The following is a 57,671-nucleotide window of genomic DNA, read 5'->3' on the forward strand; positions in this document are numbered from 1 at the left end:
CGGCCGCCAGCGCCGCCAGGTCGAGATGGCGCAGCGCCGCGGCCAGGCCGGGATAAAGGGCCTCCAGTTCGGCCAGGGCGGCCAGGGCCTGCTCCCGATCGGCATAGAGGCGGTCGGTGCGCGCCATGACGGCGCCGTCCTGCGTCGCCACCAGCCAGGCCCGGCCTGTCTCCATCACCAGCATCCCGGCCGCCGTTCCTTGCGGAAAGGACTGCGCGAAGGCCTGCGCCGCGCTATGGCAGGGACGCGGGCGGCCCCGCAGGCGCGTGCAGCCGACGGCGGCCGCCCGCGTCCCGCCATGCACGTAGTGCGTGGCGCGGACTTCACGGGCGCGCCGCCGCGCCAGCGCATCCGGCCGGCTGCCCACCAGCGGAAACCAGCGCATGCCGAACACCAGCGCCGCGCCATCCTCCAGATCCATCCTCAACGCTTCATCCACCGCTTGCACTTCGGCCTCCATGTATCCCTGGTGTCGTGTTTCGGAAGTTCGACACGTTCAACCTTCCTCGACCTGCGCGGTGACGATGACCACGGTGGTGCTGCGCCCGCTGGCCACCTGGTCGGCGCCGCCCAGCAGCAGCGGCGCGCGCGGGGCCAGCCGGCGCCGGTCGTACTCGTCCTGGCGGCGGTCGAAGCCCGAGATCACCATGGGCTCGCCGGGCCTCAGCGACACCTGCTGCACCATCCCGCTGCCGTCGATGGTGATCTGCTGCAATTCGATCTGGTGCTCGCGGCGGCCGAAGGTCAGGGTCTTGAGCGGCTGCGCCACCGTGTTGTCATAGGCGATGGACAACTGGATGCTGCCGTCGTCCTGCGCGTCGGGCACCAGCGTCAGGAAAGACCCGACGGTTTCCTGCTTCTGGCTGACCGACACGGCGGGCATCATGGCGCCCTGCCCCCTGCGGCCGCTGTCGCCGCTGCTGCCTTGCACCTGGTCGACGTAGGAGAAGGTCGTCCGCACGGCATGGGTGACCGGCCGCCGGTTGAGCGTGAGCACCGGCACGCTGCTGTGGCGCACGACCGTGCCGGTGGCGCTCAAGGCGCCGATCAGCGCTTTCGACGTGGCATAGGGTCCGTCCGCGACGCCCGCGTGCAATCGGCTGCCGGCCAGGGCGTCGGCCGCGCCGGCCGCCAGGGCCGCCGATGGCGAGGTGGCCGATATGGCGGCCCTCGCGCTGGTGAAGACAGCGCTCCAGTCGATGCCCGTGCGCGCCTGGTCCCGCATGACGATGGTGATTTCCTCGAAGACCAGGCGGATGCGGCGCGTCAGCGCCCGGTTTTCGCCGTCGAGGAAGCGCGCGACGCGATCGAGCGCTTCCGGCGTGTCGGTGACGATGATGGACGCGGCCGCCCCCGGCACCGCCGCCAGCACGCCGGCGCGGGTGAGAAAGGGTTCGAGACGCTGGCGCAAGGCCGATAGCGTGTCCTGCTCGCCCACCGACAAGGTGGTGTGCGAGGCGTTGTCGAAGCCCGCGCCGCGCGCCTGCCCCGTGCGCCCCAGCCGCGCCTCGGATTGCGCCGTGGGCGTCAGCGCATGGATGTTGAAGACCCGGGTTTCGGTGCGGAAGAACTCGATGGCGTTGTCCTGGTAACGCCAGAACACGCCCAGGCGCCAGGCCAGCATGTCCAGCGTGCGGGCCAGCGGCTGCGGGCCGCGCGGCGGCTCCGCGCGCGCCGGAAGTTCGGCGGTCATCGCGTTGGCGGCCTGGCTCAGGCGCGGCAGGAACAGGGACTGCGGCAGCAGGGCCTCCGGCCTGACGCGCACCGGCAAGCCGGTCGCATGCGCGATGCGTTGCGCCAGCACGGACAGGTCGGCGGCGCCGCCGGCGAACATGAGGGTCGTATCGACGTCGCGGCGCAGCGCGGGCGGCAGCTTGGCTTCGCGCGCCAGGGGGCGCGGCTTGCCCGCCAGCCAGGGTTTGGGAACCTCCTGCATCGCCTGGCGCCGCAGGACCTCCCGCTGTGCCGCGTCGGCCGCCGAGGCGCTCGCTGCCGGCGCGTCCATTCCCGCCCCCATGCCGGCCCTTGCATGGGCCTGGCGCGCCCGGTCGTGGACGGCGTCCAAGCGGGCCTGCGGCACGCAGGCCGTCAACGCAAGCACGACTGCGACGCCGCGTCCGCAAGCCAGTGTCCGAGTCCATTTCCCGGCGGATTCCAGAGCCTGCTCGCCCTTTCGTTTCCATGGCGTCATGTCATGGACTCCCTGGGCGCCGCGCGGTCGCAGGCTTGCGCCAGCGGCACCACGCGCAGGACGCGATTGGCGTAGAAGCAGGGTTGCAGCGGCCGTTCGGCCATCTCGGTGGCGCCGACCAGCGCCCGCACCGCGTGCTTGAAGTCATCGCCGAAACCCGCGCTGCCGGCCAGGGGGATGTCGACGTCGACGTCCCAATGCTCCGGCCCGAAGGTCCAGCCGGCCAGGCCTGCCCATCGGGCCAGGACACGCCGCAGATTGCCGTCGGCCAGGTCCGCGCTGAACGTCGTGGACATCCCCGCACGGACCGCCGCGTCCCGCGCCGCGCCTTGGCCCGCGGCCCTCGCCGATCGACTCGTCGCGTTCGTTTCGTGCCGCGGCCGCCCCGCGCTCGCCATCGCTGTCCGCGGAGATGCGGTGGCAGCTCCCGGCGAAACAGCCGCCTGCATCGTCGGACCTGAAAGCGCGCCGGTGGAGACCGACGAACCGGAAAATGCCGTATCCGAAGCCGCTGTCCCTGAAGCGATCGCCCCCGAGGCCGCCGCACCTGGAATCGCCGTATCCGAGGCCCTCTTATCCAAGGCCGTCGCATCCGACGCCATCGCGTCGAAGGCCCTCGCGCCCGAGGCCACGGCCTCATCGAATCGCGTCGCGACGTGCCGCCGCGCCACGGCTCGCAGCCGCCCGCCCCGCATGATCAGGGCCGGCCAGACGCCCTCGATCACCACATAGGGATCGCGGCGCAGATATGGAACGGGCCGCTCCCCGTCCCGCCCCACGGCGAAAATCGCGGGCAGCGCCTGCCCGGACGCGAAGTGCAGCCACGTGCGGCGCCCGTCGTCGAACACTTGCAATGGCGCGACCGTGCGTTCACCCGACAGCCGCCAATTGAAATCGTACGTGGCGTCCGGCGTCACTACATCCCGCGGCCCCCAGGATGGCGGCGCGCACGCGGCCACGCAGGGCAGGACCGCAAGACAAGCCGAAATTCGATGCACTGCGCGATGCATGGCGCCTCCACGCGATGCGCGCCGGAGTGGCGCGCGACACATGCATGGTGGCCCTGCCCCTCAAACCCCACAAGATCGACTTATACGAATGGATCTTCCAGTCACGGCCCTTCCGATCATGGACTTCCTGAGGAAGCGCAGGACAGGCGCAAAAAGAAAAAGACCTATGCTGACGCATAGGTCTTTGTTCAGAAGCAAACCCCATCACGGACACCGAGGAGCCGGCTTTGCCGGTCCGCCGGTGTCGCCCCCTTTGAGGGGGCCGCGCGCAGCGCGGTAGGGGGTGGGCCCATCCTTCCGGTCCGCCGGTGTCGCCCCCTTGAGGGGGCCGCGCTCCGCGCGGTACGGGGGGTCTACTTCTGTTCAGCGATCACCTTCGCCTGCGCCGCCGCGGAATTCAGCGCGGACATCGGCGGCACCTTGCCGTCGATGGCGTCATCCAGTTGGCGGCTCAGCACCGGCTCGATGCGGCTGTAGTTGTTCATGCGGAAGCCGCGGCCGGTCGGCGCGGGCTGCGTGCGCATGGCGGTGACGAACTGCTGCGCGCCCGGGATCTTGCTGTAGTAGGACACGTCCGACGCGCGGAAAGCGGCTTCGGTCAGCGGCAGGTAGCCCGTGGCCTGGTGCCATTCGGCCGCCACGACAGGCTTGGACAGCCATGCCAGGAAAGCCGCGGTGGCCTTGTCGGACGCCGCCGGGTGCCCTTCCATGGCCCACAGCGCGCCGCCGGTCACGAAGGGACGGCCGGCCGTCGGGGTGGCCTGCGGATAGTACGGCAGCGGCGCCACGCCGAAGTTCAGGCCCTTGGTGACGAGGAAGTCGCCGATCGCGCCCGAACCGGAGGTCAGCACGCCGCAGGTGCCCTTGGCGAACAACTGGTCGGCCTGGTCGCCCTCGCTATGCTGCGTGAACAGCAGGGACCGCTTCCAACTGGCCATCAGCGAAATATGGCGCATGTACAGCATGTCGAATTGCAGTTGCGGCGGCACCTTGGACTTGGTCGCTTCCAGCCCGTTGTTGTTGCTGGCGTAAAGCTGGTTGTTCACCGGCGCCAGGCTTTCCAGGTGCACCGTGACCTGGTCGCTGGTGGCGTAGGGGCAGTCCAGGTCGGCCTTGTCGCGCAGCTTGAGCAACTGGTCCTGCAGTTCGGCCCAGGTGCGGGCCGGCGCGTTGGGGTCCAGGCCCGCCTTCTTGTAGTAGGTAATGTTGTAGAACATCACCGGCACTTCGGCCATGAGCGGGAAGGCCAGCAGGCGGCCCTTGGCGTCGCGCGTGAAGCTGGTGGTGGCCGGCAGGAACCACGCGATGTCCTTGATCGGATACTTGGCCAGCAGCTCGTACAGCGGCTTGATGGACTTGTATTCCGCCACGGCTTCCGGCGAGCGGTCGTCGTCGAGCTGGATCAGGTTGGGCGTGCGCTTGGCCTTCACCGCAGCGCTGGCTTCCTGCTTCAAGGCCTGCGGAGAAGCGAAGCCGCGCAGCTTGACCTCGACGTCGCCCTGCTCCTTGTTGTATTGCTTGACCAGTTTTTCCAGCTCGGCCTGGTTGGCACTCGTCAAGGTATGCCAGACCTCGATCTGTACCGGCGCGGCGTGGGCCACGCCGCCAATCAGCAGCGCAGCCCCGAATACCCAGGCACGCCCCGTGGCGCGCACGACATGGGCAGGACTCATCTGTTGCAGTTTTTTCATAGGTCTAGATACCAAGAAAAGGAAATGCCGGCTCTGGCCGGGAACCATGGATCAAATCGGCCAAAGCCCGGCCCGAACCCACCCCCATGGTCCAGCCCAGCGTTCCATGGCCCGTGTTCAGGTACAGGTTGGAAATGCGGGTCCGGCCGATCAGGGGCACGTTCGACGGGGTGGCCGGGCGCAAGCCCGACCAGTAGCTGACGCGATCGAAATCGAGCGCATCGGGAAAGAGGTCGCGCGCCAGGCGCGTCAGGGCTTCGCAACGCGCCGGATTGAGAGCGCGGTCGTAGCCGGAAAGTTCCGCCGTTCCCGCCATGCGCAGGCGGTCGCCCAGGCGCGAGAAAACCACCTTGTGGCCGCTGTCGGTCAGGCTGACCGAGGGCGCGCCGGCGGCGTCCAGCACCGGGAACGTGGCGGAGTAGCCCTTGGCGGGATAGACGTTGCAGGCAACGCCCAGCGGGCGCACCAGCAAGGGCGTGAAGCTGCCCATGGCGACGACGAACGCATCGGCGTCGAGCCGGCCATAGGCGCCGTCGGGCGAAATGGTCTCCGCGCCCGACACGGCGCCGCCGGCGGTCAGCAGGCGCGTCACCGTGGTCGAATAGCGGAACTCGACGCCTTCGGCCTCGCACCGGCGCGCCAGCGCCACGGTGAACAGGTGGACGTCGCCGCTTTCGTCTTCCGGCGTGTAGTCGCCGCCGACGATGCTGCCGCGCTGCCGCGCCAGCGCGGGCTCGATGGCGATGACTTCGTCGCTGGTGAGGATGCGGCGCTCGACGCCGAGATCGCGCATGACGCCGGCCGCCTTCTGCGACAGTTCGAACTCCTCGCTGTCGCGATAGAAGTTCAGGATGCCGCGTTCGAGGTGGTCGTACTGGATGCCCAGTTCGGCGCGCATTCCGCGCAGGGTCGCGCGGCTGTATTCGGCCAGCCGCACCATGGCGCGGATATTGGGCGCGAAGCGTCCCGGCAGGCATTGGCGCAGGAAAGCGAGGCCCCAGGCCCATTGATGCACGTCCAGCCGCGGCCGGAACAGCAGCGGGGAGTCATCGCGGAACATCCACTTGAGCAGCTTCAGGGGCGCTTGCGGGTTGGCCCAGGGTTCGGCGAAGGAAACGGAGATCTGGCCGCCGTTGGCGAAACTGGTTTCCTGGGCGGGCCCGGGCTGGCGGTCGACCACGACGACGTCGTGACCGAGGCGGCGCAGCCACCAGGCGGTGGAGGTGCCGATGATGCCACTACCCAACACCGCAATTTTCATTCGCTAAGGGCCTTTGATACTGAAAACGCACGGGACGCGGCCGGCGGCCGCCGCGAGGCGAATCGAGTGATTCCGGAATCGCGAGTGTACCCTGGCTGGATACGCCTGCCAGCCGGGGCCCAGCGCCGGAAGATCACCTTGTTACATAAGACACACGGCGGCCGGATCGAGCAAGATCTGACGTGTTGCGTAACGCCTTAAGGACCGCACAAGCCACCTGACAGGCCGCCTTACGGGCGAGCCTGCGCCAGGTCCGCTTCCGACGTGAAGGCGTCGGCGTAGAACTCCTCGGCCGGCAGGCCGCACTGGGCGCTGAACTGGCGCCGCGCGGCGTCGACCATGGGCGGCGCGCCGCAGGCATAGACCTGGTGGCCGGAAAGGTCGGGCAGGTCCTGCATGACGGCCTCGTGCACGAAACCCGTGCGGCCGCTCCAGCCGTCTTCCGGCAAGCCGTCGGAGATGACGGGAATGAACTGGAAATCGGGGATGTTGGCGGCCCACTCCGCGGCCATCTCGCTCATGTAGAGATCGCGCGGGCGGCGGCCGCCCCAGTACAGGCGCACCGGACGCGCGATCTGCTTGTGCCGCATGTGCTCGACCATGGCCTTGATGGGCGCGAAACCCGTGCCGCTGGCCAGGAAGACGATAGGCTTGTCGCTGTCCTCGCGCAGGAAGAAGGATCCGAACGGACCCTCGATGCGCAGGATCTCGCGTTCCTTCATCTGCGTGGCGCCCGCGCCGAACACGTGATCGGTGAAGTAGCCGCCCGGCATGTGGCGGATGTGCAGTTCCAGCGGGCTGCCCGCGTGCGGCGCCGTCGCCATCGAATAGCTGCGGCGCCGGCCTTCCTTGAGGATCAGTTCGATGTACTGACCGGCGTAGAAGCGGAATTCCTCGGCCGCGGGCAGTTGCAGCTTGAGCACGGCCACGTCTTCGCCCAGGCGCTGGATGGAGATCACGCGCGAGGGCAGCTTGCGGATCTGGATGTCGCTGGCCAGGCGCACCTCGGCCGACTCGACCAGCAGGTCGGACGACGGCCGCGCCTGGCACAGCAGCGTATAGCCGGCCGCCATTTCCTCCGGCGCCAGGACCTGGGCCGGATAGGGGCCCGCGTCATATTCGCCGGAAATCACCTTGCCCTTGCAGGTCGAGCACGCGCCGCTGCGACAGCTATAGGGAAGCACGATGCCCGCCGCCAGCGCCGCGTCGAGCACGGTCTGGCCGCTTTCGATGGGGAATTGATGCTGGCTGGGGGTAAGGGTGACCTGAAAACTCATGGTGGACGATCTGCCTATGGACGAGGCCGGCGCGAACCCGGGGACGAACCCGGGCCTGCCGGAGGAGTACGGAGCAATTGCCGTTCGATTGATCGACGTCGATCAGTGGGGCATTTTAGTGGTTTTGCGGATACGGGTCGGCGCGCGCGGGGCGGCGCCTGCCACCATGGGACGGGGTCCGGAGAATCCAGGACGCCGCGCGGGCCCGGACGGCGGGCTGAAAATCTAAAAATCGAATTCGACCTCGACCGCGTCGCCGACGCGCAGCACGGCCCCGGCCGGCGCGGCCACGATGGCGTTCTGTCCGAACACCACGCCCGGCGCCAGCATGCGCGTGGCCGCCAGGGTCAGCCCAGGCTCGTCGCGGCGCTGCCCCGTGGCCTGGTCGACGTCGGGAATGGCGCAGCGCGTGCAGGGCTTGACCAGCGCCATGCGCACCGCGCCGGCCGCGAGCGAGGCGATATGGTCTTCCTCGTAGGCCTGCAGTCCGCCCTCGATGACGATGTTGGGCCGGAAGCGGTCCATCGGCACCGGCGCCGCGCCCTTGGCGGCGAGCCGGGCGTTGAGTTCGTCCAGCGAAGCCTGGTTGGCGATCAGCAAGGGAAAACCGTCGGCGAAACCGAACAGATTGCGCTCCCGGTAATGCGGGGCGTCCTGCGGATGGCGTTGCAGCCAGCCGCCGACCCATTCCGCGCTAGCCGAACGGCGGGCGCTGGCCACGTCGATGCGGAAGAGTTCACAGGGCTGCTGCAAGTATCGGCTGAACCATGCGGCCGCCGCCTCCCCTTCGCGCCGAGCGGGCATGGTGTCGCGCCACACCGTCACGGCTTGCGCCTCGCCGCGCAGGCCGGAACCATCCAGCGCGATCGCCAGGTCCGGCATGCCGGGGGCGGACAGGCGCAGATGCGCGTCGTCCAGGACGGTGCGCACCAGGGCCATGGCGGGCAGTTGCCGCTGCGTCAGGAACTGGCCGCCGGAAACCACCAGCCAGCGCCGGTCGTAGGCCAGGCCCGCCTCGTCGATGGGCGAGGCGGACAGGTCGATGCCGGCACAGGATTTCACCGGATAGATGTGCAGGCTGCGGATGCGGGAGGACATGGGAGAAGCGCCAGGGTCGATGCCGGAACAAGGGAAGCAACGGGGGAAGCAAGGGCGGGGAAGCAACGGCGCCAGGATACAAGAAAACGGCAAGGAAAACGGCAGAGAAAACGGCAAAAGAAAACGGCGCGTGCCAGGCACGCGCCGTCCGTCCTTGCGCCCGCGCCGAAGGCGGCGCGGACCGGCCTTATCGGACCGGCCTCATTCCACCAGCTTCAACTTGTCCAGCGGCTTCAGGGCCTTGATCCCGGCACGGGTGGCGATGTGCTCGGGACGCGGCGCCAGGCCGTACTTGGGCGGCATCAGCGCGTTCTCGATGCTGTTGTAGACCGTGAACACGTTGGCCCGCGGCCAGGGCGAGATATTGCTGTTGGACCCGTGCATGGTGTTGCAGTCGAAGAAAATCACCGACCCGGCCTTGCCGGTCATGGGACGGATGCCGCCCTGCTCCACCAGCAGTTGCAGGCTGACGGGATCCGGCACGCCGTACTCCTGTTTTTTCAGCGACTGCTTGTAGTGGTCCTGCGGCGTCTCGCCCACGCAGGAAACGAAGTGCCGGTGCGAGCCCGGAACCAGCATCAGCGGACCGTTGCAGGCATTGTTGTCGCTCAGCAGCACCGTGCAGCTAAGCGCGCGCATGGCGGGCATGCCGTCTTCCACGTGCCAGGTTTCGAAGTCCGAATGCCAATAGAACTCCTTGCCCTTGAAGCCCGGCTTCATGTTGGCGCGCGACTGGTGCACATAGACCTCGGAGCCGAGGATCTGCCGCGCCACGTTGATCAGGCGCGGATCGCGCACCAGGCGCGAGATCATGGCGCTGAGCGTGTGCACCATGAAAATGGAGCGCACCGCGTCGCTGCCCGGCTCGGTGATCGACTCCTCGCGGCGCACGATCGCCGGGTCGCGCGACATGCGGCCGATCTCGGCCAGGATGGCGGCGACCTCGTCTTCCGGCAGCAGGTTTTCCAGCATCAGGAAACCGTCGCGGTCATAGTCCCGCAACTGGTCGGCGGACAGCGCATCGGCATAGCGGCCGTCCCCGTGGATGACGGGATCGTGGCGCGCCACGATGGCCGACATGCGGTCGGTGCGCGAGGCGTATCTGTCTTTCGCGGGTAAATTCATCCAGCGTCCTCCTGTTCGTTCGAGCCGCGCTCAAGCCGCTTCGGCGACCGGCAGGGGATACACGCCCTTGGCGTCGTGCACTTCCTGGCCGGTCAGCGGCGGGTTGAACACGCAGATGACGCGCAGCGGCGTTTCGCCGCCGCACAGCCAGTGCTCGTCGTTTTCATTCAAGGCGTAGACCACGCCCGGCGACAGCCTGTGCTTCTTGCCGTCGGCCACGGTCTCGACGTGACCATCGCCCTCGACGACCCACACCGCCTCCAGGTGGTTCTGGTAGTGGATGTGCGTGCGGGTGTGCGGGAAGATGGTGGTCTCGTGGAAGGAGAAGCCCATGCCGTCCTTCTTCAGCAGCACGCGGCGGCTCATCCAGGTGTCGGTGCGGACCTCGTCCTTGGTGCCGATGACATCTTTGACGTTGCGAACGATCATTAGCGTTTTCCTCCAAATTTCAGGATGCGGGCGGAATGCCCGGATTCGGTCAGCGCGTCGGCCACGCTGGCCTCGATGGCATCGAGGCCGCGCTGCAGCAGTTCGTCCTCGATGGTGAGCGCCGGCAGGAACTTGAGCACTTCGTCCTGCGCCCCCGACGTCTCGATGACGACGCCGCGCTCGAAGGCCTTGCGGGCGATGGCGTTGGCCAGTTCCGGCGCGGCGGTGGACACCAGGCCCTGGATCAGGCCGCGGCCGCGCACGGCCAGGCCGGAACCGGGGTAGCTGTGCGCCAGGTTCTCCAGCCAGTCGCGCACCAGGCGCTCCTTGCGCTGGACGTCCTGGGTGAAGGCGTCGTCGCTCCAATAGGTGCGCAGCGCCGCCGCGGCGGTGACGAAGGCCAGGTTGTTGCCGCGGAAGGTGCCGCTGTGCGCGCCCGGCTTCCACACGTCCAGTTCCGGCTTCATCAGCACCAGCGACATCGGCAGGCCGAAGCCCGACAGCGACTTCGACAGCGTGATGATGTCGGGCTGGATGCCGGCGCTTTCGAAGCTGAAGAAGCTGCCGGTGCGGCCGCAGCCGACCTGGATGTCGTCGACGATCAACAGCATGTCGTGGCGGCGGCAGACCTTTTCCAGCTCCTTGAGCCAGCGCAAGGTCGCGACGTTGACGCCGCCCTCGCCCTGCACGGTCTCGACGATCACGGCGGCCGGCTTGTCGGTGCCGCTGCTCGGGTCGTCCAGCATCTTCTCCATGTAGGCCATGGTGTCGACGTCGGGGCCGAAGTAGCCGTCATACGGCATGAAGGTGGTGTTGCCCAGCGCGTAGCCCGCGGCGTCGCGGAACTTGGCGTTGGCCGTGGCGCCCAGCGAGCCGCCGCTGACGCCGTGGAAACCGTGGGTGAACGAGATGATGTTCGAGCGGCCCTTGACCTGGCGTGCGATCTTCAGCGCCGCTTCCACCGCGTTGGTGCCGGTGGGACCGGTGAACTGCAGCGTGTAGCGCCACTTGCGCGGCTGCAGCAGCACCTGGTCGACGGACTGCAGGAAGCGCTTCTTGGCGCTGGTGGCCATGTCCAGGCCATGCACCACGCCGTCGGCGGCCAGGTACTCCAGCAGCTCGGATTTGAACAAGGGATTGTTGTGGCCATAGTTCAGCGTGCCCGCGCCGCTGAAGAAGTCGATGTATTCGGCCCCGTCCTCGTCGATCAGCAATGAGCCTCGCGCCTGGCTGAAAATCACCGGAAAGGACCGGATGTAGCCACGCACCTCGGACTCCATGCGATCAAAGATTTTCAAGTCCATATACTTTTCTCCTCATTGTGGTTGACTGGCGGCCGGCCGCGAACACGGCCGGCCATGGCGTCTTCGAAGGACCGCTGGGCGGTCCGTTCAAATGGGTCGGAAAACCCGGTCAAGAAACCCGGCGGCATGCGCGCGGGCCTCACGATGGCGCCGGTGCGGACCCGCATGGCCCGCGCCGTGCCGTTCGTTGCTAGGCCGCGACGGGAATGGACGCGAAAGGTCCTATCCGCAACAGCATTTCGTCGTCGTGGTCGCCGTCATGGCCGAACAGTTGCTTGCCGAACAAGGGCTGTTCGGCCACGTGGGCGCCCAGGCCCGAAGCCAGGCCCGTGAAGGTGCGCCGCGACGGCTGGTTGTCGGGACCCACGGTGGTCTCCAGTTGGCGGATGTGCGCCAGTCCGGGACGGCCCAGCAGATGGCGCAGCATGGCGCCGGCCAGGCCATGGCCGCGCGCGCGCTCATGCACGGCGACCTGCCAGATGAACAAGGTATCCGGCGACGTGGGAGGGATGTAGGCGGAGACGAATCCGTCGATATTGCCGCCGCCGCTCTCGGCGACGACGCAGGTATCGGGAAAGTGCTCGCAAAGGAGCAGATAAGCGTAGACCGAGTTCAGGTCCAGCGGGGGACATTCGGCAATCAAGCGGTGGATGACCGCGCCATCCACGGGGCGGGGGCGCCGCAAGGCGTGCGCCGGCCGTTGCTGGGTGGTGAGGGTGTCGTCGATGGAAGCGATAACGGGTTCCTTTCAATCAATCGGAAATCGGTTGCGGGCGCGGTTCAGACCACCAGCCCGGATTCGGGCGCGGGCCCCGCGGCGGGGATCTCGAGGATGGCCGTCCCACCGTCGCCATGCGGTTCCGGCGGCGCGGCCTGGCCGCCCTGCTCCATCAGCGCGACGATGCGCTCCAGCGACAGGGTGATGGTGGCCTGTTCCAGTTCCGGCAAGGCGTTCAGCGCCTCGGCCAGGTGTTTCTGCAGCGGCGACGGCGCCGCTTCGGCCAGCGCCACGCCGGCCGGCGTGGCGGTGACGAATACCGTGCGGCGGTCCTCGCGGCTGCGCTCGCGGCGCACCAGCGCCTTGTCTTCCAGGCGGTCCAGGATGCCGACCACGGTGCTGGGGCTGACGTGGATCTCGCGGCTGATCGCGGTGGCCGTGATGGGGCCGGAGGCGATGACCGTGCGCAAGCACATCAACTGCGGCGCGGTGATATGGCTGACGGCCGCCAACTGCCGCGAATGCAGGGCGATCGAACGCGTGATCCGGCGCAGGGCGCGGAGGATGCGCAAATCGTATTGCTGGGCGGTGGCCGTTGCGGAAGTACTCATAGGGGCTTTGCCTCGAAGGCTGGGACGCCGATAAAAAATCAGGGGTGAAATCAGTCTTGTTGAATTGATTTCAGTACGAATTATATCGGCGCAAGGGATCAGGAGAAATAAAAAATGTAAAACCCGGTTGCGAGCGGAGCCTGGCGACCCTGCGACGACCTCTTTAATACGCGACGTTAGGGCCTTTTCAAAGAAATAGGCAACAAAAAAGCCCGACCGATGCGCCAAGCGTCACATCGATCGGGCTTTTTGTTCCGTCGTAGGCCGTTACAAGACCGGGGACAGCACCGGCTGTTTGGGCCGCACGTCCAGTTGGAGCCCCTTGCGGGCCCGCTTGCCGACATAAGGCTGCAGGCTGGCCCCGGCCAGGATGTCCTCGGTCTGCCTGTTGCGGTACATGCCGACCGCGCGCAGGCCGGCCGGTCCCACCGGCACGGTCTGCGCCACCTTGTCGCTGCCGTCCAGGCCCATGAGGATGGTGCCGCGGCCGCCGGCGGCCAGGACCTTGACCTCGTCCAGGCTGAACACCAGCAGCTTGCCCTTGGTCGACAGCAGCGCCAGTTGCGTGGCGCCGGCGAACAGGGGCACCGGTCGCAGCAGCACGTCGCCCGCTTCCAGCGTGATGAACTGCTTGCCGGCGCGCTGGCGGCTGCTCATGTCGCCCAGCTTGGCGACGAAGCCGAAGCCGCCCTCGGTGGCGAACAGCCAGCGGGAATCCGGCGCCGCGGCGATCATGTGGGTGATGCGGGTGCCGCTGGCCAGGTCGATCATGGTCGTCACCGGCTGGCCGTCGCCGCGCGCCGACGGCAGCGACGCCACCGCCACGCTGTAGGCGCGGCCGTTGTCGCCCAGCGCGATCAGCGTATCCGTGGTGCGGCATTCGAAGGCGCCGTAGAGATCGTCGCCCTGCTTGAAGGAGAACTGCGCCACGTCGTGCCCATGGCCCTGGCGCGCGCGCAGCCATCCCTTCTGCGACACGATGACCGTGACCGGCTCGTCGACCACGCGGGTCTCCACCACGGCCCGCTCGGCCACTTCGATCAGCGTCCGGCGCTCGTCGCCGTACTGCTTGGCGTCGGCCTCGATCTCGCGCACGATGGTGCGCTTCAGCGAGGACGGGTTGTCCAGCAACTCCTGCAGCTTGGCCTGTTCCTCGCGCTTGTCGGCCAGTTCCTGTTCGACCTTGATGCCATCCAGGCGGGCCAGTTGGCGCAGGCGCATTTCCAGGATGTCCTCGGCCTGGCGCTCGCTCAGCTTGAAGCGGGCCATCAGCGCCGCGCGCGGCTCGTCGGCCTCGCGGATGGTCTGGATGACTTCGTCGACGTTGAGGTAGACGACCATGCGCCCTTCCAGCACATGGATGCGGTCGATGACCTTGTTCAGGCGATGGCGCGTGCGGCGCGTGACCGTGTCGGTGCGGAAGGCCAGCCACTCGGCCAGGATGGCGCGCAGCGGTTTCTGGCGCGGCCGGCCGTCGGTGCCGATGCACACCAGGTTGATCGGCACGCTGCTTTCCATGCTGGTCTGCGCCAGCAGGATGTTGACGAACTCGTCGCGGTCCACGCGCGAGGTCTTGGGCTCGAAGACCAGCCGCACCGGCGCGTCCTTGCCCGACTCGTCGCGCACGGCGTCCAGCAGGCCCAGCATCAGGGCCTTGGATTGCTGTTGCTCGGGGGTCAGGCTCTTCTTGCCGGCCTTGACCTTGGGATTGGTGATTTCCTCGATTTCCTCCAGCACGCGCTGGCCGGAAGCGCCCGGGGGCAGTTCGTTGACCACCAGTTGCCACTGGCCGCGCGCCATTTCCTCGAAGGTCCAGCGCGCGCGCGCCTTCAGCGAGCCGCGGCCGACGCTGTAGATCTGCGCGATGTCCTGCGGCGACGTGATGATCTGGCCGCCGCCGGCGAAGTCCGGGCCCGGCAGCAGCTTGTACAGGTCTTCGTCCGGCAGGGCGGGATTCTTCAGCAGCGCCACGCAGGCCTGGGCGACCTCGCGCAGGTTGTGCGACGGAATTTCCGTGGCCATGCCCACGGCGATGCCGGAAGCGCCGTTCAGCAGCATCATCGGCAGCCGCGCCGGCAGCATCTGCGGCTCCTGCTGGCTGCCGTCGTAATTGGGGATGAAATCGACGGTGCCTTCGTCCAGCTCGTCCAGCAACAGCCGCGAGATGGGCGTCAGGCGGGCCTCGGTGTAGCGCATGGCGGCGGCGTTGTCGCCGTCGCGCGAACCGAAGTTGCCCTGGCCGTCCACCAGCGGGTAGCGCAGGGAGAAATCCTGCGCCATGCGCACCATGGCGTCATAGGCCGCCTGGTCGCCGTGCGGATGGTATTTACCCAGCACGTCGCCCACCACGCGGGCCGACTTGACGTGCTTGGCGGTGGGCCCCAGCCCCATGGCCTGCATGGCGTAGAGGATGCGGCGCTGCACCGGCTTCTGGCCGTCGCCGACGTCGGGCAGCGCGCGGCCGCGCACCACGGAGACGGCGTAGTCCAGGTAGGCCTGCTCGGCGTACAGGCCCAGGGTGATGGCCGTGTCGCCCGAGGGCGGCTCGAACAGGCCGGGTTGATTGCTATCGGTCATAAGTTTCGCGAGCCGTGGCCGGCTCCAGCATCGATTCGTTCAAATTCAATTTCGCTTCGCGCTTTGTCTGCGCTCCCCTGCCCCTGCTGCCCCGGAGAGGGTAGGAAAGACAAGGGGGAAGGCAAAGGCGCGGCGCCGGGCGTCAGATATCGAGTTCGGCGAGATTGCCCTTTTCCTCGATCCAGCTCCGGCGCTGCGACGATTCGCCCTTGCCCATGAGCATGTCGAACATGCGCGTGGTGTCCTCGGCGGTCAATTCGCCATAGCCCACCGGCAGCAGGCGCCGGGTGTCCGGGTTCATGGTGGTTTCCCACAACTGCTCCGCGCTCATTTCGCCCAGGCCCTTGAAGCGGCTGATGCTCCAGGCGCCTTCGCGCACGCCTTCCTTGCGCAGCTTGTCCTGCACCGCCTCCAGCTCCCCGGCGTCCAGGCAGTAGACCTTGCGCGGCGGGCGCTTGCCCTGGGCCGGCACGTCCACGCGGAACAGCGGCGGCTTGGCGACATAGACGTTGCCGGCCTCGACCAGCTTGGGGAAATGCCGGTAGAACAGCGTCAGCAGCAGCACCTGGATGTGGGAGCCGTCGACGTCCGCGTCGGAGAGGATGCAGATGCGGCCGTAGCGCAGACCGGACAGGTCCGGCGTGTCGTTCGGACCGTGCGGGTCGACGCCGATGGCCACCGAGATGTCGTGGATTTCGTTGTTGGCGAACAGGCGGTCGCGCTCGACCTCCCAGGAATTCAGCACCTTGCCGCGCAGCGGCAGCACGGCCTGGAATTCCTTGTCGCGCCCCATCTTGGCCGAGCCGCCGGCCGAGTCGCCCTCCACCAGGAAGACCTCGGTGCGGGAGGCGTCGCTCGACTCGCAGTCGGTCAGCTTGCCGGGCAGCACCGCCACGCCGGAACTCTTGCGCTTTTCGACCTTCTGCGCGGACCGGGCGCGCGCCTGGGCCTGGCGGATCGCCAGCTCGGCCAGCTTCTTGCCGTATTCGACGTTGCTGTGCAGCCAGAGATCCAGCGCGCCCTTGGCGAAGCCGCCCACCAGGCGCACGGCGTCGCGGCTGTTCAGGCGTTCCTTGATCTGGCCCTGGAACTGCGGGTCCAGCACCTTGGCCGAGAGCACGAAGCTGGCGCGAGCGAAGACGTCTTCCGGCAGCAGCTTCACGCCCTTGGGCAGCAGGCTGTGCAATTCCGCGAAGCCCTTGACCGCGCCGAACAGGCCCTCGCGCAGGCCCGATTCATGGGTGCCGCCGGCGGGCGTGGGGATCAGGTTGACGTAGGACTCGCGCACGACGTTGCCGTCCTCGGCCCAGGCCACCGCCCATTGGGCGCCCTCGCCCTCGGCGAAGCTTTCGTGGTCGGCGCCGGCGTACTGGGCGCCCTCGAACATGGGCACCATCAGCTCGGCGCCGCCCAGGGCCTCGGTCAGGTAGCCGCGCAGGCCGTCCTCGTACAGCCAGGTCTTGACCTCGCCGGTCTTCTCGGTGGTCAGGGTGACCTTGACGCCGGGCAGCAGCACGGCCTTGCTGCGCAGCAGGTGGGTCAGCTCGCCCAGCGGGATATGCGCGGTATCGAAGTACCTGGCGTCCGGCCAGACGCGCACCCGCGTGCCGGACTTCTTGCGCGCGACGCCGGTGAACGGCGCCAGCGGCTCGGCCACGTCGCCGTCGCGGAAGACCATGCGGTGGATGCCGCCGTCGCGCCAGACCGTGACCTCCAGGCGGGTGGCCAGGGCATTGGTGACCGAGACCCCGACGCCGTGCAGGCCGCCGGAAAAGGCGTAGGCGCCGCCGCCCTGCTTGTCGAACTTGCCGCCGGCGTGCAGGCGGGTGAAGACCAGCTCGACCACGGGCGCGTTTTCTTCCGGGTGCATGCCGACCGGGATGCCGCGGCCGTCGTCCTCCACGGAGACGCTGCCGTCGGTGTGCAAGGTGACCTGGATGTGCTTGCCGTTGCCCGCCAGGGCCTCGTCGGCGGCGTTGTCGATGACTTCCTGCACGATGTGCAGCGGATTTTCGGTGCGGGTGTACATGCCCGGGCGTTGCCGCACGGGCTCCAGGCCCTTCAGGACCCGGATCGACGACTCGGTGTAACGTGGTGTGGCCAAGTTATCCCCAACATCTGTGGAAAAAAACCGACATTTTACGGAAAGGCTCAGGATTGGCGCGGCTTCCGGTGGAATGCGCACAGTCTGACCAGCCCCGGTATGACGGAGGTAGTGAAAGGCCCGGTGCAAGCCGGTCCGGGCGCGCCGTTGCGGGCATGGAGACCATGTCCCCAGGGCCGGCGGCGTCCCCGGACGACCGGCCCACCGGACCGCGAGGCCGTTTATGCTACACAAAACCGGTGAAGCCTGTTCGTATGGACAGTGGTATGCTTTAATCCTGTCAACTCAAAAACGCCGGGTTTGAGCGCAGGCAGCGCGGCGGAGTTCCCGCCGCAGGCAATGTAGGGGAAAATGAGCGCCAGGGAACCCCTGGTCACTCGCAGGTGTCCCAGGCAACAGGCCTGCCGGACGCATCCTGTCCAGCCATCCGCGATACGCCTTCCCAGCCGGTTCTGCCGGCCGCCCAGCGAAAAAACCCAACGAGAAACCGCCATGAGCGACCAAATCAAGCATGTAAGCGACGCCAGCTTCGAAGCCGATGTCCTGAAGTCCGACGTCCCCGTATTGGTGGACTACTGGGCTGCCTGGTGCGGCCCCTGCAAGATGATTGCCCCCATCCTGGAAGAAGTGGCCAAGGAATACAACGGCCGCCTGACCATCGCCAAGCTCAACGTCGACGAAAACCAGGATACGCCCGCCAAGTACGGCATCCGCGGCATTCCGACGCTGATGCTGTTCAAGGGCGGCCAGGCCGCCGCGACCAAGGTCGGCGCCCTGTCGAAATCCCAGTTGACGGCCTTCCTCGACGGCGCCCTGAGTTAATTTTCCCTTTCTCGCGCGGGCCCGTCCGTGGCCCGCCGCCCCACTCCCCTCTTTCCTCCCCCAACAGCACCCCAATGCACCTGAATGAACTAAAGGCGCAGCACGTCTCCCAACTGCTCGAGCAGGCCGCCAAACTGGAAATCGAGAACGCCAACCGCCTGCGCAAGCAGGAGTTGATGTTCGCCATCATGAAGAAGCGCGCCAAGCAGGGCGAGCAGATCTTCGGCGACGGCGTGCTCGAAGTCCTGCCCGACGGCTTCGGTTTCCTGCGCTCGCCGGAAACCTCCTACCTGGCCAGCACCGACGACATCTACATCTCGCCGTCGCAGATCCGCCGCTTCAACCTGCACACCGGCGACTCGATCGAAGGCGAAGTGCGCACGCCCAAGGACGGCGAACGCTATTTCGCGCTGGTGAAGGTGGACAAGGTCAACGGCCTGGCGCCCGAGGCGATCAAGCATCGCATCATGTTCGAGAACCTGACGCCGCTGCACCCCAACCGGGTGATGAAGCTGGAACGGGACATCAAGAGCGAAGAGAACCTGACGGGCCGCATCCTGGACGTGTTCTCCCCGCTCGGCGCCGGCCAGCGCGCGCTCATCGTGGCGCCGCCCAAGTCCGGCAAGACGGTGATGATGCAGCACATCGCGCACGCCATCACCACCAACTTCCCCGAAGCGGTGATGATCGTCCTGCTGGTGGACGAGCGTCCCGAGGAAGTGACGGAAATGCAGCGCACGGTGCGCGGCGAAGTGGTGGCGTCGACCTTCGACGAACCTGCCACCCGTCACGTGCAGGTCGCCGAAATGGTCATCGAGAAGGCCAAGCGCCTGGTCGAACTGAAGAAGGACGTGGTGATCCTGCTCGACTCGATCACCCGCCTGGCGCGCGCCTACAACACGGTGGTGCCGGCCTCGGGCAAGGTGCTGACCGGCGGCGTCGACGCCAACGCCCTGCAGCGTCCCAAGCGCTTCTTCGGCGCGGCGCGCAACATGGAAGAAGGCGGCTCGCTGACCATCATCGGCACGGCGCTGATCGAAACCGGCAGCCGGATGGACGAAGTCATCTACGAAGAGTTCAAGGGCACCGGCAACTCGGAAGTGCACCTGGAACGCCGCCTCGCCGAGAAGCGCGTCTACCCGGCCATCAACCTGAACAAGTCGGGCACCCGCCGCGAAGAACTGCTGATCCGTCCGGATCTGCTGCAGAAGACCTGGGTGCTGCGCAAGTTCATCCACGACATGGACGAAATCCAGGCGATGGAGTTCATCCTGGACAAGATGCGCGCGACGAAGACGAACGACCAGTTCTTCGACATGATGAAAAAATGACCCCCCCCTACCGCGCGGAGCGCGGCCCCCCCGGGGGGGCGACACTGGCGGACCGGCAAAGCCGGATCCGCGGTGTCTGCGATTGGGGAGACCTGTGCGTTGCGCGGGTCTTTTTGCTTTTTGCGGTCTCGATTTGTTAGGTGTTAGGCCTGTGCTTTGCATGGGCCTTCTTCCTTCTTGTTTGTTGGCTTCGCCCTTCCTGTCTTAGCCTTCGACGCTGGGGGAGGTGGTGGACTTGGGGGTGGCGTCGGGTTTGTGGCTGGAGTCGATGGGGGCGACTTTGGGGTCGTTCCAGTTGCCGGTGACGGCGTATTCGCTGGTGAGGGCGCTGGCCAGGGGGTGCTTGAGGATCAATTGTCCGAGGAAGGCGCCCAGGCCTAGCAGGGGGTTGACGAAGGCGGTGGCGACGGCGGCGCCGCTGGCGTCGATGTTGGGGACGACGACGGCCTTGAGGTTCCAGGTTTCGTCGATGATGTTGGTGTCGCCCGCCAGGATGATGCTGGCGACCGGACCGGCGACCTTGTAGTCCTCGGTATGGGCCACGCCCTTGGACAAGGCGATGTGGCCGCGGATGGTGTCGAAGGGGAAGCCGTCGCGCAAGAGGTTGACGGGATTGAAGTCCAGGCGCGCCAGCCGGTTCACCGATTGCAGCGACAACAGCTCCAGCAGCCGTGCGGTGCGCGAGTTGACGTGCACGAAGCGCCCCTTGTCCAGGCTGACCTTGACCTTGCCCTCGATGTTCGCGAGGTCATGCGTCCAGGGCAGGTCGTTCCAGGTCAGGGTGCCCGACGTCGATCCGCTGCCGTTGGCCACGGTGTCCGGCTTGCCCAGGCGCGCCAGGAGCTTGCCGACGTCCTTGAACTGGACCGACGCGTCCACGGTCAGGCCGCGCTCCGCGCCGCTCAGCCGCCATGCGCCCTTGGCGTCCAGCGTGGCGTCGTCGTTGGCGATGCGCAGCTTGTCCAGTTGCCAGCGGCGGCCGCGTTCCAGGTTGGTGCCCAGCACCTGCAAGGCGCCGACGTCCTTGCCGTACAGGCGCAAGGAATCCGCCTGCAGGTCGACGGCCGGAATGTCCGACAGTTCGTCGGTCTTCGCCAGGGCATCGCTGGCCGTGTTGCTGTCGTTCTCGTCGCCGAAGGACAGGTACTTGAAGCGCCCGGTCACCTTGCCGGCCACGCTGCCCGAGGCTTCGCGCCAGGACAGGGAGCCGGCCGCCTGGCGCGACTGGATATCCACCCGCCATTGCATATCGACCGGCCGCGCGGCGTTCAAGGTCAGGTCGTTCAAGGTCAGGCCGGACATGTGCAGGGTGGGCGTCTGCACGACGATCAGGTTGACGGGCGGCAGCAGGGGCTGGGACGGACCGGCGGCCGCTGCGCGGCGCGTGGCGGCGCCCCTGGCGGAGGCCGGCGCGGGCGTCGGCGCGAAACCGTCGATCAGGTCCTGCCAGGCATCCGCGTCGAGTTCCGGCAGGTTCAGCTTGAGGGTGAAGCCCTGGTCGGGCAAGGTCGCCGGCAGGTTGGCGCCGACCGCGCCCCGCGCGAAATACGCGCGGCGATCCGCCGGGTCGCGCTCCAGCAGCACATTGATGTTCTGCCCCACGCTGCCCGTCAGCCAGACCCGGTTGCGCGCGCCCGGCGTCTGCGCCGGACTCCACTGCAGTTTCAGCGGCAGCGCGGTGGCGGCGCGCTTGCCGACCGGCGCCGGCATGTCCAGCGCCAGCCCCACCAGGTCGGACTCCAGCGAGACGTCGATGTTGCCCCCCGGCAGGTAGAGCAGGCGCGCGCGGTAGTCCGTCTTGCCGCTGATGCGCGCCATGGATTTGGCGCGGAACAGTTGCGACAGGGAGGCGCCATTGAGCGTTCCCTGGAAGCGCAGGCCGTTGCGGCTGTCCAGCAGGCTGCCGTCGATGCGCAGCGGGCCGCCCAGGATCTGGCCCTGCAGCGCGCGGGCGCTCACGTCCTGTTCCGTGAACGCCAGTTGGCCGCGCACTTGCTGGAGCGGCGGCAACTGCGGGAACATGGCGAATTCGTTGTTGTTGAAACTGACCGTGCCGTCGACCTTGGTCTCTTCCGGATGCAGCAGGGGAACGCGCAGGGCCATCGCCAGGCTGGCGTCGCCCGTGCCGCGCGCATCGTCCAGCAGGTTGTTCAGGAGTCCGCCCAGGGGCGACGCCCTGGTCGTCGCCAGATAGGTGGCGAGCGGTCCGCTGGTCTCGGCGTCGAGGGACAGCTCGGCATGGTGCTCCATGTTCGGGATGGCGGCCTTGATGCCGTGCAGCGCGATCGGCACGGCGCCGTCATCGGGCGGTTGCAGGATGCCGCCGGGCGCGGCGTCCATCGTCAACGCCGCGCCATCGATGGCGAAGTTGCCGTTCAGGCCCGCCACCGCCGGCCAGCCCTTGCGCTTGTCCTGGGCGGGCGCGTAGTCCACGGTGGCGCCGGCGTAGGTTCCGCCGATGTGGAATTTGCCGCTCGCCGCCGGCTGCGTGAAGGGGAAGTCGTCCAGGTCGCCCTGGATCACGATCCCGGCATCGTGCGCGTCGCCCGCGCGCAGGCCGCGCTGCAGCCAGTCGCGCGCTTCCTCGGTGACGGTCATCGGCAGATAGCGGTAGAGGGCGTCCAAGCGCAAGCGCGCGAGCTTGCCGGTCAGGTCGGCGGTGCCGGCCAGCGTCTTGCCGGCCTCGCGCCAATGGCCTTGCAGGCTCAGGTCCAGGTCCGCGTTGCGCACGGCCGCCTGCCGCACGTCGACGCCCAGGACGTCGTCGTCGCCCCGGCGCGCCACCGCGTCGAGGTCGAGCCGGTCGAGCGCGAGGTGCGACTCCTGCAACACGCCCGGCAAGTCCGCGATCACGGAACGGGCCTGCACTTGCAGCGCCAGGCCTTTGGGCACGGCGGCCGCCGCGCCCAGGGGAGACGGCCGCTGCGACGGCGCGCCGCCGCTCTGCGACATCGCCAGGCCTTGCACGCGGTTCCAGACGTCGCCGGGCAGGCCGTCGACGTGCAGCCGCACGCTGTCCGCGGCCACCTTGGCGTCGCCGCCCCATTGCCATCCCACGCCGCGCGCGAACACGTCGCCCGTCACGCTGCCCAGGCGCCTGCCGTCCACCTGGAGCCAGGCGCGCGCCGCCAGCCGCCCGCCGGTCGGCGGCAACCGGACCCAGGGCGACCAGGCCGCCGGATCGACGTCGACGACTTCGCCGTAGACCTGCCCGTGCCAATTGTCCAGGTTGCGGCCGTCGCGCACGAACAGGGAACGTTCGAGTTCGGCGCGCAGGTCCACGCTGCGGCCCAGGGCGGGCGGCAACTGGGCGCGCAGCGCGAAGCGGTGCGTGAGCAGGCCGTTGAGCACGGCGAGGCTGGCGTCGCGCACGACCAGGTCCGGGGTGCCGCGCAGCTCGTCCTGCCAACGCACGGTGACGTGCTTCAAGGCGATTTCGTGCTGGCGGGCCAGCCAGCGCACGGCGGGGGTGTCGAGCAATGGCCCGTCGTCGTGGGCGCCCAGGTCGACGGCCTGGCCGGCCACCCACAGGCGATTGTCGCGATCGCGCCGCAGCGTCAGGTCCAGGCCGTCGGCGCGCAGGCTGACCAGGCGCGGCACGCGGTCGAACAGGCTGCGCCAGGCGACCACGGCCTGCACGGAGGGCAAGCTCAGGACGGGCGTGGTCGGCGCGGAAATGAAGGGCGTGCCGGGGGGATAGGCGGGAGCGGGGCCAGCCTCCGCGCCGGGTGCGGCGGCCGCCGGTGCGTTGCCCGCCTGTTGGCCGCGTGCCGATTCGCCAACTGCGGATGATCCGCCCGTCGATGAGGCGCCCGCCAAGGAACCGTCGGCAGGCGAGCCGCCATGGCCGCTCGCCGCGGGGGCTTCGTAGATCCGCACGTCGCCCAGGTTCAGTCGTGGGTTCAGGCCATACCAGTCGGCCGAGATCTCGCCGATCTCCACGCGCGCGCCGATGGCCTGGCTGGTGTACTCCTCGATCTGCGGCCGCCATTGGTCGATGCGCGGCAGCACGAGATAGCGCATGCCGAGCAAGGCCACGGCCGCGACGAAATACACGGCCCAGACGATCCACATGAGGATGCGCAGGATTTTGAAGGAAAAATGCACGGGAAACTGAGCGGGAGCGATAGTCTTGCGGTATCGTCCCCTTATACCTGAAATGCCTACCGGCGTCTGCGTAACGCCTGTCGGCGTCTACGTAACTCTTTACTAGCCATGTCCGCAGCCCCTCCCTTCGATCCCGCCTCCGACCCGCTCTTCGCCCCCGCGCTCGCGTGGTCCGGTTACCTGCGCCGCCGCCTGGAAGCTTATCCCGAACTGGCCGAGTGGCTGCGCGAGCATGCAAGGCAGGCCGTCGACCAAGCGGCGCTGATGCGCTGGCGTGACGAACTGGCCGGCGCGGCGGGCAGCCCGGTAGCCGGCGGCGCAGCGAACGCAGCGAACGCAGCGAATGCCCCGGCACTCCCGGTGGCGACCTGCCGCGCCGTGTTGCGCCAACTGCGCGAACGGGTCTTCTGCATGCTCATCGTGCGCGACCTGGCCGGCCTGGCGCCCCTGGAGGAAGTCGTCGGCGCCATGACCGGCCTAGCCGACCTGGCGATCGCCGAGGCCTACCGCAGCGTGGCCGCCGAGCTTGCCGAGACGCACGGCGTGCCCGTCGATCCGGCCACCGGCAAGCCGCAGGAAATGCTCATCATGGGCATGGGCAAGCTGGGCGGCGGCGAACTGAACGTGTCCTCCGACATCGACCTGGTCATGCTCTACGGCGAGGAAGGCGAGACGCCGGGACCGCGCAAGCTCAGCTATCACGAGTTCTACGGCCGCCTCACCCGGCGCATGATGCCGGTGTTGTCGGAAATCGATGCGCATGGCCACGTTTTCCGCACCGACCTGCGGCTGCGGCCCGACGGCGACGGCAGCCCGCTGGCCTGGAGCCTGGACGCCTTCGAGCTCTACCTGGTCGGCCAGGGCCGCGAGTGGGAACGCTACGCCTGGCTGAAGGCGCGCGCCATCCCGGCCCAGGCTTTCGCGGGCAGCGACAGCGAAGCCCAGTTGCGCCAGATGGAAAGCCTGCGCATCCCCTTCGTCTACCGCAAGTACTTCGACTTCGACGCGCTCGCCGCCCTGCGCGCCCTGCGCGAGCGCATCCGCCTGGACTGGCAGCGGCGCGCCCTGGGCCGCAACGGCATGGACAGCGCGCTGAACATCAAGCTGGGCGACGGCGGCATCCGCGAAATCGAATTCGTGGTCCAGCTCTCGCAGTTGATCCGCGGCGGCCGCATGCCGGCCTTGCGCGACCGCGGGCTGCTGGCCGCCCTGCACGCGCAGCGCGACGCCGGCATCCTGCCGGCGGACGACGCCGAGCGGCTGGAAGCGGCCTACCATTTCCTGCGCCGCGCCGAGCACGCCCTGCAATACCGCGAGGACGAACAGACCCACCTGCTGCCGGCCGATCCCGAACCGCGCGCCGCCCTGGCGCGCGCGCTCGGCATGACGCCCGAGGATTTCGAAAGCAGCCTGGCGGCGCATCGCGCCTTCGTCGCCGACACCTTCCGCAACGCCTTCGGCATGGCGGGCGTGGACGAGGCCGGCCAGGGAGAAACCAGCCGTGCCGAGCCCGGTGCGGACATGGAAAGCGCCCTGCTCGACCAGATCCACGAACTGTTCGGCGAGCAGGGGCCGGAACTGGCGGCGCGCGCCGCCTCGCTGCTGGGCAGCCATCGCGTGCGCAGCCTGCCGGAGACCAGCCGGCGCCGCCTGGAAACGCTGCTGCCTGCGGCCGTGCAGGCGGCCGCGCGCACCGACGCGCCGGCGGCCGCCACGGTGCGCCTGTTCGATCTCATCGAGCAGGTGGCCCAGCGCAGCGCCTACCTGGCGCTGCTGGCCGAGTACCCGGACACCCTGGCGCGCGTGGCCCGCATGATGGCCGCCAGCCCCTGGGCCGCCCAATACCTGACCCAGCATCCGCTGCTGCTCGACAGCCTGATCGACTGGCGCACGCTCTTCGAATCGCTGGACTTCCAGCAGATCGGCCGCCAACTGGCCGCCGATCTCGATGCCTGCGTGCTGCCCGACGGCAGCCCCGACGTCGAGCGCCAGATGAACCTGATGCGCGACGTGCAGCGCCAGGCCAGCTTCCAGTTGCTGGCGCAGGACCTGGAGGGCGAACTGACGGTGGAAAAGCTGGCCGACCAGTTGTCGGCGCTGGCCGACATGCTGCTGGCCGAAACCATCCGCCGCGTCTGGCCCCTGGTCAACCGGCAAGCGGACGCGCAGCCGCGTTTCGCGGTGGTGGCGTACGGCAAGCTGGGCGGCAAGGAACTGGGCTACTCCTCCGACCTGGACCTGGTCTTCCTGTTCGACGATCCGCGCGAGGACGCGCCCGAGGTCTACGCCAAGCTGGGGCGGCGCATGACGTCCTGGCTGTCCACCATGACCTCGTCGGGCCGCCTGTACGAAATCGACCTGCGGCTGCGGCCGGACGGCGACGCGGGGCTGCTGGCGGTGTCGGTGGAGGCCTTCGCCGAATACCAGCGCAAGCACGCCTGGTCCTGGGAACACCAGGCCCTCACCCGCGCGCGCCATGCGGCGGGCGACGCCGAGGTGGGCGCGCGCTTCGAGGCCGTGCGGCGCGAGATCCTGCTGGCGCCGCGCGACGTTCCCACGCTGCGGGCCGACGTGCGCGCCATGCGCGAGAAGATCAGCGCCGGCCATCCGAACACCAGCGGCAAGTTCGACGTCAAGCACGACCGCGGCGGCATGGTGGACGTGGAATTCGTCACGCAGTACCTGGTGCTGACGCAGGCGGCGGCGCATCCGGTGCTGGCGGAGAACCTGGGCAATATCACCCTGCTGCGCCTGGCCGCCGGGGCCGGGCTGCTGGATCACGACCTGGCCACGCGCGCCGGCAACGCCTATCGCACGCTGCGGCGCGTCCAGCACGCGATGCGGCTGCAAGGCCAGGAAAAGGCCCGCGTGGCGCCGGACACGCTGGCGCAGGAGCGGGCGGCGGTGACGGAGCTCTGGAACCAGGTGCTGGGGGACCAGGCGGGGGATTAGGCGGGGATCCGGGCGCCGGAACAGCGGAATCCGCGCCGCGTCGTAAAATAGGCGTTTGGCCCCAGCCGGCGCGGGAACTCCGTCCCGGCTCGCGCCCTTCCCCGTCCCGGTACCGCCATGTCCGAATTCGTCCGCCCCAAACTCCAGTTGCCTGAAGGACGCCGCAAGGTGCTGCTGCACTCCTGCTGCGCGCCCTGTTCGGGCGAAGTGATGGAAGCCATGCAGGCCTCCGGCATCGACTACGCCATCTATTTCTACAACCCGAACATCCATCCGGTGAAGGAATACGAGATCCGCAAGCAGGAGAACATCCGCTTCGCCGAGCAGCATGGCATCGAGTTCATCGACGCCGACTACGACATGGACAACTGGTTCGAGCGGGTCAAGGGCATGGAAGACGCGCCCGAACGCGGCGAGCGCTGCACCGCCTGCTTCGACATGCGTTTCGAGCGGACCGCGCTGTACGCGCACGAGCACGGCTTCGACACCATCACCAGTTCGCTGGGGATCTCGCGCTGGAAGGACATGAACCAGATCAACGGCTGCGGCGAACGCGCGGCCGCGCGCTATCCCGAGCTGGTCTACTGGACCTACAACTGGCGCAAGGGCGGCGGCTCGCAGCGCATGATCGAGATCAGCAAGCGCGAGAATTTCTACCAGCAGGAGTATTGCGGCTGCGTCTACTCGCTGCGCGACACCAACCGCCATCGCCGCGCCCAGGGCCGCGACCGCATCCACATCGGCGTGAAGTTCTATGGCCGCGAAGGCCTGGTGAACGAAGAAGAGATTCAAGGGTAAACCCCGAAGAAAGCGCCTACGCGGCGGATCTGTTCCCTATCTGCCCGCATCTGGCGTCTTCTGGCGCCGCATTCTCGCCGCCGTCCGCCCCGCATTCCTCGTCCGCGTCCATGACGGGTTACGCGGGAGCGTACACTCTGGCTGGTTTTTTACGCCCATGACGATGAGGAAGGAATGAACGGCGCCGAAAGTCTCGTCCATACGCTGCTCAAGAGCGGCATCGATACCTGCTTTGCCAACCCCGGCACGAGCGAAATGCACTTCGTGTCCGCGCTCGACCGCATCCCCGGCATGCGCTGCGTGCTGGCGCTGGCCGAGACCGTGGTCACCGGCGCCGCCGACGGCTACGCCCGCATGGCGGACCGCCCCGCCGCCACCCTGCTGCACTGCGGCCCCGGCCTGGCCAATGGCCTGGCCAACCTGCACAACGCGCGCCGCGCGAATTCGTCCATCGTCAATATCGTCGGCGACCAGGCGACGCACCACCGTCCGCTGGACGCGCCGCTGACGGCCGACACCGAAGGCTGGGCGCGTCCGGTGTCCGCCTGGACCCGCACGTCCAGCACGGCCGCGACCATCGGCCGCGACGCCGCCGCGGCGGTGCAGGCCGCGCGCACCTCGCCCGGCCAGATCGCCACGCTGATCGCCCCCTCGGACACCTGCTGGAATCCCGGCGGCGTCGTCGCCGAGGCCCTGGACATTCCGCCCGCGCCCACGGTGGACGAAGGCGTGCTGAGCGCCGTGGCGCGCATCCTGCGCACCGGCGAACCGGCCGTGCTGTTCATGGGCAATGACGCGCTGCGCGAAAGCCCGCTGGCCGTGGCCGGCCGCATCGCGCAGAAGACCGGCGCCCGCATGATGGCGCCGACCTCCAACCGCCGTATCGAACGCGGCGCCGGCCGCCAGGCGATCGCCCGGCTGCCCTATGCCGTCGAGCCGGCGCTGGCCGCGCTCAAGGGCGTCAAGCACCTGATCCTGGTCGGCGCCAAGGCGCCGGTGGCCTTCTTCGCCTATCCCGACAAGCCCGCCCTGCTCTATCCCGAGGATTGCCAGATCCACGTCCTCAGCCGTCCCGAACAGGACCAGGGCGAGGCCCTGGCCCGCCTGGCGGACATGCTGGCCGCCCATGAGGCCGCGCCGGCGGCGGAACGGGTGAAGATGGAGCCGGCGCGCGGCGCCGTCACCTCGGAAGCGGTGGCGCAGACCGTCACGGCCCTGCTGCCGGACCACGCCATCATCGTCGACGAGGGCGTGAGCTTCGGCCGCGCCTTCTACCCCGGCACGGCCAACGCCGCGCCGCACGACTGGCTGCAGATCACCGGCGGCGCCATCGGCAACGGGCTGCCCCTGGCCACGGGGGCCGCGATCGCCGCGCCGGGCCGGCGCGTGGTGTCCTTGCAGGCCGACGGCTCGGCCATGTATTCCTTGCAGGCGCTGTGGACGCAGGCGCGCGAGAAGCTGGACGTCACCACGGTGATCCTGGCCAACCGCAAGTACGCCATCCTGCTGGGCGAACTGGCCGGCGTCGGCGCCGCCGCGGGCAAGACCGCGATGGACATGCTGGACCTGACGCGCCCGGCGCTGGACTGGGTCAAGCTGGCCAACGGCATGGGGGTGGAAGCGGCCCAGGCGCAGAACATGGAACAACTCGCCGACCTCTTCGCCGCCGCCAACAAGCGCAAGGGTCCCTTCGTCATCGAACTGCTGATCTGATCCGGCAACGGGACATCGGCGAACAGGTCTCCGCGCCGATGGCGTGGGAACGCGCCCCCAGAAGTTGGACGGTCAGAAACGGGAGCCCGAAGGCCTGAACTCGGTATTGCACCGGGCTCAGGCCTTCGAGCTTGAGTCGGCCCCACGCGGTTCGAGGCGGCATCTAACCAGGTGGAACAAACAAGCCAGGTTGAACAAACAAGCGTTTCCGTAAATTATGCTCAAATTGAGTGTATTATGTCGTTCACCTGTCGCGCATCATCTATCCGCGATGCAGACTCGGCACACGCTGCGCCAAGTTCCCTCATTGCCACGCTTCTGGTTGGACAGCGAGGCGCCGCCGTTTTTTTTGACCCATTAATGCTCTAAACGAGCATATATGCCGGAGATAAATTCATGCCTCGTCCCGTCAGCAGTGAAGCCTCCCGGAAATGGTTCGACTACGATCATCCGAGCCTGAAGTCGATCACGCTGGAACCGGCGCCTGAAACAACAGGGGGCACGGCCTGTTCGGCCGTCGGCCGGGCTTGGGCACGGGTTCCGGCAGCCTTGCATGAGGCCGAGCGAGAGGCGCTACGCGCGCGCATTCGCCACCTGTTGCAACGTGAAAAGGCCGTGCTGGTGGCGCATTACTACGTCGATGCCGACTTGCAGGAACTGGCGCGCGAAACCGGCGGCTGCGTGGGGGACTCGCTGGAAATGGCCCGCTTCGGGCGCGACCACCACGCCGGCACCATCGTGGTGGCCGGGGTGCGCTTCATGGGCGAAACCGCCAAGATTCTGGGCATGCACAAGCGCGTGCTCATGCCGGACCTGGAAGCCAATTGCTCGCTGGACCTGGGTTGCTCCGCCGATGAGTTCGCGCAATTCCGCGACGCCCACACCGACCGCACTGTAGTGGTCTACGCCAATACCAGCGCGGCGGTGAAGGCGCGGGCCGATTGGGTCGTGACCTCCTCCATCGGGCTGGAGATCGTCGCCCACCTGCACGGGCGCGGCGAGAAAATTCTCTGGGCGCCCGACCGGCATCTGGGCCGCTATATTCAGAAGCAGACCGGCGCGGACATGCTGCTCTGGCAAGGCTCCTGCATGGTGCACAACGAGTTCAAGGGCTACGAACTGGAATGCCTGCGCGCGGAATATCCGCATGCCAAGGTGCTGGTTCACCCGGAATCGCCCGAGGCCGTGGTGGCGCAGGCCGATGTGGTGGGGTCCACCTCGCGCTTGATTCAAGCCACTATCGAACTGGATGCCACTCACTTCATCGTCGCCACCGACCAGGGCATCCTGCACGAGATGCGCGCGCGCGCGCCGGGTAAGGTATTCCTGGCCGCGCCCACGGCAGGCAACAGCGCCACGTGCAAGAGCTGCGCCCTTTGCCCCTGGATGGCGATGAACGGTCTGGCCGGCGTGGCGCAAGCGCTGGAACAGGGCACGGGCGAAATCCACCTCGACCTCGGCCTGGCCGATGCCGCCCGCCGCCCGATCGAACGCATGCTGGATTTCGCCGCCGCCCACAAGACCCGGGTGCGGACCAGCGGCGACATGGAGCAGGACGGCGCCCTGTTCAGCCATGTGGGAGCCGCCTGATGCCCATCGCCCACGCCCCCGCGGCCGCTGAAGACACCCTGCATTGCGACGCCATCATCGTAGGCGCCGGACTGGCGGGCCTGAGCGTTGCCCTGCAACTGCCCGCGCACTGGCGCGTCGTTCTGCTGCTCAAGGACGCCCGCGCCGAATGCGCCAGCAGCCGCGCCCAGGGAGGCATTGCCGCCGTCGTGGATGCCCAGGACAGTCTGGACAGCCACATCCAGGACACCCTGGCGGCTGGCGCCGGGCTGTGTGACGAGCACAGCGTACGGCACATTCTGGCGAATGCTCCCCAGGCGCTGGCGTGGCTGCGGCAACAGGGCGTGCCATTCACGCTGCTGGACGACGGCAGCGGCCTGCACCTCACCCGCGAAGGCGGCCACAGCCACCGCCGCATCGCCCACGCAGCCGATGCCACCGGCAAGGCCATCATGGACAGTCTGTGGCAGCGGATCGACCGATCAGGCAACATCGACGTCCTGGAGCATCACGCCGCCATCGACCTGCATACCGTATCGCCCACCCTGGCGGATTCGCGCATCTGCCAGGGCGTGTGGGCGCAGGATCTGCGCCGTGCATGCCACCGCCTGCTGCTGGCACCGCGCGTGGTACTGGCCACGGGCGGCATGGGGCAGCTCTACCCGCGCACCACCAACCCGCCGTCGGCCACGGCAGACGGCGTGGCAATGGCCTGGCGAGCAGGCTGCGCCGTGCGCGATCTGGAATTCGTGCAGTTTCATCCCACCGGGCTGTACGCTCCCGATGCCGCGGGTTTTCTGATTTCCGAAGCCCTGCGCGGCGAAGGCGGCCTGCTGTGCCTGCCCGACGGTACGCACTTCATGCCCGCGCACGATGCCCGTGCCGAGCTCGCCCCTCGCGACGTGGTGGCTCGCGCCATCTTCCACGAAATGCAGCGTCACGGCCTGCCCTGCGTGCACCTGGACATGCGCCACAAGGGCAGTGAATTCCTGCACCGGCACTTCCCGAACATCCTGGCCGAGTGCCTGCGCCACGGCATCGACATCACGCGCCAGACGATTCCCGTGGCGCCCGTGGCGCACTACGCCTGCGGTGGCATTGTCACCGACCTACGCGCCCGCACCGCCTTGCCGGGTCTGTATGCCGTGGGCGAAAACGCCTGCACCGGCCTGCACGGCGCCAACCGGCTGGCCAGCAATTCGCTTCTGGAATGCGTGGTCATGGGCCATGCCGCTGCCTGCGACATGATCGCCCTGGCGACGGGGAAACCCGCCATGGCGGGCTGGCCCGATGCGACGCAGCCTCCGCCGCCGCATGCTGCCCCCCCTGCACATGCGGCCGGCGCAACCTCGTACGCCACGCTGCGCCGACAGCTCGCCGAGGCGATGTGGCAGGGCGCGGGCATCGTGCGCAATGCCCACGACCTGCGTATCGCCCGGCAGACGGTGCAGGCTTTGCGAGACCAATGCGCATCGCTTCATTTCCGCGATTCTCTGTCCGGCATGCCCGCCGTCACGTCTGCGCCAGACGCCCTGGCGTTGCGCAATCTGCTGGATGCGGCCGCGCTGCTGCTCGATGCTGCGCTGCGCCGCGGCCAAAGCTGCGGTCTGCACACCCGCAGCGACAATCGATCCGAGGACCATGAAGCAGCCTGATCAAGCTGTTACCCATGTCCCCGTAAACCTGTTGCCCAAGTACCCTTCCATACACGTTCTCACCTTGGGGCGCCCGGCCCGGCGGCAAAAAAGGCCGGGCGCAAGCCTCGGTATTCATCCAGGGCGTAGCGGAGCCGGCTTTGCCGGTCCGCCAACGCCGCCCCCTTGAGGGGGCCCGCGGAGCGGGTAGGGGGTGGGCCTCCCTTGGCGGCCCGGCGGCAAAAAAAACCCCGGGGCGAGGGAACCCCGGGGGCACAGGATATTGCCTCGGGTCCACCGCGGCGGCGGGAGGCAATCGCGATCCATGGCCAGGCGGCGACGGAGAGAGGATCCGCCATGGATCGCGTGGCGTCATGAGACCATGTCGGTGCCTTCCGACCCATGAGAAATTTCCACATCGGCGGGCGACAGGCGGCTCCGGATGCCGAATCGCCAATAGGAATTTTCTGAAGATCGGCCGCGCCGGGAGCGAGCCATTTCGCAAAACCGCCGCCGGTCGAACCTTGATGCGCGATCGTGGCGCGGCCAACCTGCGGGTGGCCGATTGCTCGATCATTCCCACCCCCGCATCGGGCAACACGAACGCACCCGCGATCATGATCGGCGAAAAAGCGTCGGACATGATCATCGAGGACGCCCGCGCCAGTTGATGCCGATACTGCCCAGGCTCTGCAAAAAAAATCGGGACCGCCAAAAGACGGTCCCGATCTTTTCCGGGCGGGACGAAGGCGGCGGGCCAGGCCGCCGCCTTCGCTTGCTGCTTACTGCCTGCTGCTTACTGCCTGCTGCTTACTGCCTGCTGTTTACTGCTCTTGCTGCTTACTGCAAGGTGCGTTCGAACACCAGCTTGCCGTCGCGCACGTCCACCGGCACCACGTCGCGCGGACCGAAGCGGCCCTCCAGGATCAGCTTGGCGACCGGGTTCTCGATCTGCTGCTGGATCGCGCGCTTCAAGGGACGCGCGCCGAACACCGGATCGAAGCCCGCGCGCGCGATTTCCTTGAGCGCGGCGTCGCTGATCTCCAGGCGCATTTCCTGCTTCTCCAAACGCTCGCCCAGGCGCTTGAGCTGGATGCGCGCGATCGATTCGATGTGCTGCGCGGCCAGGCCGTGGAACACCACCACCTCGTCGATACGGTTCAGGAACTCGGGCCGGAAAGCCTGCTTGAGTTCGTCCCACACGACTTCCTTGATGACTTCATAGGGCTGCCCCGCCATCGACTGGATGTGCTGCGAACCCAGGTTCGACGTCATCACCACGACCGTGTTGCGGAAGTCCACCGTGCGCCCCTGGCCGTCGGTCAGGCGGCCGTCGTCCAGCACTTGCAGCAGCACGTTGAAGACATCCGGGTGCGCCTTCTCGACTTCGTCGAGCAGGATCACGCTGTAGGGCTTGCGCCGCACCGCCTCGGTCAGATACCCGCCTTCCTCGTAGCCCACGTAGCCCGGAGGCGCGCCGATCAGGCGAGCCACCGAATGCTTCTCCATGAACTCGCTCATGTCGATGCGGATGAGATGCTCCTCCGAATCGAACAGGAACTCGGCCAGCGCGCGCGTCAACTCGGTCTTGCCCACGCCCGTCGGGCCCAGGAACAGGAAGGAGCCGTAAGGACGCGACGGATCGGACAAGCCGGCCCGCGAACGGCGGATGGCGTCGGACACCAGGCGCACGGCCTCGTCCTGCCCCACCACGCGGCGATGCAGGAAGTCTTCCATGCCGAGCAGCTTTTCACGCTCGCCCTGCATCATCTTCGACACGGGGATGCCCGTGGCGCGCGACACCACTTCGGCGATTTCCTCGGCGCCGACCTGGGTGCGCAGCAGACGTGGACGGCCCGGCTCCGCCTCGGCCTTTTCGGCGCCGCTTTCGGCCGACTTCAGGCGCGCTTCCAACTCCGGCAGCTTGCCGTATTGCAGTTCCGCCAGCTTGTCGAACTGCCCCTTGCGCTGCAGCTCGGCCATCTCGGCGCGCACCTGCTCGATCTCTTCCTTGATGGCCTGGCTGCCTTGCACGGCGGCCTTTTCCGCCTTCCAGATTTCCTCGTAGTCGTTGTACTCGCGCTGGAGCTTTTCCAGCTCTTCCTCGATCGCGTTCAGGCGGCGCTTGGAAGCGTCGTCGGATTCCTTCTTCACCGCTTCGCGTTCGATCTTCAACTGGATGATGCGGCGGTCCAGGCGATCCATCACTTCCGGCTTGGAATCGATTTCCATGCGGATGCGCGCCGCCGCCTCGTCGATCAGGTCGATGGCCTTGTCGGGCAGGAAGCGGTCGGTGATGTAGCGGTTGGACAGCTCGGCCGCGGCGACGATGGCCGGGTCGGTGATCTCCACGCCGTGGTGCAGCTCATAGCGCTCCTGCAAGCCGCGCAGGATGGCGATGGTCGATTCGACGTCGGGTTCGCCCACGAGCACCTTCTGGAAGCGGCGCTCCAGCGCGGCGTCCTTTTCCAGGTACTTGCGGTATTCGTCCAGCGTGGTCGCGCCGATGCAGTGCAGCTCGCCGCGCGCCAGCGCGGGCTTGAGCATATTGCCCGCGTCCATCGCGCCCTCGGCCTTGCCGGCGCCGACCATGGTGTGCAGCTCGTCGATGAAGACGATGTTGCTGCCGTCGTCCTGCGCCAGCTCCTTGAGCACGGCCTTCAGGCGTTCCTCGAACTCGCCGCGGAACTTGGCGCCCGCCAGCAGCGCGGCCATGTCCAGCGACAGGACGCGCTTGCCGCGCAGGCTTTCCGGCACTTCGTCGTTGACGATGCGCTGGGCCAGGCCTTCGACGATGGCGGTCTTGCCCACGCCCGGTTCGCCGATCAGCACGGGATTGTTCTTGGTGCGGCGCTGCAGGATCTGGATGGTGCGGCGGATTTCGTCGTCGCGGCCGATGACCGGGTCCAGCTTGCCTTCGCGGGCGCGCTGGGTCAGGTCCATCGTGTACTTGGCCAGGGCCTGGCGGTTGGACTCGCCTTCGGCGCCCTGCACGCTCTCGCCGCCGCGCACGGCGTCGACGGCCGCTTCCAGGGCCTTCTTCTGCAAGCCCGCTTCGCGCAGGATGCGGCCGGCCTCGCCCTTGTCCTCGGCCAGCGCCAGCAAGAACAGCTCGCTGGCGATATAGGTGTCGCCGCGACGCGCCGCTTCCTTGTCGGTGCGGGTCAGCACGGCCTGCAGGTCGCGGCCGACCTGGACGTTGCCTTCGCCCTGCACCTGCGGCAGGTTCTGCAGCGCCTGGTCGATGGCGGGCTGCAGCCGGTTGACGGCCACGCCGGCGCGCGCCAGCAGGCTGGTGGCGCCGCTGTCGGGATCGGACAGCAGGGCGGACAGCACGTGCAGGGGCTCGATGTATTGGTTGTCGTTGCGGGCGGCCAGGCTTTGCGCATCGCCCAGGGCTTGCTGGAATTTGGTGGTCAGCTTGTCGAATCGCATAATGTTCGCTTTGGCCCCAGGGACACGACGGCCGTTAGGCTGTCCGTGACGGCGGGCGTCGAAAAGGGAGTTGGACATCCGGCCTGGGATGGCCGGCTCGATGATCAGCAAATGCGGGCTGGATGGCCGTTTTCAAGACCCTGTGCGGTCCAGGGACATTGCATGAGCGGGCCGGGCCGTTTCAGCGCGAATGCCGGGGCGCGCAGCGACAGGAGAGCACACCGGTGAGCATATATGTTTTTGTCTACGGGACGCTGCGGGCGGGGGAAATCAACGACCTGGCCCGGGCGGCGGCGCGGCGGGGCCTGCCCGCGCCGCGCCTGGCGGGCCGGGGGACCGTGCGGGGGACGCTGTATGACTTCGGCGACTGGCCTGGATTGCTGCCGGACGGCCGGGGGCGGGACATCGTGGGCGATGTCTATGAAGCGGGGGAAGCCGGTGCGGGGGAAGCGCTGCTGGCGCTGATGGATGAAATCGAGGAGATCGACCCGGCGGGCGGGTCGTGCTTCCTGCGGCGGCGGGTCCGGGTGTGGGCCGAGCCGCCGGCCGGGGGCGGAGTAGCGGCGGGCTTCCTGGACTGCTTCTATTACCCCATCGATCCCGCCTGGACCGCCGAGGCCGTGGCCACGCCGGCGACGGATTGGATCGCCTACCGGCACGGGCGGGACGCGACCACGGGCCAGGACGAAGCTACGAGCCAGGACTAGGCGACGAGCCAGGACTAGGCGACGAGCCAGGGCGAGGCCACGGGCCGGAACGCGGCCACGGACCAGGACGAGGCGCCCAGGTCGGCCGGGCGCCCGCCCTCTTGAGGCAAGCTCAGATTTCCTCGTACAGTGGCAAGGTCAGGAATTCGGCGAAATCGTCCTGGGTGCTCATCTGCTCGAAGATCCGGGCGGCGCGGTCGTAGGCCTTGCTGGAACCGGCGACTTCGTGGACCTTGGCCAGTTCCTCGGGGATGAGCTTGCGCACCAGGTCGGCCGTGACCTTGCCGCCGCCTTCCAGCACGCCCTTGGGCGAGCGGATCCACTGCCACACCTGGGAGCGGGAAATCTCCGCCGTGGCGGCATCCTCCATCAGGTTGTTGATCGGCACGCAGCCATTGCCGTCGAGCCACGATCCCAGATAGTGGATGCCGACGTTGATGTTGGCGCGCAGGCCGGCTTCGGTGATGGGCGCCTCCGGCTGGAAATCCAGCAGGTCGGCGGCGGCGACGGCGACGTCCGGACGCTGCTTGCCGATCTGGTTCGGCGCATCGCCGAGCACCTTGCGGAACTCCTCCATCGCCACGTCGACCAGGCCCGGGTGGGCGACCCAGCCGCCGTCGTAGCCGTCGGTGGCGTCGCGCGCCTTGTCGGCGCGGATGCCGGCCATGGCCTGCTCGTTCTTGACCGGGTCGCTCTTGATCGGGATCAGCGCGCTCATGCCGCCGATCGCCGGCGCCTTGCGGCGATGGCAGGTCTTGAGCAGCAGCAAGGCGTAGGCGCGCATGAAAGGCGAGGTCATGGTGACCTTGGCGCGGTCGGCCAGGCAGAAATCGCGCTCGACCTTGAATTTCTTGATGCAACTGAAAATGTAGTCCCAGCGGCCGGCGTTCAGGCCGGCGCTGTGCTCGCGCAGTTCGAACAGGATCTCGTCCATCTCGAAGGCGGCGAGAATGGTTTCGATCAGCACCGTGGCCTTGATGGTGCCCTGCTCGATGCCCAGCGCCTTCTGGGCGCGCACGAAGATGTCGTTCCACAGGCGCGCTTCCAGATGGCTTTCCATCTTGGGCAGGTAGAAGTACGGGCCGGAGCCGCGCGCCAGCAGTTCCTTGGCGTTGTGGAAGAAATACAGGGCAAAGTCGAAGATGCCGCCGGAGACGCGCTGGCCGTCGACCGTGACGTGCTTTTCGTCCAGGTGCCAGCCGCGCGGGCGCACCAGCAGCACGGCGGGATTGTCATTGAGCTTGTACGACTTGCCGTTCTGCTCCAGCGAGATGGTGCGGCGGATGGCGGCCATCAGGTTGATCTGGCCGTTGATCTGGTTGTGCCAGTTCGGGGTGTTGGAGTCCTCGAAGTCGGTCATGTAGCTGTCGGCACCCGAGTTCAGGGCGTTGATGACCATCTTGCGCTCGACCGGGCCGGTGATTTCGACGCGGCGGCAGAGGAGATCCTTGGGCAAGGGGGCGATGGTCCAGTCGCCTTCGCGGACGTCGCGCGTGGCCGGCAGGAAATCCGGCTTCTCGCCCTGGTCCAGGCGCTGGGCGCGGACGGCGCGGGCCGCCAGCAGCTCCTGGCGGCGGCCCTCGAAGGCGCGATGCAGGTCGGCCACCAGGGCCAGGGCGTCATGCGTGAGGACAGTCTCGAAACCGGCTTCGACAGGTGCGTCGATGGCGACGCCGGCGGGCAATTTCAGGCTCATGGTGGCTCCGGGTGATGGCAGGCAAGCGGACAGTTTACGGAGCGGATATTGAATTAAAAAGGATATAAAAGTAGATTCATCTTTTATTTTTAGTATGAAATAAGCAAACGGCGGGTGATCGGCGCAAGCCGCGCGGCGTTGGGGGGTATTTTTTGCCGCCGGGCCGCCCCAAGGCAAAAACGCCCCCTCGGGGGGCAGCAAGCGGCGATAGCCGTGCAGCGTGGGGGTACCCTTTGGATCGATTCAAGCAACTGCAGACCTTCGTCAACGTCGCCAACCTGGGCAGCATGTCCGCCGCCGCCCGGGCGGAAGGCGTGACGGCGGCCATGGTGGGGCGGCGCATCGACGCCCTCGAGGCGCGCCTGGGCGTGAAGCTGCTGGTGCGCACCACGCGCCGCCTGTCGCTGACCGCCGAGGGCAGCGCCCTGCTGGAGTACGCGCAGCGCATCCTGCGCGACCTCGACGACAGCGAGAACCTGATCGCCTCCGGCAGCGCGCGCCCCAGCGGCCACCTGCGCATCAGCGCCCCGGCCGGCTTCGGCCGCCGCCACGTCGCCCCGCTGCTGCCGGCCTACACGGCCGACCATCCCGACGTCAGCGTCACCCTGGACCTCAGCGACCGCCTGGTCGACCTGATCGAGGAACGCTACGACTGCGCCGTGCGCATCGGCGACCTGAACGACTCCAGCCTGGTCGGCATCCGCCTCGCCGACAATCGCCGCGTGGTGGTGGCCTCCCCCGCCTACCTGGCCCGGCGCGGGACGCCCGCCACGCCGGCCGACCTGGCGCGCCACGACTGCCTGTCCTTCGGCAACCAGGCCAACCAGGCGCGCGGCTGGCTGTTCACCATCGACGGACAGGTGCAGGCGCAACGGGTGGGCGGCCGGCTGGAATGCAGCGACGGCAGCGTCCTGCACGAATGGACCCTGGCCGGCTGCGGGCTGGCATGGCGCTCCATGTGGGAAGTCCGCCACGACCTGGCGCGGGGCCGCCTGCGGACCGTGCTCGACGACTACGCCGCGCCGCCCAACGGCATCTATGCCGTCCTGCCCGAACGCCGCCACTCCCCCGCCCGCGTGCGCCTCTTCGTCGACCTGCTGCGCCGGACATATGCCGCGGCCGATTACTGGGACGCGCCGGGCGGATGACGCGGCAGGCGGCCGAAATCCGTTGAAACGCGCCGCGACCGTCGCGCGGCCGAAAGCGCGTCGGCGCCCGCTCCCGGGCATACAATGCCGCAACGCCAAATCGCCGGGTGTTCCATGCTTCCTCGCATTTTCCTGTCCGCCCTGCCCCGCATCGCCGCGCTGTGCGCGCTGCCCCTGGCGATCGCGGCCCATGCCGCGCCGGCCTCGCACGGGCCGGCCCCGTCCTGGCAGACCGTGGAGCTGGGCCGCCCCGGGCACCGCTATCCTTTCCCGGTCTACGCCAACGTCGACCTGGCGCACGCGCACCTGGACAGGATCCGCCACGTACTGATCATCGTCCACGGCCTGAACCGCAACGGCGACGACTACTTCCAGACCGGGGCCAACATCCTGGCCCTGCGGCCCGGCGCCGATGCCGACACCCTGCTGCTCGCGCCCAAGTTCCCCGCCGCCATCGACCGCGGCTACGACAAGATGCCGGTCTGGAGCCACGGCCGCTGGTCGGCCGGCGAGGACAGCATCAAGTCCGCGCGCCGGCCCGCGCCGGTCAGTTCCTTCGAAGTGCTGGACGACCTGCTGGCGCGCGTGGCCGATCCGCGCCGCCTGCCCCTGTTGCAGGACGTGGTGATCGCCGGCCACTCCGCCGGCGCGCAACTGGTCCAGCGCTATGCCGTCTTCAACGCGGTGGACGAGCGCATCAAGCGCGGCGGCGTCAGCGTGCGCTACGTGGTCGCCAATCCGTCTTCCTACGTGTATTTCTCCAAGGACCGGCCCAAGGACGACGGCCAGGATTTCGCGCCCTTCAATCCCGGCCAGTGTCCCGAGTACAACGCCTACAAGTACGGCCTGGAACACATGCCCGCCGACCTGCCCGCCAGCGGCGTCGGGCCGGCCACGCCCGCGCAGGCGGCCGTGCGCCTGGCGCGCCGCTACGCCGGCCGCTCGGTGACCTATCTGCTGGGCGGCGCCGACACCAATCCGGAACACCGCCTGCTGGACAAGAGCTGCGCCGCCGAAGCCCAGGGAGCCACGCGCCTGGCGCGCGGCAAGGCCTACGTGAAGTACGAGAAATGGCTGCCCGCCAACCACCCGTTGAAAATCCAGCACCAGGCCTACGAGGTGGCCGGCGTGGGCCACGACAGCCGCCGCATGTTCAATTCGGAATGCGGCGTGCGCGAACTGGCCGGCGCGGACGCGCAGCCGGTGACGGGCGCGGCCGCCTGCACGCCGCTGCGCTGAAGCGGGACCGCGCAATGCCCCTTTGCCCCGCGCGGCCGCACGGCGCGGCCGGTCCGCCGGTTTGTTATCGTATCGCCATCCCGCGCGCGCCGGCCTGCACGCGGCGGCCTACTGGCCGCACGCCCAGGCAGACGCAAGCTCTCAGCGCGCCGCGCAACGCCCCTGCCCCGACTCATACAGGTTAAGAAAAATCATGTCCCTGGAATCGAACTACCACGCCATCCTGCAATCGCTGGGCGAAGACCCCGACCGCGAAGGCCTGCGCGACACGCCCAAGCGCGCCGCCAAGGCCATGCAGCACCTGTGCCAGGGCTATGGGCAATCGCTGGACGAAATCGTCAACGGCGCGCTCTTTTCCTCGGACACCAGCGAGATCGTGCTGGTGAAGAACATCGAGCTCTACTCCCTGTGCGAGCACCATATCCTGCCCTTCATCGGCAAGGCGCACGTCGCCTACCTGCCCAAGGGCAAGGTGCTGGGCCTGTCCAAGGTCGCGCGCATCGTCGACATGTACGCGCGGCGCTTGCAGATCCAGGAAAACCTCAGCCGCCAGATCGCCGAGGCCGTGCAGCAGGTCACCGGCGCCTCGGGCGTCGCGGTGGTGATCGAGGCGCAGCACATGTGCATGATGATGCGCGGCGTCGAAAAGCAGAATTCGTCCATGGTGACGTCGGTCATGCTGGGCGAATTCCACGATAATCCCGCCACGCGCGCGGAATTCCTCAACCTGATCCGGTGAGCTTCGCCGCCGCCCTGGAAACCCGATGAACGCATCCTGTACCTTGATGAACGCATCCCGCATCTTTATCGCAGCCGCCGCCCTGGCCTTCGCCGCGGCCAGCCACGCCCAGTCCAACGCCGTGGAAACCCTGCCGTCCGGCGTCAGCATCGAAACGGTCGCCGCCGGCAAGGGCATCAAGCCGACGGCCAACAACACCGTCACCGTGAACTACCGCGGCACGCTGGCCAACGGCACCGAATTCGACAGCTCGTACAAGCGCAACGAGCCCATCTCGTTCAACCTGCGCCAGGTCATCCCCTGCTGGACCGAAGGCATCCAGCACATGGCGGTCGGCGGCAAGGCCATCCTGCGTTGTCCCGCCAAGACGGCCTACGGCTCGCGCGGCGCGGGCGGCGTCATTCCGCCCAACGCGGACCTCACGTTCGAGGTGGAGCTGCTCGGCGTGCGATAAAGCCGCCGGCCAAGGGCGTCAGCCGCCCTTGGCCTTGCCCTCGCCCTTGGCCGCCCGCAATTCGAAATCGGCCGCCTTCACGTTCTCCGAATCCAGGCCGATGTAGACGTTGAAGCGCCCCGGCTCGACCACGCGTTTCAGGTCGTTGTTGTAGAAGGACAGGTCGTCCTGCTTGATGGTGAAGCTGACTTCCTTCTGCTCCCCCGCCTTCAGCACGACTTTCTGGAAGCCCTTGAGCTCCTTCACCGGCCGGCTGATCGACGCCACCGGATCCTGCAGATAAAGCTGCACCACCGTCGCGCCGTCGCGCTGCCCGCTGTTGCGCACCGTCACGCTGGCGCGCACCGTGCCGCCCATGCGCACCGAGGCGGCCGACAGCTTGACGTCCGAGACGTCGAAGGTGGTGTAGCTCAGCCCGTAGCCGAAGGGGAACAAGGGCCCGTTGGGCGCATCGAAATAGCGCGACGTGTACTTGTCCGGATGCTGCGGATCGAAGGGACGGCCCGTGTTCAGGTGGTTGTAGTACATCGGGATCTGGCCCACCGAGCGCGGGAAGGTCATCGGCAGCTTGCCCGAGGGATTGACGTCGCCGAACAGCACGTCGGCCACCGCGTGGCCGCCCTCGGTGCCGGCGAACCAGGCCTCCAGCATGGCGTCGGCGTTGTCCTTTTCCCAGCCCAGCGCCAGCGGCCGGCCGTTCATCAACACCACCACCAAGGGCTTGCCGGTCGCCTTCAGCGCCTTGAGCAGGTCTTCCTGCCCGCCCAGCAGGGTGATGTCCGAACGGCTGGACGCCTCGTGCGCCATGCCCTGGGTCTCGCCCACCACGGCCACCACCACGTCGGCCTTCTTCGCCGTCTCGACCGCCTCGTCGATCATCTGCTGGCGGGTGCGCGGGTCGTCCTCGATGTCCTTCTCGTAGAGGTTGAGGTACTTGACGATCTCGGGATCGTCGACCACGTTGGCGCCGCGCGCGTACAGCAGCGTGGCCTTGTCGCCCACGGCGTCGGCCAGGCCCTGGTACAGCGACACCACCTGCCCCGGCACGCCGGCGGCGGACCAGTTGCCCATCATGTCGCGCTGGCTCTTGGCCAGCGCGCCGACCACGGCGATGGTGCCCTGCTTCTTCAGCGGCAGCGTCTGATTGTCGTTCTTCAGCAGCACCAGGCTCTCCCGCGCCACCTCGCGCGCGGCCTGGCGGTGCAGGCGGCTTTCGGCGTTGGTGTCCGGCGGATCGTCGGCCGCCACGCCGACGTGGCGATAGGCGTTCTGGAACAGCCCCAGGTCGTACTTGACGCGCAACACGTCGCGCACCGCGCGGTCGATGTCCGCCTGCTTGATGCGGCCGGCCTGTAGCAGGGGTTTCAGGTTCTGGCCGTACATGGTGTCGCTCATGCTCAGGTCGGCGCCGGCCGTGATCGCCAGGCGCGAGGCGTCCGCGCCGTCGGCGGCCACCCCGTGCTTGATCATCTCCATGATGGCGCCGTGGTCGCTGATGGTCACGCCCTTGAAGCCCCACTGCTTGCGCAGCACGTCCTGCAACAGCCACTTGTTCGCGGTGGCCGGCACGCCGTTGATGGCGTTCAGCGAGATCATCACGCCGGCCGCGCCCGCGTCGATCGCCGCCTTGTAGGGCGGCAGGTAATCCTGGAACATGCGCTGCGGGCTCATGTCCACCGTGTTGTAGTCGCGGCCGCCCTCGATGGCGCCATACAGCGCGAAGTGCTTGACGGCGGCCAGGATGTTGCCCGGCGCGGCCGGGTCGGCGCCCTGGTAGGCGTGGACCAGCGTCGCGCCGATGCGCGAGACCAGGTAGGTGTCCTCGCCGAAGCCTTCGGAATTGCGGCCCCAGCGCGGGTCGCGCGAAATGTCCACCATGGGCGAGAAGGTCATGTTCAGGCCGTCGCCGCTGGCCTCGATGGCGGAGATCCGGCCGCTCAAGGCGACCGCGTCCAGGTTCCAGGTCGAAGCCAGTCCCAGTCCGATGGGGAAGATCGTGCGATGGCCGTGCAGGACGTCGTAGGCGAAGAACAAGGGGATCTTCAAGCGGCTGCGCACCGCGGCGTCCTGCAGCAGGCGGATGTCCGGCCGCGTCACGGTATTGAAGATGCCGCCGACCTTGCCGGCCTCGATGTCGCGGATCAACACGTCCTTGTGCGCGTCGGGCCCGGCGTCGACGCTGACCAGGCGCAACTGCCCGATCTTCTCGTCCAGCGTCATCTGCCGCATCAGGCGGGTGATGTAGGCCTCGCGGTCCTCTCCCGTCGGCGGACGGTGGGTGGCGGCCGGTCCGGCCATGGGAGCTTGCGCGAAAGCAGGCGCACTGGCCAGGCTCAACAGCAAGAGGCCCAGCATGCGGATTTTTTTCATTGTCTCGACGGTTCCACAGCTTATGGGCTGCGCGCCTCCACGCTGCCAGCCCGTTGTCAGATGAGGGTCGAGTGTGCCACAGGATGCGATCCGGGTCGCCGCCTACAGGTTTCCCTGGATACTGGCCGTCGCCATGATTAAGTAGGATGTCCAACATCCTACTACGTGCATAGCAAAGCAGCGTCCTCAGGCGCGTTCGCCGGGCACGCTCATTACAACCAGGAGACAAGACGGCCATGGCTGCCCCCTATCTGCCGCTGAAGCGGTTCGTCGTCCTCGACCTCTCGCGCGTCCGCTCCGGACCCGCGGCCGTGCGGCAGTTCGCCGACTGGGGCGCCGACATCATCAAGATCGAGGAGCCCAGCGAGGTCAAGGACGACAAGCCGGGCGGCGCCGCCAAGTTCAGCGACTACCAGAACACCCACCGCAACAAGCGCAGCCTGACGCTGAACCTGAAGGATCCGCGCGGCAAGGCCCTGTTCATGGAACTGGTCAAGCGCGCCGACGTGCTGGTGGAGAACTACCGCCCTTCGGTCAAGAAGAAGCTGGGCATCGACTATGAATCGCTGCGCGCCGTCAACCCGCGCCTGGTCTACGCCAGCATCTCCGGTTTCGGCCAGGACGGTCCCTATGCCGGCCGCCCCGGCCTGGACCAGATCGCCCAGGGCCTGGGCGGCATCATGTCGGTGACGGGCGAGCCCGGGCGGCCCATGCGCGCCGGCATCCCCATCGCCGACCTCAGCGCGGGCCTGTTCGCCGCCATCGGCATCCTCATCGCCCTGCTGGACCGCGAACAGAGCGGCCAGGGCCGCTGGGTGCAGACCTCGCTGCTGCAAGCCCAGGTCTGGATGATGGACTTCCAGGCCACGCGCTGGCTGATCGACGGCGAAGTGCCGGGACAGTCCGGCAACGACCATCCGACCAGCGCCCCCACCGGCGTCTACCCCACCGCCGACGGCCATATCAACATCGCGGCCATGGGCTCGACCATGTTCACCCGCCTGTGCGAAGTGCTGGGCATGCCGGAGATGGCCGCGGACCCGCGCTTCATCGAAGCCGGGCTGCGGGTGGAGAACCGCGCGGACCTGAACCGCGAGATCGTCGCCCGCACGCGCACGCGCGACAGCGCCGACTGGATCGCGGCATTGAACGCGGCCGGCGTGCCCTGCGGCCCCATCCTGTCCATGGACGGCACCTTCGCCGACGAACAGGTGCGGCACCTGCGCATGACGCGCGAGGTCGAGCATCCGCGCAAGGGGCCGATTTCCATCATGGCCCAGCCGGTGAACTTCAGCGACGGCGAACTGCCCGCGCCCCGGCCGGCGCCGGAAACGGGCGCCCATACGGCGGAATCCTCGCCTGGCTGGGCGTGGACGCCGCCGAATGCGAGCGTTTGCGCGGCGCCGGCGTGGTGTGACACCATCGGGCCCCCGGCACGCATCCTGGAACCCATCATGGCCTCCCCCGACCTCGCCGCCGCCCTGCCCTTCGGCAACCTGGCCCGGCCCGACAACCTGCCCGACGAGATCGCCCTGCAAATCCGCGGCAAGATCCTCAGCAAGGCCTTCGAGCCCGGCCAGCGCCTGCCGACGGAACTGGAGCTGTCGCAGGTCTTCGGCGTCAGCCGCAACGTGGTGCGCGAGGCGATCGCCCGGCTCAAGCTGTCCGGCTACATCGAGACCCGCCGCGGCGTCGGCAGCTTCGTCGCCACCGACGCCGGCCAGCAGCATTTCGCGCTGACGCCGCAGGAACTGCTGCGCGCCGAGGCCCTGGAGCAGGTCTACGAACTGCGCGTGGAAATCGAGGCCGGCGCGGCCGCCCTGGCGGCGCGCCACCGCACCGAGGCGCAACTGGTCACGCTGCGCGCGGCGCTGGCCGAGGTGGACGCGTCGACCGACGATTGGCGCATCGGCGCTGACCGGGCGCTCGACTTCCACATGGCGGTGGGAGAGGCCACCAACAACCCCTATTTCGTGCGCCTGCTGGGCCACTTCAGCCGGGTGATCGGCGATGCGGTGCGCACGCTGCGCTACAGCAGCACGGGCACCGACCGCATGGCCCAGATCGAGGAAGAGCACCACCGGATTTTCGACGCCATCGCCGCCGGCGACAGCGAGGCCGCGCGCCTGGCGATGCGGCGGCATCTGGAACGCGGCATGGCGCGCCGCAAGGCGCTGCTGGAGGAACAGGACAAGCCGGCGCGGTGAGAAAGCGGCGCACGGCATGAAAGGACGAAGGGAAGAAAAGGACGGGAAACGCGGCGGCACGCGCCGCGAGGAAGACAACCAGGACGCAACCATGAAAGCAGAACGACTACTGCAGGACCGCATCACCGAAAACATCATCGTGGAAAAGCGCGGCAACGCCGGCTGGATCACCTTCAACGACCCGGGGCGCCACAATGCCGTGTCCTATGCCATGTGGGAAGCCATCCCCCTGGCCCTCGACGTCTTCCGCGAGGATGCGGACATCCGCGTGGTGGTGCTGACCGGAGCTGGCGAGAAAGCCTTCGTCAGCGGCGCCAATATCTCGCAGTTCGACCAGTTGCGCGCCGGCGAGCAAGCCGTGCAGGCCTACGAGCGCGTGGCCGAGACGGCGCAACTGGCGCTGTACGACTACGACAAGCCGACCATCGCCCGCATCCGCGGCTACTGCATCGGCGGCGGCATGAACATCGCGCTGAGCTGCGACCTGCGCGTGGCGTCGGACGACAGCTCGTTCGCCATTCCGGCCGGCAAGCTGGGCCTGGGCTATCGCATGACGGCGATACGCAACCTGGTCACGGTCGTGGGCGCGGCCAACGCGCTGGAAATCTTCCTGACCGCCAACCGCTACAAGGCCGCGCAGGCGCGCGAGCTGGGCCTGCTGCACAAGGTGACGGCCGTCGCCGAACTGGACGCCGCCGTGGAGGCCTATATCGCCCAGATCGCCGCCAACGCGCCGCTGACGCTGCACGCCGGCAAGAAGATGATCCGCCAGTTGCAGCAACTGGGGCCGGAAGTGGACCAGGCGGCCATGACCGCGCTGGTGCTGCGGTGTTTCGAGAGCGACGACTATCGCGAGGGCCGCAAGGCGTTCGCGGAGAAACGGGCGCCCGTGTTTACCGGGAAATAGCCGGCCGGGGCGCCGCGCGCCCGGCCTTGTGCACGTAGTTTCTGTATTCCCACGCCGATGCCAGGCCGTCCCGCGGCCCGGCAGGGAATCGGCTTGCCCGCGCCGGCGCGGGGTTTCGGCGGCGCATCGACGTTTCAGCAGCACCTCGCCCCGGACGGTCGATCAAGCGGCAGGCATCAGCCGCACGGCCGTCCGGCACATCCGACGAATATTCATCGACCATAACGGAGACAACGATGAAATCGAGCATGGCCAGCATCATCCTGGCGGCAAGCGCCGCCCTCGCGGCGGCGCCGGGCGGCGCCCGGGCCGCCTATCCCGACCAGCCCATCCGCATCGTCATCGGCTACGCCGCCGGCGGCACCACCGACATCCTGGCCCGCGCGCTGGGCGAACAACTGGGCAAGCAGTTGAACCAGTCGATCGTCATCGAGAACAAGCCGGGCGCGGCGGGCAACCTCGCCGCCAGCTACGTGCAGCAGGCGAAGCCGGACGGCTATACCTTGTTCATGGCCACCGTCGCCAGCCACGGCATCAACCCGGCCCTGTACAAGAACCTGGGCTACGACCCGGTCAAGGGCTTCGCGCCGGTCGGCATGGTGGCGTCGATACCGCTGGTGCTGATCGCCAATCCCAAGCTGCCGGCGAAGAACGTCGAGGAACTGGCGGCGTTGTGCCGCGAGAAACCGGGCGCGATGAACTACGCCTCCAGCGGCAACGGCTCGCCGGTGCACCTGGCCGGCGCCATGTTCGCGCAGGACGCGCACGTGAACATCGTGCACGTGCCCTATCGCGGCGGCGCGCTGGCGAATACCTCGGTGATGACGGGGGAAACGCAGTTCAGTTTCGCCACCTTGCCGGCCGCGCTGCCGCAGGTGAAGGCGGGCACGCTGCGCGCCCTGGCGGTGACCACCCGGGAACGCTCCGCCCAACTGCCCGACGTGCCCACCGTGGCGGAAACCAAGGGCTTCGCCGGCTACGAAATCAATACGTGGAACGCCATCATGGCGCCCGCGGGCACGCCGCCGGCGGTGGTGGAGAAACTCGACCAGGCCATCAAGCAGGCCATGGCCTCGCCGGAACTGGTCAAGCGATTCCAGGGCGAAGGCGCGACGCCGAAGACGAGCACGCCGAAGGAACTGGCGGCCTTCGTCGACGCCGAGCTGAAGAAATGGGCGGGCGTCGTCAAGAGCGTCAACATCAAGCTGGATTGAGAAGGCGCGCGCGGGGGCGATAGCGGCGCGCGGCCGCCGCCCCGGCTTTCCCCGGAAAACGGGCGCTTGGCCTACTCGTTTTTCTTACTCGTTTTTCTTCCACGTCAGCGGCCATGCGCCGCTGAGGACGTTCTGCAGCCAGAGCGTGCAGGTAAGCGTCTTCGCATCGGTCACGCGGCCGTCGCGGCAGGCTTCGTAGAGATCCTCCACCGCCATGGGATGGACGTCGAGGAATTCGTCGGGGTCCAGCTCGGCGGCCCCCGCTTGCAGGTTGCGCGCGAAGTAGATGTGGATGATCTCGGTGGAATAGGCGATGGCCAGGTGCAAGGCGCCGGCGTAGGCCCATTCGCCGCCCCGGTAGCCGGTTTCCTCCAGCAGTTCGCGCCGGCCGCAGTCGTAGGGATCCTCGCCCGGGTCCAGCTTGCCGGCGGGGAACTCGATCATGACGCGGCCCACGGGATAGCGGTACTGGCGCTCGACCAGCACGCGGCGGCCGTCGTCCAGCAGCGGGATGACGACCACCGCGCCCGGATGCACCACGTATTCGCGCGTGGACGTATGCCCGTTGGGCAGGCGCACGGTATCGCGGCGGGCTTCCAGGAAGCGGCCATGGAACAGGGTTTCACGGTCGACCAGGGTCTCGACCAGATGGGATTCGTCGGCGGTCGCGGAAGCAGCGGCGCCGCCTGGCGCGGCGGCGGAATGTTTGTCGTCGGGAGCAGTCACGATGTGTCGGGGGATGCGCGGAAAACATTTACTGTAGCAGTTGCGCATGACAGGCCACTGTAGGGGCGGCATTATGTGGAACGACGACGCTTCCCGCTGCCGCCCAGGGCCAGTTGCACGAAGGCCTGGACCAGTTGGGCGCGCACCGAGGAAGGCTGCCAGAGCACGCCCACCGTGCGCGTCGGCCGCGGCGCGGGCAGGGTCCACCGCTTCAGCGCGGGGTCGGGGCGGCCGATGACCGGCCAGTCGGGCAGGACGGACACGCCCAGCCCCTCGGACACCAGCTTGGCGATCGATTCGATGCCGTCCAGCTCGAAGCGCACGCGCGGCCGCACGCCGCGCTCGCGCAGATAGTCGTCGGCCAGGCGTCCCCCCACCACGCTGCGGTCGTAGCGGATGAAGGGCTCGCGCGCCGCGATCGCCAGGGCGTCGCGACCGGCGACGTCGTGGCGCGTCAGCAGGATCAAGGGTTCCTCGCGCAGCGGCTGCCAGGCATAGCCCTTGGGCAGGTCGAACAAGGGATGCACCAGCACCGCGGCGTCCAGCTCGCCGGCGAGGACGCGGCTGTACAGGCGCACGGTGGAGCCGGGGTCGATGTAGATCTCGATGTCGGGATGGCGCGCCACCCATTGCTTGAGCACGGCCGGCACGATGCCGGTCAAGCCGGTGGGCGTGGCGCCCAGGCGCAGGGGTCCGGCCGGCAGGTCCGTGCCGGAGGCCGCCGACTTGAGGTCGCGCACCTCGTCCAGCAGGCGCCGCGCGCGCTCCATGATGCGGTTGCCGGCCACCGTGGGCCGCACGTTGCGGCCGGACCGCGCCACCAGCTTGCTGCCCACCGAGGCTTCCAGCGCCTTCAGCCGCTGCGCCACGGAAGCGGGCGTCAGGTCCAGCCGGCGCGCGGCCTCGGCGATGGAGCCGGATTCGACCACATGGATGAAGCTTTGCAGGAATCGGGTGTCCATGAGATTTCCGGGCAAGCACTGGGTCGCGCTGGAGCCGGGCGTGCGCCCGAGCCCCAACCCGCGCGCGAACGATGAAAACGATGAAAACGGCCGCGAATCGCCAAGGGCGGAACGACCGCCGCCGACCCGGCGCCGCCTTCGGGAAGATGGATATTACATCTTCACAAGATGCCGGAACGCTATTTTTCTTTTTCCTGGTTTGCCGAAGAATGGGCTCGCTCATCGCATCGCCGCGTCCCGCGGCGACGGCGATCCGCCCTTCCCTACGCGCCGTCCACAAGGAGTCCGCCGTGCCCCGCATCGCTTCCGTCCAGTTTTGCCATGCCGCCGTTCCACTCGATAAAGTCACATCCTTTTCCACCCGCACCGTCAGCACCCGCCACTACGGCCTGGTCAAGGTGCGCAGCAGCGATGGCGTCGAAGGCATCGGCTTCTGCTATGTCGGCAGCGCCGCCGGCCAGCTCTTTTCCGTCGCCGTGGAGCAGTTGCTGGCACCCCTGCTCGTCGGCGAGGACAGCAGCGCGGTCGAGGCGCTGTGGCAGAAGATGTACAGCGAATCGCTGCTGCAAGGCCGCGCCGGCACGGTGATGCGCGCCATCAGCGCGCTGGACACCGCCCTGTGGGACCTGAACGCCCGCAGCGCCGGCCTGCCCCTGCACCGCTACCTGGGGGCGGCCGCGCTGGACCGCGTGCCGGCCTACGCCAGCGGCGGCTACTACCTCGACGGCAAGACGCCGGCCAAGCTGGGCGAGGAACTGGCCGGCTATGTCGCCAAGGGCTTCACCGCCGTCAAGATGAAGGCCGGCCGCCTGAGCCCGAAGGAAGAGGAAGCACGCCTGCGCGCCGCGCGCGAGGCCGTGGGCCCCGACGTCGAGCTGATGCTGGACCTGAACAACGCCTGGACCGACGTCACGCAGGCCATGCAGTACGTGCGCCGCTTCGAGCAGTACGACCCCTACTTCCTGGAAGAACCGTTCTCGCCGGACGACGTCGACAGCCACGCCAAGCTGGCGCGCCTGACCCGCGTGCCGGTGGCCACCGGCGAAATCGGCTACGGCCGCTGGTACCACAAGGAACTGCTGGACAAGGGCGGCGCCGCCATCCTGCAGACCGACGCGCTGGTCTGCGGCGGCATCACGGAATGGAAGCGCATCGCGGCCACCGCCGCCAGCTATGGCGTCGTCGTCTGCCCGCACTGGTTCCACGACGTGCACGCGCCGCTGGTGGCGGCCACGCCCAACGCGCGCTACGTCGAGTTCTTCTGGGACGACCAGGTGCTGAACTTCCGCCGCCTGGTCGACCGCCAACTGGAACATCGCGACGGCCACGTCATCCTGCACCAGGAACCGGGCCTGGGCTTCGGCTTCGACGAGCAAGCCGTCGCGCGCTACGGCCAGTGGGGCAGCGTCGGCGGCAAATAGCCGTATCGGAAAAACAGCGCGGCACAAAACAATATTCACGTACAGGGACGGCCGCCGCACAACCCGCCGGCACGATGCCGGCGGCACGGCGCCCTCCCCGGCACGAGGAGGAGACCCTCATGCATCGCAAGGCATTCCTGCGTTCCACCCTGGCCGCCATGGCCGCCCTGGCCCTGCCGCGCGTCCACGCCGCCACGGGCGCGTGGCCGGACCGGCCCATCAACTATGTCGTGGCCTTTCCGCCCGGCAGCAATACCGACGTGCTGGGCCGCATCGTCGCCCAGCACCTGGGCGACCTGCTGCACACCTCCGTCGTCGTCGACAACCGGCCCGGCGCCACCGGCATGATAGGGTCGGCCTACGTCGCCAAGGCGCCTCCCGACGGCTATACCCTGCTGGGCGCCAGCATCGCCTCGCACGCCATCAATCCCAGCCTGTTCCGCAACATGCAGTACGACGCGGTGCGCTCGTTCCAGCCCATCACCATCATCGGGATGAACGGCAATACGCTGGTGGTGCGGCAGGACAGCCCCTATCGCAGCGTCCCCGACATCATCGCCGACGCGCGCAAGCGGCCCGGCGCGATCTCCTTCGCGTCCTCCGGCATCGGCACCACCCAGCACCTGTCCGGCGTGCTGCTCGAACAGCTCGCGGGCATCAGGATGGTCCACGTGCCCTATTCCAGCCGCTCGGCGCTGCCCGACGTCATCGGCGGGCAGGTCGACTTCATGTTCGAGGGGCCGACGGTGATCTCGCACGTCAAGGGCGGCAAGCTGCGCGCGCTGGCGGTCACCTCGCCGCGGCGCCTGGAAAGCCTGCCCGACGTGCCGACCATGATGGAAGCGGGCGTGGCCGGCTACCAGGTGCAGGCGTGGCAGGCCATCTTCGCGCCGGCCGGCGTGCCGGCGAACATCGTCGACAAGCTCTATCACGCCGTCGCCGAGGTGCTCAAGCAGCCCAAGGTGCTGGCGCAGTTGCGCGACATGGGGGTCGAGCCCTCCGGCATGCCGCCGCAGGAATTCGCCCGCTTTCAACAGGCGGAGATACACAAGTGGGCCGAGGTGGTGCGCAAGGCGGGGATCAAGGCGGAGAGTTGACGGCAGGCTCCCCGCGCCGCCCCCGGGATTTGGAGCATGGCCGCGGCGGCGCGGCCTGCCGTATATTGCCTCCATAAACAGGATTCAGCCATCCGTCAGGGCCGCCGCTGCGCGGCGGCGGCCCGACGACGCAGGAATCCCGCGGCTCTCGCGGACAAACGAGGAGGAAGACAATGACCAACCATCCCCCCATCGCCTTGCGCCGGCGCATCGCCGCCGGCGCCCTGCTGGCAAGCGCCCTGCTGGGCTGCCTCGGCGCGGCGGGCACGGCCCGGGCGGAGGCCTATCCCGAAAAACCCGTCAAGATCGTCGTGGCCTTCACGGCCGGCGGCACGACGGACATCCTGACCCGCAGCGTCGCCAACCTGCTGGGCCAGCGCCTGAAGCAGTCCTTCATCGTCGAGAACCGTCCCGGCGCGGGCGGCAACATCGGCACCGAGTACGTCGCGCGCTCGGCGCCCGACGGCTATACCCTGATCGTCGACTCGGTCGGTCCCATCGCGGTGAATTCCAGCCTCAACAAGCTGAACTACGATCCCCTGGTCGACCTGGTGCCGGTCGTGCAGCTCGCCGACGTGCCCAACGTGCTGGTGGTGCCGCCGGACCTGCCCATCCACGACATGAAGGAATTCCTCGCCTACGCCAAGGCGCACTCCGGCAAGCTGAACTACAGCTCGACGGGCATCGGCACGTCCTCGCACCTGTCCAGCTATATGCTGATGCAGCTCAACGGCATCCAGGCCACGCACGTGCCCTACAAGGGCGCGGACGCGCTGAACGACCTCCTCACCGGACGGGTGCAATTCATGTTCGCCACCATCCCGTCCGTGATCGGCCAGATCAAAGCCGGCAAGCTGCGGGCCATCGCCGTGAGCAGCGCGCGCCGCTCGGCCTCCATGCCAGATATTCCCAGCGTGGCGGAAAGCGGCTTCCCCGGTTTCGAAGCCGGCTCCTGGTTCGGCATGTTCGCCCCCAAGGGCACGCCCCCGGCGGTGATCGCCAAGCTCAACGCGACCGTCAACGCGGTCCTGCCGGAACTGAAGGACAAGATGATCGCCGAGGGCGCCGACCCGGTCGGCGGCAGCGCCGCGGACTTCGGCAAGTTCACGCACGCGGAACAGCGCAAATGGAGCGCGCTGATCAAGCAGATGAACACCAAGGCGGAATAAGGGGATAGAGAACAGGGAACGGGCCCGGCGCGCGCCGCGGCGGCGCCACGTTCAGCGCCGGACGTGGCGCCGCAGCCGCCACTGCACGGCTTCGAAGACCAGCTCGCTGGCCAGCGCCAGCACGGCGGCGGGCACGGCGCCGGCCAGCATCAGCGCGCGGTCGTTCAAGGCCAGTCCGGTGACGATGCGTTCGCCGTAGCCGCCGGCGCCGATGAAGGCGGCGATGGTGGCCGTGCCGATGGCGATGGACGTGGCGGTGCGGACACCCGCGATGATGGTGGGCCGCGCCAGCGGAAGCTGCACCAGGCGCAAGGCCTGCCACGAGGTCATGCCCAGCGCGATGGCCGCTTGCCGCATCGATCCCGACACCTCGCCCAGGCCGGTGCAGGTATTGCTGAAGATGGGCAACAGCGCATAGAGCATCAAGGCCGCCAGCGCCGGCAGCGCGCCGATCGCGCCGGTCAGCGATATCAGCACCGCCAGCAGGGCCAACGACGGGATGGTCTGCAACAGCCCCGCCAGGCCCAGGGCCAGCGCGCGCAGGCGCGGACGCGCATGCACCAGGACGCCGGCCGGCACCGCCACCAGGCAGGCGGCCAGCACGGCCACGCCCACCAGCAGCAGATGCTGCACGGTCAGCCGCCCAAGGTCCGGGCCGAACAGCTTGGCCAGGAAACCGCGCGCGGCGCCGCCCGGGCCAGGCGGCGCCTCGCCCCGCTCGCGCGCCGCCAGCCAGTCCTGCGCGATGCGCTGGAAAGGCACGCCGTCCAGTTCGGCGCGCGCGTTCATGCCTATCATGGCGCGCTCGTCGATGCGGCCCGCCAGTTCGCGCATCGCCGCCCAGGCGCGCGGATGCCGCTGCGGCAGGTCCAGGCGATAGAGCACCACCGCGTCGTAGCGCGGGAAATAACCGAGATCGTCGCGCAGCACGCGCAGGCCCAGCGACTTGATCCTGGCGTCCGTCGTGTAGATGTCGATGACGTCGACCTGGCCCTTGGCCAGGGCATCGTAGGCCAGGCCATGGTCCAGACCGACCGGCGCCTGCCGGTAGCCGTAGCGCCGGGCCAGGCCGCGCCAGCCGTCGGCGCGGCCGATGAATTCGTTGGACAGGCCCAGGCGCAAATCGGGATGCCGCGCCAGGTCGCTGAGCGTGGCGATGCCCAGGCGGTCGGCGTCGGCGGCGCGCATGGCCAGGGCATAGCCGTCGTTGAAGCCGAAAGGAATATCGACGCCCAGGCCGCGGCTGGCCAGCTCGGGCCGCATCTGCGCCAACGTCAGCGGACGGTCGCTGCGCAGGATTTCCTGGGCGATGGTGCCTTCGTATTCGGGATACAGGTCGATGCCGCCGTTCTGCAAGGCCTGGTAGACGATGGCGGTGTTGCCCAGCCCCTGGCGCACGGCCGGCGCCTGCCCCGTGCGCGCGGCGACGGCCTGGGCCAGCACTTCGGCGAGGATGTAGGACTCGGTGAAGCGCTTGGAGCCGATGCGCAGCGTCTCGGACGAGCTTGCCGGCGTCCCGCCGGCCTGCGTCTGGGCCTGGGCCGTGCCCGCCTGCACGCACAACGCGAATGCAAGGCAGCATGCCGCCACGGCCATGGCCGGCGACGCCATCATCCCGAGGAAGGAAAGCATGCGCGGGCGGCGGATCGGGCCAGGCATCGGGGTCGTCTGCTCCAGGTATCGGCGCTTTTGGTGTCGTGTCCCGGAGATTCGCACCTCCAGGACACGACACTAGCTTATCATCGACGCATGGCTTCCATTCCCCTCTTCCCGCTGGGCAATGCCGTCTTTCCGGCCGGCGTGCTGCGCCTGCGCATTTTCGAGGTGCGCTACCTGAGCCTGATCGAGCGCTGCGTCGCCGACGGCTCGCCCTTCGGCGTGGTCCCGCTGCTGGCCGGCAGCGAAGTCCGCACGCCGGACGGCGGCGAGGTGCTGGCCCAGGCCGGCACGCTGGTGCGCGTGGAGGAAAGAACCTCCCCCATGCCCGGCCTGATGCAGATCACCTGCAGCGCCGCGCAGCGCTTCCGGCTGCGCGCCAGCGAACAGGGACAATACGGTCTATGGCACGGCGAGGCCGACCTGCTCGCCGACGATCCGGTGCTGCCGGTGCCGGCGCGCCTGCAGGGCTGCGCCAACGCGCTGGGCGCGCTGATCGCGCAACTGCAACGCAGCGGCACGCCCGCCCATCTGATGCCCATGGCGCCGCCCTTCCGCCTGGACGAATGCGGCTGGGTAGCGGACCGCTGGGCCGAACTGCTGCCGCTGCCGATGGACGAAAAAGCCGCGCTGCTGCTGTCCAGCGATCCGCTGCACCGGCTCGCGCTCATCCACGCCGCGCTGGCCGAGCGGCAGTTGCTGCCGCCCGAGGACACGCAGCAGGATCCGCCGGCCGGTCCCTGAAGCAGGACGCGCGGCGCCGGCCTCCGCGGGATTCTCAATCCTCCCGCAGATCGATCGACTCCGTCTCGTCCGGCACGTCGGGAATGGCGTCGTCGCAAGTGCGCTGCAACAGCAAGGCCACCAGGCTGGTCCAGCCGGTCTGGTGCGACGCCCCCATGCCGCGGCCGTCGTCGCCATGGAAGTATTCATGGAAGAGCAGCATGTCGCGGGTCATCGGGTCGCCCTGCAAGGCCGGATAGCCGGCCATGGAAGGCCGGCGGCCGGAAGCGTCCCTGAGGAAAAGCCCGATGACCCGGTCGGACAGGGCATTGGCGATCTCGCGCAGGCTGCGCATCTGCCCGGAGCCGGTCGGATACTCGACGCGGAATTCATCGCCGTAGTAGCGATGGAATTCGTGCAGCGATTCGATCAGCAGATAGTTGACCGGCAGCCATACCGGCCCGCGCCAGTTGGAATTGCCGCCGAACACCCGGCCGTCCGCTTCCCCGGGCAGATAGCGGATGCCGAAGCTGTCGCCGCCGTACCGGTAGACGAAGGGATGCTCGCGGTGATAGCGCGACAGGGCCCGCACCCCGTGATCGGAAAGGAATTCGTCCGCGTCCAGCGCGCGGCGCAGCAAGGCCTTGGTGCGATGCCCGCGCAGCAGCGACAGCAGCACGGCGTTGCCCACGCCGGGCTCGGTCCAGCGCGAGACCAGCCGCGCGAGGTCGGGCCGATGCCGCAGGAACCAGCGCAGGCGTTCCTTCAGGCCGGGCAGGCGCCCGTGCACGCGCTCTTCCAGCACGTGCACCGCGAACAGGGGAATCAGGCCGACGATGGAGCGCACGCGCATGGGCTGGCTGCTGCCGTCCGGCAGGTGCAGGGCGTCGTAGAAGAATTCGTCTTCCTCGTCCCACAGGCCGCGCTCCTCCGTGTCGCCGCTGTTGACCGCGCTGGCGATGTAGAGGAAATGCTCGAAGAACTTCACGCCGATGTCGACGAAGGTCTTGTTGACCGTGGCCAGCTCCAGGGCGATGCGCATCATGTCCAGGGCGTAGGCCGCCATCCATGCCGTGCCGTCGGATTGGTCGATATGGCCGCCGGTGGGCAGCGGCGCGGAGCGATCGAAGATGCCGACGTTGTCCAGGCCCAGGAAGCCGCCCTGGAAGATGTTGTGGCCGTCCGCGTCGCGGCGGTTGACCCACCAGCCGAAGTTCAACAGCAGCTTGTGGAAGACCAGCTCCAGGAATTCATGGTCGGGCCGCCCGGTCCAGGCGCGGTCGATCTCGTAGACGCGCCAGGCCGCCCAGGCATGCACCGGCGGATTGCCGTCGCCGAAGGCCCATTCGTAGGCGGGCAGTTGGCCGTTCGGATGCTGGTAGCGGTCCTTCACCAGCAACAGCAGTTGCTGCTTGGCGAAGGAGGGATCGACCAGCGCCAGGGCGGCCGCCTGGAACGCCAGGTCCCAGGACGCATACC

At 68.2% G+C, this 57,671-nt stretch carries 44 protein-coding genes and 2 pseudogenes (2 of these 46 cut by a window edge); 22 read left to right on the plus strand and 24 right to left on the minus strand.

All coding sequences use genetic code 11. From position 1 onward, the window contains the following. From CAL29_RS19355 to CAL29_RS32075, 3 genes are all read right to left on the minus strand, one after another. Window positions 1-421 carry the 5' end (the start) of a hypothetical protein gene (locus CAL29_RS19355; RefSeq protein ID WP_143277705.1) on the minus strand. Its footprint begins 854 nt before the window's first position, so 421 of the gene's 1,275 nt are visible here — the first part of the coding sequence; the start codon lies at window positions 419-421; the stop codon falls past the left edge of the window. A gap of 75 nt (window positions 422-496) precedes the next feature. After that, a complete protein-coding gene (locus CAL29_RS19360; RefSeq protein ID WP_373559799.1) occupies window positions 497-2,191 on the minus strand; it encodes a hypothetical protein in 1,695 nt (564 codons plus the stop codon). Further along, complete coding sequence (locus tag CAL29_RS32075) at window positions 2,188-2,487, minus strand: toxin co-regulated pilus biosynthesis Q family protein (RefSeq protein WP_256977856.1); 300 nt, start codon at window positions 2,485-2,487, stop codon at window positions 2,188-2,190. Before CAL29_RS32075 ends, CAL29_RS19360 begins: the two co-directional genes overlap by 4 nt. On the opposite strand from CAL29_RS32075, the gene CAL29_RS32080 reads away from it, so the two are divergent. Then, window positions 2,480-2,923 carry a hypothetical protein gene (locus CAL29_RS32080; RefSeq protein ID WP_256977893.1) on the plus strand — a complete coding sequence of 148 codons (444 nt, stop codon included), beginning with the start codon at window positions 2,480-2,482 and terminating at the stop codon, window positions 2,921-2,923. The genes CAL29_RS32075 and CAL29_RS32080 overlap by 8 nt on opposite strands. 8 nt (window positions 2,924-2,931) lie before the next feature. Here CAL29_RS32080 and CAL29_RS31645 read toward each other — a convergent pair. The 4 genes and pseudogenes from CAL29_RS31645 to CAL29_RS19380 all read right to left on the minus strand — a co-directional run. Next, window positions 2,932-3,243, minus strand: a pseudogene (locus tag CAL29_RS31645) (TrbG/VirB9 family P-type conjugative transfer protein); the annotation flags it as partial. 311 nt (window positions 3,244-3,554) lie between these two features. Continuing rightward, window positions 3,555-4,892: an extracellular solute-binding protein gene (locus CAL29_RS19370; protein ID WP_094854679.1), complete on the minus strand. Its 1,338-nt coding sequence runs from the start codon at window positions 4,890-4,892 to the stop codon at window positions 3,555-3,557. A 4-nt stretch (window positions 4,893-4,896) separates the two neighbouring features. Then, window positions 4,897-6,153 (minus strand): D-amino acid dehydrogenase, encoded by a 1,257-nt coding sequence (locus CAL29_RS19375; RefSeq protein WP_094854680.1) that lies wholly within the window; start codon window positions 6,151-6,153, stop codon window positions 4,897-4,899. Between the two features lie 230 nt (window positions 6,154-6,383). Then, window positions 6,384-7,430 carry a CDP-6-deoxy-delta-3,4-glucoseen reductase gene (locus CAL29_RS19380; protein ID WP_094854681.1) on the minus strand — a complete coding sequence of 349 codons (1,047 nt, stop codon included), beginning with the start codon at window positions 7,428-7,430 and terminating at the stop codon, window positions 6,384-6,386. Between CAL29_RS19380 and CAL29_RS19385 the strand changes: the two genes are divergently transcribed. Beyond that, window positions 7,429-7,659 carry a hypothetical protein gene (locus CAL29_RS19385; protein ID WP_094854682.1) on the plus strand — a complete coding sequence of 77 codons (231 nt, stop codon included), beginning with the start codon at window positions 7,429-7,431 and terminating at the stop codon, window positions 7,657-7,659. The two genes, CAL29_RS19380 and CAL29_RS19385, sit on opposite strands and share 2 nt — an antisense overlap. Here CAL29_RS19385 and CAL29_RS19390 read toward each other — a convergent pair. From CAL29_RS19390 to CAL29_RS19425, 8 genes are all read right to left on the minus strand, one after another. Continuing rightward, window positions 7,656-8,528, minus strand: a complete 873-nt coding sequence (locus CAL29_RS19390; RefSeq protein ID WP_094854683.1) for an MOSC domain-containing protein — start codon at window positions 8,526-8,528, stop codon at window positions 7,656-7,658. The two genes, CAL29_RS19385 and CAL29_RS19390, sit on opposite strands and share 4 nt — an antisense overlap. Before the next feature lie 201 nt (window positions 8,529-8,729). Then, on the minus strand, window positions 8,730-9,653 hold the full coding sequence (thpD, locus tag CAL29_RS19395; protein ID WP_094854684.1) for an ectoine hydroxylase: 924 nt from the start codon (window positions 9,651-9,653) through the stop codon (window positions 8,730-8,732). 30 nt (window positions 9,654-9,683) lie between these two features. Further along, window positions 9,684-10,082 (minus strand): ectoine synthase, encoded by a 399-nt coding sequence (locus tag CAL29_RS19400; protein ID WP_094854685.1) that lies wholly within the window; start codon window positions 10,080-10,082, stop codon window positions 9,684-9,686. Then, complete coding sequence (ectB, locus tag CAL29_RS19405; RefSeq protein ID WP_094854686.1) at window positions 10,082-11,386, minus strand: diaminobutyrate--2-oxoglutarate transaminase; 1,305 nt, start codon at window positions 11,384-11,386, stop codon at window positions 10,082-10,084. Before ectB ends, CAL29_RS19400 begins: the two co-directional genes overlap by 1 nt. 190 nt (window positions 11,387-11,576) lie before the next feature. Then, entirely contained in the window at window positions 11,577-12,122 is a 546-nt protein-coding gene (gene ectA, locus CAL29_RS19410; protein WP_094854687.1) for a diaminobutyrate acetyltransferase, read from the minus strand. Window positions 12,123-12,166: 44 nt separating this feature from the next. Then, window positions 12,167-12,715 carry a MarR family winged helix-turn-helix transcriptional regulator gene (locus CAL29_RS19415; protein WP_094854688.1) on the minus strand — a complete coding sequence of 183 codons (549 nt, stop codon included), beginning with the start codon at window positions 12,713-12,715 and terminating at the stop codon, window positions 12,167-12,169. Window positions 12,716-12,982: 267 nt separating this feature from the next. After that, complete coding sequence (gene parC, locus CAL29_RS19420) at window positions 12,983-15,292, minus strand: DNA topoisomerase IV subunit A (RefSeq protein WP_094854689.1); 2,310 nt, start codon at window positions 15,290-15,292, stop codon at window positions 12,983-12,985. 142 nt (window positions 15,293-15,434) lie between these two features. Then, entirely contained in the window at window positions 15,435-17,396 is a 1,962-nt protein-coding gene (locus tag CAL29_RS19425; RefSeq protein WP_179284111.1) for a DNA topoisomerase IV subunit B, read from the minus strand. A gap of 492 nt (window positions 17,397-17,888) precedes the next feature. On the opposite strand from CAL29_RS19425, the gene trxA reads away from it, so the two are divergent. Both trxA and rho read left to right on the plus strand, forming a co-directional pair. Further along, window positions 17,889-18,218, plus strand: a complete 330-nt coding sequence (gene trxA / locus CAL29_RS19430; RefSeq protein WP_094854690.1) for a thioredoxin TrxA — start codon at window positions 17,889-17,891, stop codon at window positions 18,216-18,218. Between the two features lie 74 nt (window positions 18,219-18,292). After that, the gene (rho, locus tag CAL29_RS19435; protein ID WP_094854691.1) at window positions 18,293-19,549 is read left to right on the plus strand and encodes a transcription termination factor Rho; all 1,257 of its coding nucleotides are present in this window, start codon (window positions 18,293-18,295) and stop codon (window positions 19,547-19,549) included. A gap of 204 nt (window positions 19,550-19,753) precedes the next feature. On the opposite strand, the gene CAL29_RS19440 is transcribed toward rho, so the two are convergent. Then, the gene (locus CAL29_RS19440) at window positions 19,754-23,656 is read right to left on the minus strand and encodes a YhdP family protein (RefSeq protein WP_094854692.1); all 3,903 of its coding nucleotides are present in this window, start codon (window positions 23,654-23,656) and stop codon (window positions 19,754-19,756) included. 108 nt (window positions 23,657-23,764) lie between these two features. Here CAL29_RS19440 and glnE point away from each other — a divergent pair, with 108 nt between their 5' ends. From glnE to CAL29_RS32085, 6 genes and pseudogenes are all read left to right on the plus strand, one after another. Next, entirely contained in the window at window positions 23,765-26,608 is a 2,844-nt protein-coding gene (gene glnE / locus CAL29_RS19445) for a bifunctional [glutamate--ammonia ligase]-adenylyl-L-tyrosine phosphorylase/[glutamate--ammonia-ligase] adenylyltransferase (protein WP_094854693.1), read from the plus strand. Between the two features lie 117 nt (window positions 26,609-26,725). Beyond that, the gene (locus CAL29_RS19450; protein WP_094854694.1) at window positions 26,726-27,406 is read left to right on the plus strand and encodes an epoxyqueuosine reductase QueH; all 681 of its coding nucleotides are present in this window, start codon (window positions 26,726-26,728) and stop codon (window positions 27,404-27,406) included. A 174-nt stretch (window positions 27,407-27,580) separates the two neighbouring features. Beyond that, on the plus strand, window positions 27,581-29,119 hold the full coding sequence (locus CAL29_RS19455) for an acetolactate synthase large subunit (protein WP_094854695.1): 1,539 nt from the start codon (window positions 27,581-27,583) through the stop codon (window positions 29,117-29,119). 396 nt (window positions 29,120-29,515) lie between these two features. Then, window positions 29,516-30,709 (plus strand): quinolinate synthase NadA, encoded by a 1,194-nt coding sequence (gene nadA / locus CAL29_RS19460; RefSeq protein WP_094854696.1) that lies wholly within the window; start codon window positions 29,516-29,518, stop codon window positions 30,707-30,709. Then, the gene (gene nadB, locus CAL29_RS19465; protein ID WP_094854697.1) at window positions 30,709-32,343 is read left to right on the plus strand and encodes an L-aspartate oxidase; all 1,635 of its coding nucleotides are present in this window, start codon (window positions 30,709-30,711) and stop codon (window positions 32,341-32,343) included. The genes nadA and nadB overlap by 1 nt, the downstream gene beginning before the upstream one ends. A 509-nt stretch (window positions 32,344-32,852) precedes the next feature. Further along, window positions 32,853-32,993: pseudogene (locus CAL29_RS32085) on the plus strand (GMC oxidoreductase); the annotation flags it as partial. A gap of 169 nt (window positions 32,994-33,162) precedes the next feature. Here CAL29_RS32085 and clpB read toward each other — a convergent pair. After that, window positions 33,163-35,757, minus strand: a complete 2,595-nt coding sequence (gene clpB, locus CAL29_RS19475) for an ATP-dependent chaperone ClpB (protein ID WP_094854698.1) — start codon at window positions 35,755-35,757, stop codon at window positions 33,163-33,165. Between the two features lie 224 nt (window positions 35,758-35,981). On the opposite strand from clpB, the gene CAL29_RS19480 reads away from it, so the two are divergent. Further along, window positions 35,982-36,464 (plus strand): gamma-glutamylcyclotransferase family protein, encoded by a 483-nt coding sequence (locus CAL29_RS19480; RefSeq protein ID WP_094854699.1) that lies wholly within the window; start codon window positions 35,982-35,984, stop codon window positions 36,462-36,464. Between the two features lie 112 nt (window positions 36,465-36,576). Here the strand turns inward: CAL29_RS19480 and aceB are convergent, their stop codons facing one another. Then, window positions 36,577-38,160, minus strand: coding sequence for a malate synthase A (aceB, locus tag CAL29_RS19485; protein WP_094854700.1), 1,584 nt, complete (start codon window positions 38,158-38,160; stop codon window positions 36,577-36,579). A 233-nt stretch (window positions 38,161-38,393) separates the two neighbouring features. Between aceB and CAL29_RS19490 the strand changes: the two genes are divergently transcribed. From CAL29_RS19490 to CAL29_RS19505, 4 genes are all read left to right on the plus strand, one after another. Further along, complete coding sequence (locus CAL29_RS19490; protein ID WP_094854701.1) at window positions 38,394-39,308, plus strand: LysR family transcriptional regulator; 915 nt, start codon at window positions 38,394-38,396, stop codon at window positions 39,306-39,308. Window positions 39,309-39,422: 114 nt separating this feature from the next. Then, a complete protein-coding gene (locus CAL29_RS19495) occupies window positions 39,423-40,547 on the plus strand; it encodes a hypothetical protein (RefSeq protein WP_143277707.1) in 1,125 nt (374 codons plus the stop codon). Window positions 40,548-40,740: 193 nt separating this feature from the next. After that, window positions 40,741-41,286, plus strand: coding sequence for a GTP cyclohydrolase I FolE (gene folE / locus CAL29_RS19500; RefSeq protein ID WP_094854703.1), 546 nt, complete (start codon window positions 40,741-40,743; stop codon window positions 41,284-41,286). A gap of 25 nt (window positions 41,287-41,311) precedes the next feature. Then, window positions 41,312-41,740, plus strand: a complete 429-nt coding sequence (locus CAL29_RS19505; RefSeq protein ID WP_256977589.1) for an FKBP-type peptidyl-prolyl cis-trans isomerase — start codon at window positions 41,312-41,314, stop codon at window positions 41,738-41,740. A gap of 18 nt (window positions 41,741-41,758) precedes the next feature. Here CAL29_RS19505 and bglX read toward each other — a convergent pair whose 3' ends face one another. After that, window positions 41,759-44,110 carry a beta-glucosidase BglX gene (gene bglX / locus CAL29_RS19510; protein WP_094854704.1) on the minus strand — a complete coding sequence of 784 codons (2,352 nt, stop codon included), beginning with the start codon at window positions 44,108-44,110 and terminating at the stop codon, window positions 41,759-41,761. 236 nt (window positions 44,111-44,346) lie between these two features. Here bglX and CAL29_RS32090 point away from each other — a divergent pair, with 236 nt between their 5' ends. Both CAL29_RS32090 and CAL29_RS19525 read left to right on the plus strand, forming a co-directional pair. Continuing rightward, window positions 44,347-46,317 (plus strand): CoA transferase, encoded by a 1,971-nt coding sequence (locus tag CAL29_RS32090; RefSeq protein ID WP_256977590.1) that lies wholly within the window; start codon window positions 44,347-44,349, stop codon window positions 46,315-46,317. 91 nt (window positions 46,318-46,408) lie between these two features. Further along, window positions 46,409-47,224: an enoyl-CoA hydratase gene (locus CAL29_RS19525; RefSeq protein ID WP_094856758.1), complete on the plus strand. Its 816-nt coding sequence runs from the start codon at window positions 46,409-46,411 to the stop codon at window positions 47,222-47,224. Here CAL29_RS19525 and CAL29_RS31345 read toward each other — a convergent pair. Next, complete coding sequence (locus CAL29_RS31345) at window positions 47,211-47,474, minus strand: hypothetical protein (protein ID WP_143277708.1); 264 nt, start codon at window positions 47,472-47,474, stop codon at window positions 47,211-47,213. The two genes, CAL29_RS19525 and CAL29_RS31345, sit on opposite strands and share 14 nt — an antisense overlap. Here CAL29_RS31345 and CAL29_RS19530 point away from each other — a divergent pair. Then, window positions 47,461-48,438, plus strand: a complete 978-nt coding sequence (locus CAL29_RS19530; protein ID WP_094854706.1) for a Bug family tripartite tricarboxylate transporter substrate binding protein — start codon at window positions 47,461-47,463, stop codon at window positions 48,436-48,438. The two genes, CAL29_RS31345 and CAL29_RS19530, sit on opposite strands and share 14 nt — an antisense overlap. Before the next feature lie 84 nt (window positions 48,439-48,522). Here CAL29_RS19530 and CAL29_RS19535 read toward each other — a convergent pair whose 3' ends face one another. After that, window positions 48,523-49,164 carry an NUDIX domain-containing protein gene (locus tag CAL29_RS19535; protein ID WP_373559800.1) on the minus strand — a complete coding sequence of 214 codons (642 nt, stop codon included), beginning with the start codon at window positions 49,162-49,164 and terminating at the stop codon, window positions 48,523-48,525. Window positions 49,165-49,235: 71 nt separating this feature from the next. Further along, the gene (locus tag CAL29_RS19540) at window positions 49,236-50,126 is read right to left on the minus strand and encodes a LysR family transcriptional regulator (protein ID WP_094854708.1); all 891 of its coding nucleotides are present in this window, start codon (window positions 50,124-50,126) and stop codon (window positions 49,236-49,238) included. Window positions 50,127-50,416: 290 nt separating this feature from the next. Between CAL29_RS19540 and CAL29_RS19545 the strand changes: the two genes are divergently transcribed. The 3 genes from CAL29_RS19545 (at window position 50,417) to CAL29_RS19555 (ending at window position 53,813) form a co-directional block, all read left to right on the plus strand. Continuing rightward, a complete protein-coding gene (locus CAL29_RS19545) occupies window positions 50,417-51,547 on the plus strand; it encodes a mandelate racemase/muconate lactonizing enzyme family protein (protein WP_094856759.1) in 1,131 nt (376 codons plus the stop codon). Window positions 51,548-51,666: 119 nt separating this feature from the next. Then, complete coding sequence (locus CAL29_RS19550) at window positions 51,667-52,644, plus strand: Bug family tripartite tricarboxylate transporter substrate binding protein (protein ID WP_094854709.1); 978 nt, start codon at window positions 51,667-51,669, stop codon at window positions 52,642-52,644. Window positions 52,645-52,817: 173 nt separating this feature from the next. Further along, window positions 52,818-53,813 carry a Bug family tripartite tricarboxylate transporter substrate binding protein gene (locus CAL29_RS19555; RefSeq protein WP_094854710.1) on the plus strand — a complete coding sequence of 332 codons (996 nt, stop codon included), beginning with the start codon at window positions 52,818-52,820 and terminating at the stop codon, window positions 53,811-53,813. Between the two features lie 51 nt (window positions 53,814-53,864). Here the strand turns inward: CAL29_RS19555 and CAL29_RS19560 are convergent, their stop codons facing one another. After that, on the minus strand, window positions 53,865-55,409 hold the full coding sequence (locus CAL29_RS19560; RefSeq protein WP_094856760.1) for an ABC transporter permease/substrate-binding protein: 1,545 nt from the start codon (window positions 55,407-55,409) through the stop codon (window positions 53,865-53,867). Between the two features lie 153 nt (window positions 55,410-55,562). Here CAL29_RS19560 and CAL29_RS19565 point away from each other — a divergent pair, with 153 nt between their 5' ends. Next, complete coding sequence (locus CAL29_RS19565; protein WP_094854711.1) at window positions 55,563-56,213, plus strand: LON peptidase substrate-binding domain-containing protein; 651 nt, start codon at window positions 55,563-55,565, stop codon at window positions 56,211-56,213. A 34-nt stretch (window positions 56,214-56,247) separates the two neighbouring features. On the opposite strand, the gene CAL29_RS19570 is transcribed toward CAL29_RS19565, so the two are convergent. After that, window positions 56,248-57,671: the 3' portion of an MGH1-like glycoside hydrolase domain-containing protein gene (locus tag CAL29_RS19570; protein WP_256977592.1), read on the minus strand. The gene runs 1,336 nt beyond the window's last position; the window shows 1,424 of its 2,760 coding nt (coding positions 1,337-2,760); the start codon falls outside the window, past its right edge; it ends in the stop codon at window positions 56,248-56,250.

It is taken from the genome of Bordetella genomosp. 10, assembly GCF_002261225.1.
GTDB lineage: Bacteria > Pseudomonadota > Gammaproteobacteria > Burkholderiales > Burkholderiaceae_B > Bordetella_C.

What these genes read in the sequence shown, in the direction of transcription:
- CAL29_RS19360 (WP_373559799.1), bottom strand. Translation starts at nt 2,191, where the DNA reads ATGACGCCATGGAAACGAAAGGGCGAGCAGGCTCTGGAATCCGCCGGG.
- CAL29_RS32075 (WP_256977856.1), bottom strand. Translation starts at nt 2,487, where the DNA reads ATGTCCACGACGTTCAGCGCGGACCTGGCCGACGGCAATCTGCGGCGT.
- CAL29_RS19370 (WP_094854679.1), bottom strand. Translation starts at nt 4,892, where the DNA reads ATGAAAAAACTGCAACAGATGAGTCCTGCCCATGTCGTGCGCGCCACG.
- CAL29_RS19375 (WP_094854680.1), bottom strand. Translation starts at nt 6,153, where the DNA reads ATGAAAATTGCGGTGTTGGGTAGTGGCATCATCGGCACCTCCACCGCC.
- CAL29_RS19385 (WP_094854682.1), top strand. Translation starts at nt 7,429, where the DNA reads ATGGTGGACGATCTGCCTATGGACGAGGCCGGCGCGAACCCGGGGACG.
- CAL29_RS19380 (WP_094854681.1), bottom strand. Translation starts at nt 7,430, where the DNA reads ATGAGTTTTCAGGTCACCCTTACCCCCAGCCAGCATCAATTCCCCATC.
- CAL29_RS19390 (WP_094854683.1), bottom strand. Translation starts at nt 8,528, where the DNA reads ATGTCCTCCCGCATCCGCAGCCTGCACATCTATCCGGTGAAATCCTGT.
- thpD (WP_094854684.1), bottom strand. Translation starts at nt 9,653, where the DNA reads ATGAATTTACCCGCGAAAGACAGATACGCCTCGCGCACCGACCGCATG.
- CAL29_RS19400 (WP_094854685.1), bottom strand. Translation starts at nt 10,082, where the DNA reads ATGATCGTTCGCAACGTCAAAGATGTCATCGGCACCAAGGACGAGGTC.
- ectB (WP_094854686.1), bottom strand. Translation starts at nt 11,386, where the DNA reads ATGGACTTGAAAATCTTTGATCGCATGGAGTCCGAGGTGCGTGGCTAC.
- CAL29_RS19415 (WP_094854688.1), bottom strand. Translation starts at nt 12,715, where the DNA reads ATGAGTACTTCCGCAACGGCCACCGCCCAGCAATACGATTTGCGCATC.
- parC (WP_094854689.1), bottom strand. Translation starts at nt 15,292, where the DNA reads ATGACCGATAGCAATCAACCCGGCCTGTTCGAGCCGCCCTCGGGCGAC.
- trxA (WP_094854690.1), top strand. Translation starts at nt 17,889, where the DNA reads ATGAGCGACCAAATCAAGCATGTAAGCGACGCCAGCTTCGAAGCCGAT.
- rho (WP_094854691.1), top strand. Translation starts at nt 18,293, where the DNA reads ATGCACCTGAATGAACTAAAGGCGCAGCACGTCTCCCAACTGCTCGAG.
- glnE (WP_094854693.1), top strand. Translation starts at nt 23,765, where the DNA reads ATGTCCGCAGCCCCTCCCTTCGATCCCGCCTCCGACCCGCTCTTCGCC.
- CAL29_RS19450 (WP_094854694.1), top strand. Translation starts at nt 26,726, where the DNA reads ATGTCCGAATTCGTCCGCCCCAAACTCCAGTTGCCTGAAGGACGCCGC.
- CAL29_RS19455 (WP_094854695.1), top strand. Translation starts at nt 27,581, where the DNA reads ATGAACGGCGCCGAAAGTCTCGTCCATACGCTGCTCAAGAGCGGCATC.
- nadA (WP_094854696.1), top strand. Translation starts at nt 29,516, where the DNA reads ATGCCTCGTCCCGTCAGCAGTGAAGCCTCCCGGAAATGGTTCGACTAC.
- nadB (WP_094854697.1), top strand. Translation starts at nt 30,709, where the DNA reads ATGCCCATCGCCCACGCCCCCGCGGCCGCTGAAGACACCCTGCATTGC.
- clpB (WP_094854698.1), bottom strand. Translation starts at nt 35,757, where the DNA reads ATGCGATTCGACAAGCTGACCACCAAATTCCAGCAAGCCCTGGGCGAT.
- aceB (WP_094854700.1), bottom strand. Translation starts at nt 38,160, where the DNA reads ATGAGCCTGAAATTGCCCGCCGGCGTCGCCATCGACGCACCTGTCGAA.
- CAL29_RS19495 (WP_143277707.1), top strand. Translation starts at nt 39,423, where the DNA reads ATGCTTCCTCGCATTTTCCTGTCCGCCCTGCCCCGCATCGCCGCGCTG.
- folE (WP_094854703.1), top strand. Translation starts at nt 40,741, where the DNA reads ATGTCCCTGGAATCGAACTACCACGCCATCCTGCAATCGCTGGGCGAA.
- CAL29_RS19505 (WP_256977589.1), top strand. Translation starts at nt 41,312, where the DNA reads ATGAACGCATCCTGTACCTTGATGAACGCATCCCGCATCTTTATCGCA.
- bglX (WP_094854704.1), bottom strand. Translation starts at nt 44,110, where the DNA reads ATGAAAAAAATCCGCATGCTGGGCCTCTTGCTGTTGAGCCTGGCCAGT.
- CAL29_RS32090 (WP_256977590.1), top strand. Translation starts at nt 44,347, where the DNA reads ATGGCTGCCCCCTATCTGCCGCTGAAGCGGTTCGTCGTCCTCGACCTC.
- CAL29_RS19525 (WP_094856758.1), top strand. Translation starts at nt 46,409, where the DNA reads ATGAAAGCAGAACGACTACTGCAGGACCGCATCACCGAAAACATCATC.
- CAL29_RS19530 (WP_094854706.1), top strand. Translation starts at nt 47,461, where the DNA reads ATGAAATCGAGCATGGCCAGCATCATCCTGGCGGCAAGCGCCGCCCTC.
- CAL29_RS31345 (WP_143277708.1), bottom strand. Translation starts at nt 47,474, where the DNA reads ATGCTCGATTTCATCGTTGTCTCCGTTATGGTCGATGAATATTCGTCG.
- CAL29_RS19540 (WP_094854708.1), bottom strand. Translation starts at nt 50,126, where the DNA reads ATGGACACCCGATTCCTGCAAAGCTTCATCCATGTGGTCGAATCCGGC.
- CAL29_RS19550 (WP_094854709.1), top strand. Translation starts at nt 51,667, where the DNA reads ATGCATCGCAAGGCATTCCTGCGTTCCACCCTGGCCGCCATGGCCGCC.
- CAL29_RS19555 (WP_094854710.1), top strand. Translation starts at nt 52,818, where the DNA reads ATGACCAACCATCCCCCCATCGCCTTGCGCCGGCGCATCGCCGCCGGC.
- CAL29_RS19560 (WP_094856760.1), bottom strand. Translation starts at nt 55,409, where the DNA reads ATGGCCGTGGCGGCATGCTGCCTTGCATTCGCGTTGTGCGTGCAGGCG.
- CAL29_RS19565 (WP_094854711.1), top strand. Translation starts at nt 55,563, where the DNA reads ATGGCTTCCATTCCCCTCTTCCCGCTGGGCAATGCCGTCTTTCCGGCC.